This is a genomic window from Streptomyces huiliensis, assembly GCF_020037025.1.
Taxonomy (GTDB): Bacteria; Actinomycetota; Actinomycetes; order Streptomycetales; family Streptomycetaceae; genus Streptomyces; species Streptomyces huiliensis.
Genome location: NZ_JAIQLH010000036.1, coordinates 1 through 54,897 on the forward strand (window position 1 = coordinate 1; position 54,897 = coordinate 54,897).

Annotated in this window: 55 protein-coding genes and 4 tRNA genes (1 of these 59 only partly in view); 24 read left to right on the plus strand and 35 right to left on the minus strand. The window is 73.3% G+C overall.

Annotated elements, in window-relative coordinates; translation table 11 throughout:
• Positions 1-27 precede the first annotated feature (27 nt).
• From JNW98_RS07840 to JNW98_RS07875, 8 genes are all read left to right on the plus strand, one after another.
• Positions 28-228 carry a DUF3311 domain-containing protein gene (locus JNW98_RS07840; RefSeq protein ID WP_308015519.1) on the plus strand — a complete coding sequence of 67 codons (201 nt, stop codon included), beginning with the start codon at positions 28-30 and terminating at the stop codon, positions 226-228.
• Between the two features lie 89 nt (positions 229-317).
• Entirely contained in the window at positions 318-1,811 is a 1,494-nt protein-coding gene (locus tag JNW98_RS07845; protein WP_223767448.1) for a sodium:solute symporter family protein, read from the plus strand.
• A gap of 112 nt (positions 1,812-1,923) precedes the next feature.
• Entirely contained in the window at positions 1,924-2,238 is a 315-nt protein-coding gene (locus JNW98_RS07850) for a DUF6412 domain-containing protein (protein WP_223767369.1), read from the plus strand.
• Positions 2,239-2,363: 125 nt separating this feature from the next.
• A complete protein-coding gene (locus JNW98_RS07855; RefSeq protein ID WP_223767370.1) occupies positions 2,364-3,203 on the plus strand; it encodes a YidC/Oxa1 family membrane protein insertase in 840 nt (279 codons plus the stop codon).
• A 145-nt stretch (positions 3,204-3,348) separates the two neighbouring features.
• The gene (locus JNW98_RS07860; protein WP_223767371.1) at positions 3,349-4,206 is read left to right on the plus strand and encodes a fumarylacetoacetate hydrolase family protein; all 858 of its coding nucleotides are present in this window, start codon (positions 3,349-3,351) and stop codon (positions 4,204-4,206) included.
• A gap of 200 nt (positions 4,207-4,406) precedes the next feature.
• The gene (locus JNW98_RS07865; RefSeq protein WP_223767372.1) at positions 4,407-4,832 is read left to right on the plus strand and encodes a hypothetical protein; all 426 of its coding nucleotides are present in this window, start codon (positions 4,407-4,409) and stop codon (positions 4,830-4,832) included.
• A 101-nt stretch (positions 4,833-4,933) separates the two neighbouring features.
• Positions 4,934-5,389, plus strand: a complete 456-nt coding sequence (locus JNW98_RS07870) for an SRPBCC family protein (protein WP_223767373.1) — start codon at positions 4,934-4,936, stop codon at positions 5,387-5,389.
• Positions 5,390-5,441: 52 nt separating this feature from the next.
• On the plus strand, positions 5,442-6,008 hold the full coding sequence (locus JNW98_RS07875; RefSeq protein WP_223767374.1) for a GNAT family N-acetyltransferase: 567 nt from the start codon (positions 5,442-5,444) through the stop codon (positions 6,006-6,008).
• Between the two features lie 6 nt (positions 6,009-6,014).
• On the opposite strand, the gene JNW98_RS07880 is transcribed toward JNW98_RS07875, so the two are convergent.
• Both JNW98_RS07880 and JNW98_RS07885 read right to left on the minus strand, forming a co-directional pair.
• A complete protein-coding gene (locus JNW98_RS07880; protein ID WP_223767375.1) occupies positions 6,015-6,224 on the minus strand; it encodes a DUF397 domain-containing protein in 210 nt (69 codons plus the stop codon).
• A complete protein-coding gene (locus JNW98_RS07885) occupies positions 6,224-7,102 on the minus strand; it encodes a helix-turn-helix domain-containing protein (protein ID WP_223767376.1) in 879 nt (292 codons plus the stop codon). The genes JNW98_RS07880 and JNW98_RS07885 overlap by 1 nt, the downstream gene beginning before the upstream one ends.
• A gap of 207 nt (positions 7,103-7,309) precedes the next feature.
• Here JNW98_RS07885 and JNW98_RS07890 point away from each other — a divergent pair, with 207 nt between their 5' ends.
• Positions 7,310-7,648 (plus strand): hypothetical protein, encoded by a 339-nt coding sequence (locus JNW98_RS07890; RefSeq protein ID WP_223767377.1) that lies wholly within the window; start codon positions 7,310-7,312, stop codon positions 7,646-7,648.
• Positions 7,649-7,701: 53 nt separating this feature from the next.
• Positions 7,702-7,854, plus strand: a complete 153-nt coding sequence (locus JNW98_RS36845) for a DUF6255 family natural product biosynthesis protein (protein WP_223767449.1) — start codon at positions 7,702-7,704, stop codon at positions 7,852-7,854.
• 24 nt (positions 7,855-7,878) lie between these two features.
• On the opposite strand, the gene JNW98_RS07900 is transcribed toward JNW98_RS36845, so the two are convergent.
• Positions 7,879-8,430 (minus strand): GNAT family N-acetyltransferase, encoded by a 552-nt coding sequence (locus JNW98_RS07900; RefSeq protein ID WP_223767378.1) that lies wholly within the window; start codon positions 8,428-8,430, stop codon positions 7,879-7,881.
• Positions 8,431-8,575: 145 nt separating this feature from the next.
• Positions 8,576-9,658 (minus strand): Gfo/Idh/MocA family oxidoreductase, encoded by a 1,083-nt coding sequence (locus JNW98_RS07905; protein ID WP_223767379.1) that lies wholly within the window; start codon positions 9,656-9,658, stop codon positions 8,576-8,578.
• 56 nt (positions 9,659-9,714) lie between these two features.
• On the opposite strand from JNW98_RS07905, the gene JNW98_RS07910 reads away from it, so the two are divergent.
• The 7 genes from JNW98_RS07910 (at position 9,715) to JNW98_RS07940 (ending at position 15,927) form a co-directional block, all read left to right on the plus strand.
• Complete coding sequence (locus JNW98_RS07910) at positions 9,715-10,776, plus strand: ROK family protein (protein WP_223767380.1); 1,062 nt, start codon at positions 9,715-9,717, stop codon at positions 10,774-10,776.
• 147 nt (positions 10,777-10,923) lie between these two features.
• A complete protein-coding gene (locus tag JNW98_RS07915) occupies positions 10,924-11,232 on the plus strand; it encodes a hypothetical protein (protein ID WP_223767381.1) in 309 nt (102 codons plus the stop codon).
• A 195-nt stretch (positions 11,233-11,427) separates the two neighbouring features.
• Positions 11,428-12,288 carry a hypothetical protein gene (locus JNW98_RS07920; RefSeq protein ID WP_223767382.1) on the plus strand — a complete coding sequence of 287 codons (861 nt, stop codon included), beginning with the start codon at positions 11,428-11,430 and terminating at the stop codon, positions 12,286-12,288.
• A gap of 110 nt (positions 12,289-12,398) precedes the next feature.
• Positions 12,399-13,178, plus strand: coding sequence for an HAD-IIA family hydrolase (locus tag JNW98_RS07925; protein WP_185944270.1), 780 nt, complete (start codon positions 12,399-12,401; stop codon positions 13,176-13,178).
• 261 nt (positions 13,179-13,439) lie between these two features.
• Positions 13,440-14,012 carry a hypothetical protein gene (locus JNW98_RS07930; protein WP_223767383.1) on the plus strand — a complete coding sequence of 191 codons (573 nt, stop codon included), beginning with the start codon at positions 13,440-13,442 and terminating at the stop codon, positions 14,010-14,012.
• 19 nt (positions 14,013-14,031) lie between these two features.
• Positions 14,032-14,694: a class F sortase gene (locus tag JNW98_RS07935; protein WP_223767384.1), complete on the plus strand. Its 663-nt coding sequence runs from the start codon at positions 14,032-14,034 to the stop codon at positions 14,692-14,694.
• 162 nt (positions 14,695-14,856) lie between these two features.
• Complete coding sequence (locus JNW98_RS07940; protein ID WP_223767385.1) at positions 14,857-15,927, plus strand: glycoside hydrolase family 6 protein; 1,071 nt, start codon at positions 14,857-14,859, stop codon at positions 15,925-15,927.
• A gap of 24 nt (positions 15,928-15,951) precedes the next feature.
• On the opposite strand, the gene glxA is transcribed toward JNW98_RS07940, so the two are convergent.
• The 4 genes from glxA to JNW98_RS07960 form a co-directional block, all read right to left on the minus strand.
• Positions 15,952-17,976: a radical copper oxidase GlxA gene (gene glxA, locus JNW98_RS07945; RefSeq protein ID WP_223767386.1), complete on the minus strand. Its 2,025-nt coding sequence runs from the start codon at positions 17,974-17,976 to the stop codon at positions 15,952-15,954.
• Complete coding sequence (locus JNW98_RS07950) at positions 17,973-19,829, minus strand: glycosyltransferase family 2 protein (protein WP_223767387.1); 1,857 nt, start codon at positions 19,827-19,829, stop codon at positions 17,973-17,975. Before JNW98_RS07950 ends, glxA begins: the two co-directional genes overlap by 4 nt.
• A gap of 203 nt (positions 19,830-20,032) precedes the next feature.
• A complete protein-coding gene (locus JNW98_RS07955) occupies positions 20,033-20,719 on the minus strand; it encodes a FadR/GntR family transcriptional regulator (RefSeq protein ID WP_223767388.1) in 687 nt (228 codons plus the stop codon).
• Positions 20,720-20,844: 125 nt separating this feature from the next.
• Positions 20,845-20,918: transfer RNA gene (locus tag JNW98_RS07960), tRNA-Lys, on the minus strand.
• A gap of 269 nt (positions 20,919-21,187) precedes the next feature.
• Between JNW98_RS07960 and JNW98_RS07965 the strand changes: the two genes are divergently transcribed.
• Positions 21,188-22,108, plus strand: coding sequence for a C40 family peptidase (locus tag JNW98_RS07965; RefSeq protein WP_223767389.1), 921 nt, complete (start codon positions 21,188-21,190; stop codon positions 22,106-22,108).
• 14 nt (positions 22,109-22,122) lie between these two features.
• Here the strand turns inward: JNW98_RS07965 and JNW98_RS07970 are convergent, their stop codons facing one another.
• From JNW98_RS07970 to JNW98_RS07990, 5 genes are all read right to left on the minus strand, one after another.
• Positions 22,123-22,938 carry a cytochrome c biogenesis CcdA family protein gene (locus tag JNW98_RS07970; RefSeq protein WP_223767390.1) on the minus strand — a complete coding sequence of 272 codons (816 nt, stop codon included), beginning with the start codon at positions 22,936-22,938 and terminating at the stop codon, positions 22,123-22,125.
• A complete protein-coding gene (locus tag JNW98_RS07975; protein ID WP_223767391.1) occupies positions 22,935-23,828 on the minus strand; it encodes a DsbA family protein in 894 nt (297 codons plus the stop codon). The genes JNW98_RS07970 and JNW98_RS07975 overlap by 4 nt, the downstream gene beginning before the upstream one ends.
• 76 nt (positions 23,829-23,904) lie before the next feature.
• Positions 23,905-24,315 (minus strand): hypothetical protein, encoded by a 411-nt coding sequence (locus JNW98_RS07980; protein WP_223767392.1) that lies wholly within the window; start codon positions 24,313-24,315, stop codon positions 23,905-23,907.
• Between the two features lie 86 nt (positions 24,316-24,401).
• Positions 24,402-24,475 (minus strand) — tRNA-Lys (locus JNW98_RS07985).
• An 86-nt stretch (positions 24,476-24,561) separates the two neighbouring features.
• Positions 24,562-25,323: an IclR family transcriptional regulator gene (locus JNW98_RS07990; protein ID WP_223767393.1), complete on the minus strand. Its 762-nt coding sequence runs from the start codon at positions 25,321-25,323 to the stop codon at positions 24,562-24,564.
• A 255-nt stretch (positions 25,324-25,578) separates the two neighbouring features.
• On the opposite strand from JNW98_RS07990, the gene JNW98_RS07995 reads away from it, so the two are divergent.
• A complete protein-coding gene (locus JNW98_RS07995) occupies positions 25,579-26,682 on the plus strand; it encodes an LLM class flavin-dependent oxidoreductase (RefSeq protein ID WP_223767394.1) in 1,104 nt (367 codons plus the stop codon).
• Positions 26,683-26,741: 59 nt separating this feature from the next.
• Here JNW98_RS07995 and JNW98_RS08000 read toward each other — a convergent pair whose 3' ends face one another.
• Positions 26,742-28,502, minus strand: a complete 1,761-nt coding sequence (locus JNW98_RS08000; RefSeq protein WP_223767395.1) for a putative bifunctional diguanylate cyclase/phosphodiesterase — start codon at positions 28,500-28,502, stop codon at positions 26,742-26,744.
• 418 nt (positions 28,503-28,920) lie between these two features.
• Here JNW98_RS08000 and JNW98_RS08005 point away from each other — a divergent pair, with 418 nt between their 5' ends.
• Positions 28,921-30,135, plus strand: coding sequence for a M6 family metalloprotease domain-containing protein (locus tag JNW98_RS08005; RefSeq protein WP_223767450.1), 1,215 nt, complete (start codon positions 28,921-28,923; stop codon positions 30,133-30,135).
• Between the two features lie 64 nt (positions 30,136-30,199).
• On the opposite strand, the gene JNW98_RS08010 is transcribed toward JNW98_RS08005, so the two are convergent.
• The 7 genes from JNW98_RS08010 to JNW98_RS08040 all read right to left on the minus strand — a co-directional run bounded on the left by JNW98_RS08010 (position 30,200) and on the right by JNW98_RS08040 (position 36,550).
• A tRNA-Lys gene (locus JNW98_RS08010) sits at positions 30,200-30,273 on the minus strand.
• Between the two features lie 18 nt (positions 30,274-30,291).
• Entirely contained in the window at positions 30,292-30,873 is a 582-nt protein-coding gene (locus tag JNW98_RS08015; protein WP_223767396.1) for a bifunctional DNA primase/polymerase, read from the minus strand.
• Positions 30,874-31,032: 159 nt separating this feature from the next.
• A complete protein-coding gene (locus JNW98_RS08020) occupies positions 31,033-31,410 on the minus strand; it encodes a DUF8844 domain-containing protein (protein WP_223767397.1) in 378 nt (125 codons plus the stop codon).
• A gap of 65 nt (positions 31,411-31,475) precedes the next feature.
• Positions 31,476-32,855 carry an AAA domain-containing protein gene (locus JNW98_RS08025; protein WP_223767398.1) on the minus strand — a complete coding sequence of 460 codons (1,380 nt, stop codon included), beginning with the start codon at positions 32,853-32,855 and terminating at the stop codon, positions 31,476-31,478.
• Positions 32,852-34,420 (minus strand): hypothetical protein, encoded by a 1,569-nt coding sequence (locus JNW98_RS08030; RefSeq protein ID WP_223767399.1) that lies wholly within the window; start codon positions 34,418-34,420, stop codon positions 32,852-32,854. Before JNW98_RS08030 ends, JNW98_RS08025 begins: the two co-directional genes overlap by 4 nt.
• On the minus strand, positions 34,411-35,619 hold the full coding sequence (locus JNW98_RS08035; RefSeq protein ID WP_372459187.1) for a hypothetical protein: 1,209 nt from the start codon (positions 35,617-35,619) through the stop codon (positions 34,411-34,413). Before JNW98_RS08035 ends, JNW98_RS08030 begins: the two co-directional genes overlap by 10 nt.
• Positions 35,528-36,550: a phosphatase PAP2 family protein gene (locus tag JNW98_RS08040; RefSeq protein WP_223767400.1), complete on the minus strand. Its 1,023-nt coding sequence runs from the start codon at positions 36,548-36,550 to the stop codon at positions 35,528-35,530. Before JNW98_RS08040 ends, JNW98_RS08035 begins: the two co-directional genes overlap by 92 nt.
• A 298-nt stretch (positions 36,551-36,848) precedes the next feature.
• Between JNW98_RS08040 and JNW98_RS08045 the strand changes: the two genes are divergently transcribed.
• Positions 36,849-37,445 (plus strand): histidine phosphatase family protein, encoded by a 597-nt coding sequence (locus JNW98_RS08045; protein WP_223767401.1) that lies wholly within the window; start codon positions 36,849-36,851, stop codon positions 37,443-37,445.
• Positions 37,446-37,509: 64 nt separating this feature from the next.
• On the opposite strand, the gene JNW98_RS08050 is transcribed toward JNW98_RS08045, so the two are convergent.
• The gene (locus JNW98_RS08050; RefSeq protein ID WP_223767402.1) at positions 37,510-38,913 is read right to left on the minus strand and encodes an NsdA family TPR-like regulatory protein; all 1,404 of its coding nucleotides are present in this window, start codon (positions 38,911-38,913) and stop codon (positions 37,510-37,512) included.
• Positions 38,914-39,229: 316 nt separating this feature from the next.
• Here JNW98_RS08050 and JNW98_RS08055 point away from each other — a divergent pair, with 316 nt between their 5' ends.
• Positions 39,230-39,682 carry a hypothetical protein gene (locus tag JNW98_RS08055; RefSeq protein ID WP_223767403.1) on the plus strand — a complete coding sequence of 151 codons (453 nt, stop codon included), beginning with the start codon at positions 39,230-39,232 and terminating at the stop codon, positions 39,680-39,682.
• Between the two features lie 45 nt (positions 39,683-39,727).
• On the plus strand, positions 39,728-40,639 hold the full coding sequence (locus tag JNW98_RS08060; protein WP_223767404.1) for a spermidine synthase: 912 nt from the start codon (positions 39,728-39,730) through the stop codon (positions 40,637-40,639).
• 118 nt (positions 40,640-40,757) lie between these two features.
• Here the strand turns inward: JNW98_RS08060 and JNW98_RS08065 are convergent, their stop codons facing one another.
• The 8 genes from JNW98_RS08065 to JNW98_RS08100 all read right to left on the minus strand — a co-directional run bounded on the left by JNW98_RS08065 (position 40,758) and on the right by JNW98_RS08100 (position 48,674).
• Positions 40,758-42,131, minus strand: a complete 1,374-nt coding sequence (locus tag JNW98_RS08065; protein ID WP_223767405.1) for a GH1 family beta-glucosidase — start codon at positions 42,129-42,131, stop codon at positions 40,758-40,760.
• 52 nt (positions 42,132-42,183) lie between these two features.
• A complete protein-coding gene (locus JNW98_RS08070; RefSeq protein WP_223767406.1) occupies positions 42,184-43,035 on the minus strand; it encodes a carbohydrate ABC transporter permease in 852 nt (283 codons plus the stop codon).
• Between the two features lie 9 nt (positions 43,036-43,044).
• Complete coding sequence (locus JNW98_RS08075; protein ID WP_223767407.1) at positions 43,045-44,046, minus strand: carbohydrate ABC transporter permease; 1,002 nt, start codon at positions 44,044-44,046, stop codon at positions 43,045-43,047.
• A complete protein-coding gene (locus JNW98_RS08080; RefSeq protein WP_223767408.1) occupies positions 44,043-45,347 on the minus strand; it encodes an ABC transporter substrate-binding protein in 1,305 nt (434 codons plus the stop codon). The genes JNW98_RS08075 and JNW98_RS08080 overlap by 4 nt, the downstream gene beginning before the upstream one ends.
• Positions 45,348-45,673: 326 nt before the next feature.
• Positions 45,674-45,746, minus strand: a tRNA-His gene (locus JNW98_RS08085).
• Between the two features lie 141 nt (positions 45,747-45,887).
• Positions 45,888-46,493, minus strand: coding sequence for an oligoribonuclease (orn, locus tag JNW98_RS08090; protein ID WP_223767409.1), 606 nt, complete (start codon positions 46,491-46,493; stop codon positions 45,888-45,890).
• Between the two features lie 5 nt (positions 46,494-46,498).
• On the minus strand, positions 46,499-47,851 hold the full coding sequence (locus JNW98_RS08095; RefSeq protein WP_223767410.1) for a GlxA family transcriptional regulator: 1,353 nt from the start codon (positions 47,849-47,851) through the stop codon (positions 46,499-46,501).
• Positions 47,852-48,218: 367 nt separating this feature from the next.
• The gene (locus JNW98_RS08100; RefSeq protein WP_223767411.1) at positions 48,219-48,674 is read right to left on the minus strand and encodes a hypothetical protein; all 456 of its coding nucleotides are present in this window, start codon (positions 48,672-48,674) and stop codon (positions 48,219-48,221) included.
• A 470-nt stretch (positions 48,675-49,144) separates the two neighbouring features.
• Here JNW98_RS08100 and JNW98_RS08105 point away from each other — a divergent pair, with 470 nt between their 5' ends.
• The gene (locus tag JNW98_RS08105) at positions 49,145-49,666 is read left to right on the plus strand and encodes a universal stress protein (RefSeq protein WP_185946061.1); all 522 of its coding nucleotides are present in this window, start codon (positions 49,145-49,147) and stop codon (positions 49,664-49,666) included.
• Positions 49,667-49,771: 105 nt separating this feature from the next.
• Here the strand turns inward: JNW98_RS08105 and glmS are convergent, their stop codons facing one another.
• The 5 genes from glmS to JNW98_RS08130 all read right to left on the minus strand — a co-directional run.
• Positions 49,772-51,592 carry a glutamine--fructose-6-phosphate transaminase (isomerizing) gene (gene glmS, locus JNW98_RS08110; RefSeq protein ID WP_223767412.1) on the minus strand — a complete coding sequence of 607 codons (1,821 nt, stop codon included), beginning with the start codon at positions 51,590-51,592 and terminating at the stop codon, positions 49,772-49,774.
• Positions 51,593-51,693: 101 nt separating this feature from the next.
• The gene (locus tag JNW98_RS08115) at positions 51,694-51,969 is read right to left on the minus strand and encodes a hypothetical protein (protein WP_185946059.1); all 276 of its coding nucleotides are present in this window, start codon (positions 51,967-51,969) and stop codon (positions 51,694-51,696) included.
• Between the two features lie 87 nt (positions 51,970-52,056).
• On the minus strand, positions 52,057-52,947 hold the full coding sequence (locus tag JNW98_RS08120; RefSeq protein ID WP_223767413.1) for a DUF4429 domain-containing protein: 891 nt from the start codon (positions 52,945-52,947) through the stop codon (positions 52,057-52,059).
• A 117-nt stretch (positions 52,948-53,064) separates the two neighbouring features.
• Positions 53,065-54,225, minus strand: a complete 1,161-nt coding sequence (locus JNW98_RS08125) for an acyl-CoA dehydrogenase family protein (RefSeq protein WP_223767452.1) — start codon at positions 54,223-54,225, stop codon at positions 53,065-53,067.
• Between the two features lie 6 nt (positions 54,226-54,231).
• Positions 54,232-54,897, minus strand: partial view of a hydroxymethylglutaryl-CoA lyase gene (locus JNW98_RS08130; RefSeq protein WP_223767414.1) — the 3' portion only. Its footprint extends 276 nt past the window's final position; 666 of the gene's 942 nt are visible here — the last part of the coding sequence; its start codon lies beyond the right edge, outside the window — the gene reads right to left on this strand; it ends in the stop codon at positions 54,232-54,234.

The window sequence follows — 54,897 nt, forward strand, 5'->3', positions numbered from 1 at the left end:
TACGGGACAGCCTTTAGGGTCAACGCCGTGTTGAAGAAACGTCCCGCCCTCCTCTGGCTCCTAGCCCCCTACGTGCTCTACCTCGCCGCCCTCCCCTTGGTGAACCGAGTCCACCCCACCATCCTCGGCCTCCCCTTCCTCTTCTTCTGGCTGCTCCTCGCGACCCTCCTCACCCCGGCAGGGGTATGGCTCACCTACCGCGCCGACCGCAAGCGAGGCCGAGTGTGAACGCCGCCACCGCCGCTACCGCCGCCAACGTCACCACCGCCGCCAACGCCGGCAACGCCACCACCGCGACGACAATCTTCGGCATCTTCATGGTCCTCACCGTCGCCCTCGGCCTCCTCGCCATCCGCGGCCGCGGCAGAGGCGGCGGCATCACCGAGTGGTCGGTAGGCGGCCGCAGCCTCGGCACAGTGATGATCTGGGTCCTGATGGCCGGCGAGGGATACACAAGCTTCAGCTACCTCGGCGCCGCCGGCTGGGGCTACAACTTCGGCTCACCCGTCCTCTACGTCATCGCCTACCTGTCCTGCGGCTACGCGATCGGCTACACCGTCGGCCCGACCCTCTGGTCGTACGCCCGCCGGCACGGCCTCGTCTCGATCACCGACATGGTGGCCCACCGCTACGACCGCCCCTGGCTGGGCGCCCTGGTCGCCGTCCTCGCGACCGTCTGCCTCCTGCCCTACATCCAGCTCCAGATCACCGGCATGGGCGTGGTCGTCTCGACCATCTCCTACGGCGCCATCAGCCTGAACTGGGCTTACTTCATCGCCTTCGCCGTCACCACCGCCTTCGTCGTGATCAGCGGCCTGCGCGGCAGCGCATGGGTCTCGGTGCTGAAGGACGTCCTGGTCATCGGCACCCTCGCCTTCCTCGCGATCTACGTCCCGCTGCACCACTTCGACGGCTACGGCCCGTTCCTCGACCGCCTGGTGGCGGAGAAGCCGGAGTGGCTCACCCTCAGCGGACACGGCGGCAGCGGACTCGGCACGACCTGGTTCGCGACCACCAGCTTCCTCAACTCCCTCACCGTCGTCATCTTCCCCACCACGGTGGCCGGTTACCTGGGCGCCCGCAGCGCCGACGCCCTGCGGCGCAACGCCGTCCTGCTGCCCTTCTACAACGTGTTGCTCTTCGTCCCCATGCTGCTGGGCATGGCGGCGATCTTCGTCGTGCCCGGCCTCACCGGTTCCGGCTCCAACCTGGCCCTGTTCAAGCTGGTCGTCGACTCGCTGCCGGCCTGGCTGGTCGGGGTGATCGGGGTGGCGGCGGCCCTGTCGTCGATCGTGCCGATGGCGGTGTTCATGCTGGTCATCGGGACGATGTGGGGCCGGAGCGTGCTGGGCGCGGTGCCCGCACTCACCAACCGGCCGCGCCGGCAGCGGTTCGCGGCGCAGACCGTGGTGGTCGTGGCGGGCGCGCTGGCACTGATCCTCACCTACGCCGCGCCCAACACCCTGGTCCGGCTCTCGCTCATCTCCTACGAGGGCATGGCCCAGCTCGTCCCCATGATCCTGCTGGGTCTGGTGTGGCGGAGGATGACGCTGTGGGGCGCGCTGAGCGGGTTGGCCGTGGGCGGCGCCCTGGTCTGCGCGCTCGTCTTCACCGAGCACGACCCGGTGGGCGGGGTGAACGCGGGAGCGCTCGCGCTCGGCGTGAACCTCGTCGTCGCCCTCGCGGTCTCGTGGCTGGGCCCGACGCCGGCCGACGACCGACCGGACGATGAGGTACTGGCCTCGGACCCGGGCCCGGAGGAGACCGCCGGTCCGGGTACCGGCCGGGTGCCCGTGGCGGACGGGCCCTGACCAGGGCGGACGGTCCTGCCGACGGCGTTGTCAGTGGGGGCGTCTACTATCGGAACGACTGAAAGACCGCCAGGTCGTATCAGCGACAGGCCGGAGCCAAGGGGGGAGCACGATGAAACGCGTCATCCGCATACACATCGGCATGTTCCTCGCCCTGTGCGCCGAACTCCTGCTCGCCCAGTGCGGGCTGCTGAGCGTCCTCATGAGCGCGGTCGCCGTCGCCTCCACGACCGCCGTCGCGGCGGCCCTGACGCTGTGCGCCGTCCTCGTGGCGGCCGTCCGCACGGGCCCGCTGACCCCCACCCGAATACGCACCGCGATCCGGGACAGGGAACTGCGCACGGCCTTCCTCGCCCAACGCGACCCCGACGCCCGGGGCCGCCGCCGCCCGAGGGCACCCGGCCGTCTCGTCCTGACGGCCGCGTAACCGCTCCCCGCCACCCCGCCGCGTGCAAGCCCCGCCCACCCGGGGCACGCGACGGGCAGGAGCAGCGCGGCTCGTCACGCCGTACCGAACATCCGGCACGACGAGACCCCGTGGAGGGCTCCACCATGTCCTTTTTCGCACCCCTGGGTGCACTCCTGTCCCACGTCGCCGACGCGCTCGAACCCGCCTTCGGCGCCTCGGCGACGGCCGTCACCGTCATCCTGCTCACCCTGTCCGTCCGGCTCTGCCTGCACCCGCTGTCCCGCTCCGCCGCCCGCGGCGAACGGGCCAAGGCGGCCCTGGCCCCCCGCCTGGCGGAGCTGAAGCGCAAGCACGGCAAGGACCCGGAGCGGCTGCGCCAGGCGACGGCCGAGCTGTACGCGGAGACCGGCGTGTCCCCGCTGGCGGGCTGCCTGCCCATGCTCGTCCAACTGCCCGTCTTCTACGTCATGTACCACCTGTTCTCGACCGGCTCCGGAGGTGACCTCCTCGACCACACCCTGTTCGGCGCCCCGCTCGGCGGCCGGTGGACGGGCGCCCTCGCGGACGGCGGCCCGCTGGGCTCACACGGCCTCGTCTACCTCGCCCTGTTCGCGGTGGTGGCCGCCGTCGCCACCTGGACGTTCCGGCGCGCCCGCCGGACGGCCGCCGAGACGCCCCTCCCCGGCGCCGACGCCTCCGTCCCGGGCGCCGAGGCCGTCGCCCTGGTGGCGCGGATCTCGCCGTTCCTGTCCTTCGCCACCCTGATCACCGTTGCGGTCGTGCCGCTCGCCGCCGCCCTGTACGTGGTGACGACGACGCTGTGGTCGGCGGTGGAACGGGCGTACCTCTACCGGACGGAGACCGGTGCGGAGGCTGGTGCGGAGACCGGCACGAAGGCCGGCGGCAAGGCCGGGGCGAAGACCGCTGCGAAGGCCGACGAAGGTGCACAGGAACCCCGGCGCCCCCGTCCCACGACCGGGTGAACGGCGGGCGGTGACGGCCGTCCGAAGGCCGGTCGTCGCCGTCCGCAGGCCGAAACGCCCCTTGCCGACCGCACCCGGGATCTTGGACGATCGACCGGTCGTGCATCCTGCACCGAGTCAGTCGAAGCACCGAAGGGTCGTACCGATGAAGCTGCTCCGGGTCGGCCCGGCGGGGGCCGAACGCCCCGCGCTGCTGGACGAGGAGGGCACGCTGCGCGACCTCTCCGCGCTCGTCCCGGACGTGGACGGCGGGCTGCTCGGCGACCGGCCCCTGCTCGCTCACATCCGGGCGGCCGTCGGCGCGCGCGTGCTCGCGGCCCTGGACCCGACGGACCTGCGCGTCGGCCCGCCGGTGGCCCGGATCGGCAAGATCGTCTGTGTGGGTCTCAACTACCGCGCCCACGTGGCGGAGATCGGCGCCCGCACCCCCGCCGAGCCCGTCCTCTTCCTCAAGGCCCCGGACACTGTCGTCGGCCCGGACGACCCCGTGCTCGTCCCGCCCGGCAGCCTCAAGACCGACTGGGAGGCCGAGCTCGCCGTCGTCATCGGCCGTACGGCCCGCCGCCTGGCCACGGACGAAGAGGCGCTGGACGCCGTCGCCGGCTACACGATCAGCAACGACCTGTCCGAACGCGCCTACCAGCTCGAACGCGGCGGCCAGTGGGACAAGGGCAAGAACTGCGAGACGTTCAACCCACTCGGCCCCTGGCTCGTCACCGCCGACGACGTCCCCGACCCCCAGAACCTGACGATTCGCGCCTGGGTCAACGGCGCGCTGATGCAAGAGGGGAGCACGGCGGACCAGATCTTCCCCGTCGCTCATCTCGTCCGCTACATCAGCCAGTTCATGACCCTCTACCCTGGAGACGTCATCAACACCGGCACCCCGGCAGGCGTCGCCCTGGGCCGGCCCGAGCCCAAGCCGTACCTCCGCTCCGGAGACGTCGTCGAACTCGCGATCGACGGTCTGGGGCGGCAGCGGCAGCACCTCAAGGACGGGTAGGCGCGGCGGCCGTTCGGACGGGCCGGGCGGGGTGCGTTCGGGGGAACGGGCGCGTGTGCTGCCCGAGGGGGTCGGTCGCGATGTGCTTATTTTCGGATATGCGGCACAGTCTTCGCCGGGCCCGTCATCGGGCTCGCCGTCGGGCCCGTCTCGGGGTCCGTCCCACCGCCCGGGCCGCGGTCGCCGCCATCGCGACGGTCGTGGCGGCGACGATCAGCGGCGCCCTGCTCCTCTACGCCTTCACCGACTCCGGCGCCACCGACCCGGACGCCGCGGCCCGCTGCGCGGCGGGCACCCCGGGCGCCTGCGTCGGCGGCTTCCCCCTCGCGGGCGCCGACCGGCTCGAAACCGAGGCGGGCCCGGGCGACGACGCCCGGGATGCCCCGCCCTGGCCCCTCGGCTCCGCCACCCCCACCTCCCTTCCCACCGACCCCGACCTCCGCGCCCGCCTCCCCATCACCGTCGCCCCCTTGTCCGCCGCCCGTCCCGTCGCCGACGCACAGGAACAGGGCCACCGCGGCCCGCCGATGAGCGGTGACATGGCCCTCGGCGGCTCACTCGTCCTCCTGGGCTCGGGCCTGGCCCTGGCCGTCCTCTACCGCTCACGGGAGGAAGAAGACGTGTGACGCGGGCCACTCGCCGATCCGTCACGCCCCGACCCCGTGCCCCGTCCCAACAGCGACCGGCCCCCTGCCCGGGCCGGCCCGCCCCGGAGAGAGGACGAGACATGGAAACCGTGACGGTACGACGCGTCATCGCGGCCCCGATCACCGACGTCTTCGAGTGGTGCGCCACGACCACCAACTACACCCGCTCCCCGTTCGTCCTCAAGGCGCGCCTGGCCCGCCCGGGCGCCGGCGCGCCGTACGGGGTGGGCGCCGTCCGGCTGCACACCTGGCTGATCGGCTGGTTCCGCGAACGCGTCACGGCCTACAACCCGCCGTACGACTTCTCCTACGACGTCGACCGCAGCTTCCCGCCGGCCCGGCACGAACTCGGCCGCATGACCTTCACCGAGGTCCCGGAGGGCACCCTCGTCACCTGGACGACCACCTTCGGCCTCCCCGTCCCGGGTGGCGCCCGCCTCGCCCGCCACCTCGCCAAGCCGGTCATCACCCGCGTCTTCGCCGACATCCTCTCGGCCGCCGACAGGTCCCTCGCCGCATGCCCGGACCGTCGGTGAGAAGATCCGTTGTCTGCCCGACGGTTCGAGACCGAGATCGTGGAGAGAGACGATGTACGCGATACCCCTGGACGACAACGGCGGCGAGCTGGTCCCTCTGGAACCGTGGCACGCCGAGGAGTTCCTGGCTTCCATCGACCGGGGCCGGGACGTCATCGGACGGTTCATCCCGCTGCCGGGCAAGATCACGGACCTGGAGTCGGCCCGCGCCTACCTCCGCTCGTACATGGACAAGACCGCCACCGACACCGGCCGGCTGTACGGCATCCGCGTGCACGGCAAGCTGGTCGGCTCGGTCATGATCCGGCTCATGGACGTCGAACAGGGCACGGCGGAGATCGGCTGCTGGCTCGAACCGACGGCGACGGGCAGGGGTCTGGTCACCCGGGCCGTGCGGCACGTCATCGACTGGGCCGTCGAGGAGCGGGGCCTTCACCGCGTCGAATGGCGCGCGTCGACCGCCAACGAACCCAGCATCGCCGTGGCCCGGCGCCTCGGCATGACGAAGGAAGGCGTGCTGCGCGAACTCTTCCTCCACGAGGGCGAGCGGCACGACATCGAGGTCTGGTCGGTCCTCGCCCCCGAATGGCGAGCCGCGAAGGCCGCCGCTTCCGCCTGACGGCCGTCAACTCAGCCCGTGCGGCTCCCGGACGGCCCGCACGAACGCCGCCCAGGCGCCCGACGCGAAGGTGCAGGCCCCTCGGGGCCGCGCCTTGCTGTCGCGGACGGCTATTCGGCGGTGGGGGACGGGACGGAACTCGACGCACTGCTCGTCTACGTCGGCGCAGTATGAGGACCTCCGCCAGTGGCTCCGCGAGGGGTGGGGGCGTATCACTATGCGCCCCCTTTGTGTTGTTCGAGCTCAAGCACGATGGACTCCATCAGCTCGGCGGACTGTGCTGTCGACAAGGCGGCCGCCTTCAGGCGGGCGATCGTTCGCCAGGATTTCCTGACCACCTCATCATCCTCCAAGTACAAGCTGCCGCCGAGGTACGGGATGTGTACGACATCCAGATCAAGGGGTTTGGGGTACGAGAACACGGTGAACGACCCTTGGACGGCGGTCCACCCGTATTGGTAGAAGGGGACGACCTGGATCGTCAGCTCGGGTTCCCGGTTCACGGCGAGGAGGTGCCGGAGCTGGTCGGCCAGGACGGTCGGACCGCCGATCTGCTGGCGAATGGCACCTTCCTGGAGCAAGGCCAGGTATTGAGGCGGATTATTCCGCCGGAGGACGTTCTGCCGCGCGAGACGGAGATCGACGAAGAAGTCGACGTCCGCGTCGCTGAGGTGCGAGGACACGTCGCGGATGACCGCCGTGGCGTAATCCCGAGTCTGCAGTAGGCCGGGGACGAGCTGGGACTGGAACGCGGTGATGCGCGCGGCATCCGACTCATGGGTCAGCAATTCCTTGAAGTCCGCGTTGAGTCTGCTGCTGTGCCCCCGCCACCAGGTGCGCTGATTTCCCTCGGCGGCGAGCGCGATCAGCCACTTCCGCATCTTCACGTCGGCGACGTCGTACAGAGCGAAGAGCGTCTCCAGCTCCAGGCGGGTCACGCGATGGCGGCCCGTCTCGATGCGGCTGATCTTCGTGTTGTCGGTGTGGATCGCCTGGGCGGCGTCGGTGGCGGTGACGCCCGCCGCCTCGCGGGCCTCTCTGAGGATGGTGCCGAGCCTGCGGCGGCGGGCTGTTCGGCGGGACGCGTGTGCCATGTGCTGCTTCTCCCCTTAAGCGTTCGGGTCCAGCGTGCTGCGCGGGGCGGGCGCGTCGCCTCAATGTGCGGGTTGATCACTCGGAAGGGTGAATACTCCAATTTGGAAGGCTATTCCTTGTCCGGCTGGCGCAGACTGATGGTGCAAGAGCGCAACGGGCAACCTGCACAGGCGGGTTGTTGCCCGACACCGGGGGAGGCGGGGCTCGTGACGTACAGAACCGGCACCTACGTCGTCGACGTGCGGGAGGACCGGCTGGTCCAAGTGATCGGCGCCGTCGGGGATCGCGTGCAGGTCCGCAGGCCGGGCGGCGGGCTGGAGTGGGAAGTGCCGCCGTCCGTACTGCGGTTGGCGACACGCGAGGAGCGCAATGCGGCGGGGCTGCGGCCGTACCAGACCGGCTGCGGCCGGTGCGCGGAGCTGGAGGCGGCGAGGCGGGTCGCCGTGGCCGGTGGCGACAGGGTGGTGTCGGGGAACGCGAAGGCGGCGGTGCTGACCCACTGGGTGACGGAGCACTGCGGGCGCGAAGGCGAGGAGCGGCGATGAGCAGGGGAACGAGCACGGGAACGGCGAAGACACACACCACCACCGGCCGCCTCATGCGGCACTGCCGGCACGCGGCGGGATGGGAATCGCACGGCGGCGCGGACCGCTGCCGCGCCTGCGGGACATGCCGGTTCACGGAATACGGGGCGGTACGACCACCAGGCCCTCTGCCACCGGGGCCGCTACCTCCAGGAGGTGGGGACTAACGGGCACTCACTACCCAGTACCCATCACCGCCTGCGCTCCAGCGACATGACCGCATGGACGCCGTTGCCCCAGGGGTCGGCCTCGGCGATCGTGCGGTAGCCCCAGGAGTGGTACGCGGCCCGGGCGGGGGTCGCGGCGTGGTGGACGGTGAGGAGGGAGCGGTCCGCGTCCGTGGTGCGGAGCAGGGCGTCGTGGAGTCGGCGGGCGAGGCCGCGGCGGCGGTGGGGGGCGCGGACGGCCAACTCCAGTAGGCAGAAGGTCCGGTGCCGGTCGGCTGGGGCGACGTACGGGTCCCACCAGCCGGACCGCAGGTCGAGGGTCGTGCCCAGTGCCATGCCGGCGGGTTCGCCCGTCGCTGTACGGGCGAGGGCCGCGCGGAACGCGGGATGCGCGGCCTCCGCGCGGAAGCGGTCGAAGGTCAGGGCGACGTCCGCTTCCGTCTCGCCGTACGGGGGTTCGGCGAACGCCTCGGCGTAGACCAGGCGGAAGGCGTCCACGGCCCGGACCGCCGCCGGGCCGTCCAGGGTCTCCACGGCGGGGAGGCCGGCCGCGTCGGGGGAGGCGGGATCCGTCATGGCGTCATTGCAGCATCCAGTCCGGCCGGGAGCCGGAGCGGGGTACGGAAGGGGAATCGACCTGCGAAAACCCGGGCGCGCGCCCGTTCGATCACGACCGGCGGCCCACATCCCACATCCACGTCCCACGCCCCACGTCCCACGGTCAGAGCGTGACCGTGCGGCCCTCCGTCGCCGACGTCCTCGCCGCCTCCAGGACGCGCAGCGTCGCCGCTGCCTCCCCGGCGGTGACCGGTGGGCGGCCGCCGGTGCGGAGGGCCTCGACAACGGCCGCGTAGTAGGCGGGGTAGTCGCCGGGGAGGGTGGGTACGGGCTCGCCGCCGCCGGTCAGCGGGGACTCGCCCTCGCCGAGCCGGCCCCAGAGGGAGCGGGGCTCGACGCCCCAGGGGGTGCCGTCGTCCGGGCGGAGGCCCTCGCGGAGGGCGGCCTCCTGCGGGTCGAGGCCGTACTTGACGTAGCCGCCGTCGCTGCCCAGCACGCGGAAGCGGGGGCCGAGTTGGGCGGTGGTGGCGCTCATCCAGAGGTGGGAGCGGACGCCGTCGGCGTGGCGGAGGGCGATGAAGGTGTCGTCGTCAGCCTCGGCGCCGGGGCGGCGGACGTCCGCTTCCGCGTAGACGGTGACGACAGGTCCGAAGAGGGTCAGCGCCTGGTCGACCAGGTGGCTGCCGAGATCGTAGAGGAGGCCGCCCAGTTCGGCCGGGTCGCCGGACTCGCGCCAGCCGCCCTTGAGGTGCGGGCGCCACCGCTCGAAGCGGGACTCGAAGCGCAGGACGCGGCCGAGGCTGCCGTCGCCGACCAGGGAGCGGACGGTGCGGAAGTCGTTGTCCCAGCGGCGGTTCTGGAAGACGCTGAGCAGCAGTCCGCGCCGCTCGGCCAGTGCGCCCAGCTCCTCCGCCTCGGCGGCGGTGGCGGAGAGGGGCTTGTCGACGACGACCGGCAGTCCGGCCTCCAGGGCGCGGCGGGCCAGCGGTACGTGGGTGCGGTTGGGGGAGGCGACGACGATCAGATCGAGTTCGGCGGCGCGGTCGAAGAGCTCGTCGGGGCCGGCGGCGGTCCGGGTGCCGGGGTGCTCGGTGGCGACCTGCCGCTGCCGCTCCGGGTTGGCGGTGACGACCGTGTCGAGGGCCAGGCCCTCGGTGGCGGCGATCAGCGGGGCGTGGAAGAACGACCCCGCGACGCCGTAGCCGATCAGGCCGACGCGGAGGGGGGTGTCGGTGATGCCGTCCATGCCCGCCACTTTGGCAACACTGTTGCAAAAGCGCAAGCGCCCACGACAATGGTTCCGTGAACAGGACCGATCCCGGAGCCAACCTGGCCGCGCTGCGCGACCACAACACCGCCGTCGTCCTCGGGCTGCTGCGCTGCGCCGGCCCGGCCGGTGCCAGCCGGGCCGAGCTGGCCACCCGCGCGGGGCTGACCCCGCAGGCGGTCAGCAAGATCACGAGCAGGCTGCGGGACACGGGCCTGGCCGCCGAGGCGGGCCGCCGCGCCTCCACCGGGGGCAAGCCGGCGACGGCCCTGCGGCTGGTCCCCGGCGCGGCCCATGCCGTGGGGGTGCACCTCGACCGGGACGCCCTCACCGTCACCCTCGTCGACCTCACCGGCACCGAGACCGCCACCCGTACCGCGCCGCTCGACTTCGGGGCCGGGGCCGAAGCCGTACTGGACGCGGTGGCCGGTGCCGTGACCGCGCTGCTCGCCGACCACGCGACCGGCGACGTGCTCGGCGCTGGCGTCGCCGTCCCCGGGCCCCTCGACCACCGCAGCGGTGTGCTGCACCGGGTCACCGGCTTCCCCCGCTGGGACGGCTTCCCGCTGCGCGACGCGCTGGGCGAACGCCTCGGGCTGCCCGTCGTCGTCGACAAGGACACCAACGCCGCCGCCCTCGGCCTCGCCCTCCGCACCCCCCGCGCCACCGGCTCCTTCGCCTACCTCCACCTGGGCACCGGCCTCGGCGCCGGGCTCGTCCTCGACGGCGGCGTCCACCGCGGGCCGCGCACGGGCGCGGGCGAGTTCGGGCACCAGGTCGTCCAGGTCGACGGCCCCCTCTGCGCCTGCGGGGACCGCGGCTGCCTCGAAGCGCTCTGCCTCGCCGCCGTCACCGCGGGCGACACCGCACGAGCGGCCCGGCTCCTCGGCATCGGCGCGCTCAACCTCGTCCGCCTGCTGGACATCGACAGCGTCCTGCTGGGCGGCGGCGCGGTGCTCGCCCGGCCCACGGCCTACGTGGACGGGGTCCGGGACGTGCTCGGCGGCGCGGTCCCGGTCGACGTCGTCCCCGAGGGGGCGCGGGTGGTCGTCGGAGGCGCGGCCGAGCTGGTCCTCGCGCCCCTCTTCGGGGTGTGAGGGGTGACCGGCGTCGGACGGCCGGAAGTTCCCGGCCGCCCGACGCCGGTCACCCCTCCGGGGGAACGGAATGCACCCTTACCGGCTCATCGCGTTGTTCCTCACGTGATGTCCGCATTCCGTGTCGTCCCCCGGAAGGGAACCCCCATGAGAACCGCCGCCCTCCTCCCCGCCCTCGTCGCCGCCCTGCTGTTCAGCGCCGTCGCTCCCGTCACGGCCGCCCCACACGGGATCAGCCGGACCTACCACGACCCGGCGGGCAAGGCCGCCACCCACACCCTCCTCTGCCCGGGGCGCGAGCACGCGCACAGCGGGGGCGCGCAGGTGCACGACCCGCACAACTTCGTGTCCACCTCTCAGCCGACGGACGACCGCCGCGGCTGGACGATCACCACCGAGCCGATCCCGGGCAACAACCGCGCCCGCAAGGTGACCCTCTACGTCCTCTGCGCCTGACTGACCGAACGGCCCCCGCGCCGCCCCCGCACCCCGTCCGGGTGAGCCGGCCCTCGTCCCAACGGGCGGAAGTACGCCGCCGGCCGGGGGACATGTCCGTCGTGTCCTTCGCCATCCGGCGCGCGGCGGGGATGCTCCCGGCCGACCGGAGTTACCGGCCGGAGTGCCGGAGTCCCCAGCCGTAAAGGTTCCCCGATGCCGTTGTCCCGCGCGCTGCCGATCACCGTGACCGCCGCGCTCGTCCTGCCGGCGCTCGCCCTCGGCCCCGCCGGGCCCGCGGCGGCCGGCACCCCGTCCCTCGCGACTGTCGCTCACCGTGCCCACCGCGGCGACCGGCCGGGGTGCGGAGAGGCGGGCCGCACCGAGTTCCCGATCGTCTCCCGGCTCGCCGGCGGCCCGGACGTCTACGAGCGCGGCGCCACCGCGCCCGCCTGGGAGCTGGAGCTCCGCAACGTCACGGGCGAGGACTGCCGGGACGTGCACCCCGTCGCCGTCCTGGCCGACGCCAAGCGGGCGCTCCGGCCCGACCACATCCACCTGGAGTTCTACGACAAGGACGGGGCCCGCTGGCGGCCGGTGCGGTTCGAACGGACCGAGGAGGCCGAGAACGTCGGCGTCTTCGACGGCGGCCCGTCCGGTTTCCGGGGCTTCACCGTCCCGGCCCGCCGGGCGGTCGTCGTCCCGCTGCGGCTCGGTTTCACCGACGCGGCCCCGGACGGGCCGGTCACCGCGAACGTCACCGCGGTCCAGCGGCGCGGCGCGGACGGCGCCTGGGTGGGGGAGTCCGGCGACTACACCTTCACCGTCGCCTCCGCCGCGGCCCCCGCCCCCGTACCCGTCAGGCCGGGCCCCACGCCGCACGCCGTCCCGGTGCCGGGACGCGACCCCGCCCCGCCGGTCCTCGCCGCCACCGGCGGCTCGCACGCCGTCCCCGTGCTCGGCACCGCCGCCGGGGTCTGCCTCGCCGGCGGCGCGGGGCTGCTGGTGTGGGCCCGCCGGATGCGGCGCCGGGGCGAGCCCCCGGCGGCCCGAGGGCCGTCACCGCGGGCTGACTAGGCTGGGAGGTGCCGGCCGGCGGGCGAGCCCCGCCGGTCCGGTTCGTCCCCGATCCGGCGAGGGGCCCGCGGGCCCGGCGACGGGCCGCCCAGCATGGCAGGAGTTCCGCAGTGGCAGAGCGCAAGCCCATCGAGTCCTGGCTCACCGACATGGACGGTGTGCTGATGCACGAAGGCGTCCCGGTCCCGGGGGCGGACACCTTCATCTCCCGGCTCCGGGACTCCGGGAAGCCCTTCCTGGTGCTCACCAACAACTCCATCTACACCCCGCGCGACCTGCACGCCCGCCTCCAGCGCATCGGCCTCGACGTGCCCGTCGGCAACATCTGGACCTCCGCCCTGGCCACCGCCCAGTTCCTGGACGACCAGCGGCCGGGCGGCACCGCGTACGTCATCGGCGAGGCCGGGCTGACCACCGCGCTGCACGACATCGGCTACGTCCTCACCGACGCGGATCCCGACTACGTCGTGCTGGGCGAGACGCGGACGTACTCCTTCGAGGCGCTGACGAAGGCGATCCGGCTGATCAACGCCGGTGCCCGGTTCATCGCCACCAACCCCGACGAGACGGGTCCGTCCGCCGAGGGCGCCCTGCCCGCCACCGGCTCCGTCGCCGCGCTGATCACCAAGGCGACCGGCCGCGAGCCCTACTTCGTCGGCAAGCCCAACCCGCTGATGATGCGAGCCGGCCTCAACGTCATCGGCGCCCACTCCGAGACCAGCGCGATGATCGGCGACCGGATGGACACCGACGTCCTCGCCGGGCTGGAGGCGGGCATGGAGACGTTCCTGGTGCTCACCGGGCTGACCAGGCCCGACGAGATCGACCGCTACCCCTTCCGGCCGTCCCGCGTCGTCGACTCGATCGCGGATCTCACCGAACTGATCTGAAACGGGCACCCGCGGGCACCCGCGGACGTCCGGAGGCTCCCGGACGGCGGACAGCCGCTGCCCGCCGTCCGGGCGGTACGGACATCCGGATCGTCACCGGTTGGAGTAACGGGAGCACGGAGCGGATGCGCGGCCCGTCCCGGGCAGGTGAACTTCTGAGGTATCAGGAGGTTCATCATGGTTTCAGTCCGCTCCGCACTCTGTGGTGCGCTGGCGGCGGTCGCCGTCGGTGCCGCTCCCGCCCATGCCCTAGATGATCCCGTGACCACCCGGACCACGACGGTCGACATCGTCCCTCTCACCGCGAAGCCCGGCGCCGACGTCCGGGTCCGCGTCTCCGGGTGCACCGGCGAACGCGCCACGGCCGTCTCGGAGGCGTTCGTGACCGACGCCAAGCTCACCCGCGACACCACCGGACACCTCGCCGACGCCACCGTCCGCTCCACCACCACCGCCGGCACCTACCCCGTACGGATCAGCTGCGACGGGCGGGACGGCTTCGCCGAAGGCCAGCTGACCGTCATCCAGGACACCGGCGCGGCCTCCCTCACCGAGGGCCACGACGGCCGGGGCCCCGCCGCCCCCGGGCATGACGGACACGACGGCTTCGTCGCCCAAGAACACGCCCAAGAACACGCGCAAGAGCACGCCCAGGAACACGACCACGACCACGGCGTCCCCGTCGCGCCCGTCCCGGCCGGCGGCGGCGGTACCGCCCCCGTCGCCGCCTCGGGCACCCCCGGCACCCCCGGCCTGGTCGTCGGCGGCGTCGGCGTTCTGATCGCGGGCGGTCTGATCTGGTACCGCCGGCGTACCGAGGCAGGCAGAAGGTGAACGGAAGCGACCGGGTGCCATGTCGGAACCACGCGCCAGCGGCTCCGGCCGCCTGCTGACGGGCCTGGCCTGGGCCGCCCTGCTGGTCGCCCTGTGGCTGTGGGGGCGTGAGGTCACCGAGGTGCCCATGAGCTCCTGGCCCGCCACCGGCGACGTGGCCGCCGCGGGCCGGCCGCCCGCCCGGGAGCTGCCGCCGCCGCTCGCCCCGCTGCCCGGAGCCCAGCCCGAGCGGCTGGCCATCCGGGCCATGGGGCTGCGCGCCCCCATCGAGGGCCACGGCCTCACGCCCCAGGGAGCGGTGGAGCCGCCGCCGTACGAGAGGCCGGACGCCGTCGCCTGGTACCGCGGCGGCCCGCAGCCCGGCAGCCTCGGCGCGGCCGTGCTCGTCGGACACGTGGACACCGAACGGGCGCCCGCCGTCTTCTCCGACCTGGGCAAGCTCAAGCGCGGCGAGACCGTGACCGTCAGCCGGGTCGACGGCTCCACCGCCGACTTCACCGTCGAGGACGTCACCGTCGTCGGCAAGGACCGGTTCGACGCCGCCAGGGTCTACGGCCCCCGTGACCCCGGCCGGGCCGAACTCCGGCTGATCACCTGCGGCGGCGACTACGACCGCGCCCGCCGCGAATACAGCGCCAATGTGGTCGTCTCTGCATACCTGACCGGAAGCGGACGAGCCTGAACCGTGCGGGAACAGGCAATTGTGCTCCGAGAGAGCGATCTGCCGTCATGTCATGAGATGACTGCCCACGATCGTGGACACGCTGTGCCAGCATGGGGACGACCGGTTCATTGTCCCGAGGGACCCGAGGCGTCTCCCGGAAGTACACCCAAGGGGGAGTGGATGTACGGCAGTCACACCGGCCACACCCGATCAGCCCGTCCGGCCCTGGCCCGCGGCGGCACCGCGACGGCCGCCCTGGCCGCCGCGCTGGTCGGACTCGCCGGACTCACCGGCTGCTCCTCCTCCGACGACGAGGCCGCGTCCCGTCCGCAGCCGTCCGCCGCCTCCCCCTCCCAACTGCCCCGGGACCACTCCCCGTTCTGGGTGAACCCCAACGGCAACGCCGCCCGGCAGGCGGCCCGGCTCCGCGGCTCCGGCAAGGAGCGGGAGGCCCAGCTGATCGCGAAGATCGCCCAGCAGCCGGTCGCCGAGTGGATCGGCGTCGACGACCCCGAGAGTCAGACCCGCGGCTTCACCGAGGCGGCGGCCAGGGCCGACCGCGACGCCCTCCTCGTCCTCTACAACATCCCGCACCGCGACTGCGGCCAGTACTCCCAGGGCGGCGCCGCCGACGGCGACTCCTACCGCGCCTGGCTGGACCGGGCCGCGAGCGGCATCGGCGACCGCCGCGCCACCGTGATCCTGGAACCCGACGCGCTGCCGCACATGGAGGACGGCTGCACGCCCCAGCAGTTCCACGAGGAGCGGTACGCGCTGCTCAAGGATGCCGTCCGCAGGCTGAAGGCGCTGCCGCGCACCAAGGTCTACCTGGACGCCGGCAACCCCAGCTGGGTCACCCCGGCCGACCGGATGGCCGAGCCCCTGCGCCGCGCCGGCATCGACCGGGCGGACGGCTTCGCGCTCAACGTCTCCAACTTCCAGACCACCCAGGCCAGCAAGGAGTACGGGCGCACCCTCTCGGCGCTGGTGGGCTACAAGCACTTCGTCATCGACACCAGCCGCAACGGGAACGGGCCGCTCTCCGACGGCGACCACGAGAAGGCCTGGTGCAACCCGTCCGGCCGGGCGCTCGGCGAACCGCCGACCACCCGCACCGGCGACCGGCTGGTCGACGCCTACCTGTGGGTCAAGCGGCCCGGCGAGTCGGACGGGGCCTGCAAGGGCGGCCCCGACGCGGGCGAGTGGTGGGAGACGTACGCCCTGGAGCTGGCGCGGAACGCGCGCTCCTGAACCGGGCGCGGCCCTTCGGCGGACTCAGTCCTTCTTCTCGTCCTTCTCCTTCTCCTTCTTCTCGTTGTCCTTCGTCTCCGCCGCCGGCACCTTCACCCACACCGCCTTCGACGGGATGCCCCGCTCGTCCACCACCATGACCATGTACCACCCGGGCGGCACCAGGGACGGGTCCTTCGGCAGGGTCACGGTGAAGCGGTCGGTTCCCTCCTTCTTGAGGTCCAGCGCGATCGACCGCTGCTCGATGTTGGTCACATGGGTGAACGAACCCGGCCGGAGCAGCCGGGCTTTGGCGACTCCGTGCGCGGAGGCGACCCGGTAGGTGGTCTTGTCGCCGAGCTTCACGATCCGCCGGTCGGTGTCCCTGATCTCCGGCCGGTCGCCCTTCCGGAAGAGGTACGGCGGGGTGTACAGGTCGATCTGCTGCTGGAAGACGCCGGGCTGGGTGTTGTCCTTGTCCCGGAAGAGGGAGTCGGAGCCGAACGTCATCACCCGGCCGTCGGGCAGCAGCAGCGCGCCGGAGTGGTAGTTGCGGCCCACCAGCGGATCGGCCACCCGGTGCGAGGCGTTGGCCTTGGGGTCGTAGATCTCGGCCTTGAGGACGTTGGACGCGCTGCGGCCCCGGTAGTCGCCCGAGCCGTTGGTGGTGAGGACCGTGTCGTCCGGCAGGATGACGCTGCTGGGGTAGCGGGCCTTGGCGTACAGCTCCGGGCCGTCGTGGAAGCGGGGGCGCGGGGTGTGCAGGTCGACGATGCGCGTCTTGGCCGTGGACTTCTTGTCCTCGCCGACCCCGCCGCCGCCGAGCACCATGTACCGCTGGTCCTGGGCGGGCGGCAGCAGGACGGACATCGAGGTCTCCAGGGCGTCCGGGTCGCTGATGCCGGGGACGGGGATGAACGAGTTGTTCCCCAGGTCCCACACGCCGGGGTCGCGGCCCTTGTCGGCCGGTCCGTAGCCCGCGTTGGAGCCGGTGTAGAAGATCTTCCCCTTGTCGGTGAGGAAGAGGGCCGGGTAGGTGGGGAAGAACCGCTCCTGCGGGAGGTAGGTCCACTTCTTGGTCTTGGGGTCGTAGACCTCGTTCTTGCCCGGCACCACCTGGCCGATCTCGTCCAGGCCGGAGACGGAGAGGACCTTGCCGTCCTGGAGGGTGGTCAGCGTGGGGTACCAGCGGGCCTCGTTCATCGGGTCGACGGTGACGTAGCGCTCCGCGACCGGGTCGAACTCGAAGGCGTCCTTGATGCCCTGGAAGTCCTTCTTGTCGAAAGACAGCTTGTTGGCGATGCCGTAGAAGTTGCGGCCGTCGTCGCCCTTGAGACCTTCGATGCGGTAGTTGTCGGTGAGGCCGGTGGCGTGCTCCTGGCCCTGCTCCAGCGCCTCCACATAGACCCGGGCGGTGCTGACGGTGACCTTGACCTTGCCGTCCTTGCCCTGGTCCTTCTTGGCGCGCGGCACCAGTACGGCGTCCTTCGACTCGAAGGTCTTGCCGGACTGCTTGCCGGTGAACCGGGTGCCGGCCGGGAAGGTCATCGGCTTGTCCGGGTTCTCGTTGTGGACGATCATCAGCCCGCCCGCCCGGGTGACGTCGCCCTCCAGCTTCTCGTAGCGCTGGGTACCGCCCGCGACCAGCAGCTTCCCGTCCGGCAGCTGGGTGTGGCCGGCGCAGAAGAGGTCCTTGGGGGTGGGGATGTCCTTGAAGGTGTTCTTCTCGGGGTCCCACAGGACCGTCCGGAAGGTCTTCGCCGCGAAGTTGGCGGCGTTGTTGCCCGAGCCGGCGACCAGCAGCACCTTGCCGGTTTGGAGCAGCGCCGCGTGGATCGTGTTGATCCGGTACTCGTCGGGGACGTCCACCACGTCCCAGTGGCCGTTCTCCGCCTTGTACTCCGGCTTGTTGATCTTGTAGTCATGGTACTGGTCGGAGGCGTAGCCCCAGATCGCCGGCCCGTTCATGCCCGCCAGGACGAGGGCCACCGCCGCGCCCACCGCCGTCCGGCGGGTGCGGCGGCCGATGACGGGCCCGGAGCGGCGGTCGGACAGGTGCCGGAGTCTCATGGCTGGGCTCCCTCGGGCTGCTTGCCGTGGCGCGCGGTCCACCACCAGGCGACGACCGGCGCGACCGTGATGACGACGGCCAGGGCCGCCCAGGTGCGCATCGCCGCGTGGCTGTGACCGAGGAAGAACGAGGCCAGCAGCGAACCGCCGAAGATCAGTAGGAAGAAGAGATGGATGCGGAAGGTGCCGAAGAGGGTGTCCGGGCTGGCGGAGTCGCCCTTCGGGGTGACCACGAAGCGGCTCTTGCGGCGCAGGACCGCGTCGAGGAGCGAGCGGGCGTAGATCGGCGCGGAGAGCGCGGACATCACCATGCCGGCGACCCCGCCGGAGCCCTCCGGCTCGTGGGGCGAGACGTTGTGCCGGCGGTTCCAGATGTAGAGGCCGATCTGGAGGGCGGCGGCGTCGCTGTAGAGCATCATCCAGATCTGTGAGTCGATCTGGATGCCGGCCGCGCCCAGGCCCAGGAAGAGGGTGCAACTGAGGGCGCCGAGCATCCAGTTGACCGCGGTCATCGGGTAGTAGATGACCATCAGCGTGTAGTTGAGGAAGGGGCCGGGCGACAGGGTGAAGGGACCCTTCCAGTACTGCTTGATGATCGTCTCGTAGGTGCCCCGGGACCAGCGCAGCTGCTGGGTGAAGAAGTCCGTCCAGGCGTTGGGGCCCTCGCCGACGGCCAGCACGTCGGGCGTGTAGACGGATCGCCAGCGGCGGCCGGTGGCCGGGTTGCGGTGGCGGTGGAGCTCGAAGCCGGTGGCCATGTCCTCGGTGATCGAGTCGTAGAGGCCGCCGACGCTCTTGAGGGCGCTGATCCGCACCGCGTTGTTGGTGCCGACGAACATGGGGGTGCCGTACCGGTTGCCCGCGCGCTGGATGAGGGCATGGAAGAGGAACTGCTGGCTCTCGGCGGCCTTGGTGACCGTCGCGTCGTAGTTCCCGTACACCTGAGGTCCAACGACAAAGGCGACATTGGGGTCACGGAAGTAACCGAGCATGCGCTCCAGGAAGTTGGGCAGCGGCACGTGGTCGGTGTCGACGGAGGCGAAGAAGTCGTAGTCGTCCCCGTGCGCGTCCAGCCAGGCGTTGTAGTTGCCGTGCTTCGTCTTCGCCCGGTGCGGGCCCTTGGGGCGGTTCCACTTCTCGACCCCCTTGCGGGTGAAGTGGCGCACCCCCAGCCGGGCGCACACCGCCTTGACCTCGGGATCGTCGCCCTCGTCGAGGAGCCAGACGTCCACGGGGCCGCGGTGGCGGACCCGTACGGCCGCCTTCAGGGTCCGGGTGACCATCTCGATCGGCTCCTTGCCGGGCACGAACGAGGTGAGGAACGCGACCCGGGTGCCGGTCTCGGGGACGACGGGTATGGGGTCGCGGGCGACCAGCGTGGCGTGGGCGTTGGAGACGACGTTCAGCGTGCGGAAGAGCTCGATCAGCCCGATGGAGACCAGCATGACCAGGTCGAGGACGCGCATCAGCGGGCCGGCGTGGTCGCGCTGCACCCAGTGGGCGGGCTGGAGCAGCCAGAGGAGGAGGACGACGGAGACGACGGGGGCCGCGCCCAGCAGGAGCGCGGCCCGGATCCGGTGCGGCTCGTCGGCCAGCAGGCTGCGGTAGCGCACGGTGTACGGGCCGTCCCCCGGACGGGTGAGCGGGCCGGCGAGCCGGCTGTAGTGCTCGTAGTCGTACCGGGGGTGTAACGGCCGGTGCGTGCGGGGCGGGCGGGACGGGCCGGGCAGGGCTCTGCGCCGTCCGTCGTCCGGCCGCGGGGGCGCGGGGATGCGCAGCCGGATGGTGGTCGACGGGTCGCGGGGCGGATCGTACGGGATCTGCCGCCGCGCGTCGGCAGGCGTGGACGTCATGAGTCATTCCCCCCACACGCAGGAACGCTGCGTGGTACGCCGGTACATGAACCCCGGCCGGCTCCCCCCGGCCGGCGCGGGCGCCTGGACACCGGCTCCCTCCGGTGTCTCCCGACTCACTGTGTGCATGGTGAGACGGGGATCACAGCTGCCGATCAGGATCTCCGACGCCACTTCATGATCGCAAGGGCGAAACGAGCGGTTTACCGGGCAAAGCGGTATGTCAGTCGGAGACGTGTACGAACGTCGCAGAAATGGTCACGGATGGCCTCTTCCGTTCGTTCCGCGTCACCCGCCCGGACCGCCGCGACGATGGCCCGGTGCCGGGCGCAGACCGTCCTCGGGTCGTCGGCCGCGGGGGCCAGCCCGGACCGCACCCGATGGAAGGCCGCCCAGTAGGCCTCCGGGACCGTGTCGAGCAACGGGTTGTCCAGCCCCCGGCGGAGGGCGGCGTGGAAGGCCCGATCGGTCTCCGTGCGGACCGGCCCCGCCACGGTCTCGTCCTCCATCCGGGCCACGATCGCGTCGAGCTCGGCCAGGTCGGCCGCGGGCACCCGCCCGGCGAGCCGTCGGGCCAGCCCCGCCTCCACCGCCTCCCGCAGCTCCAGCAGCTGGAGCAGGCTGTCCTCGCCGCGCCGGTGGCCCGCGACGGTGCGGAACGCGAGCCCCTCGACGACGGGCTCCATGGTCATCGGGCCCACATAGGTGCCGAAGCCGTGCCGGATCTCCACGATGCCCATCGCCTGGAGCGCCTTCAGCGCCTCGCGCACCCCCGTGCGGCCCGTCCCCAGCAGCTCCGTCAGCTCGCGCTCGCTGGGCAGCGGGGCCCCCGGCGGCAGCCGGCCGTCGACGATGAACCTCTTGATCCGCTCCAGGTGGTCACTGGCCATTGGGAGACTGTGCCCGGCCGCCATGCGCTTGGCCAGCACACGGAAGCCTGGGGGAGAGCTGTGCGGGCGGCAGTGAAAACGCCGAGAGGCCCCTCACGGTGAGTGAGGGGCCTCTCGGCTGTCTGTGCGCCGCCAGGGACTCGAACCCCGGACCCGCTGATTAAGAGTCAGCTGCTCTAACCAACTGAGCTAGCGGCGCCTGCTGACAGAGAAAACTCTACCTCACTCCTGAGGGTGCCGATGACCACCCTGGCGGAGTAGGGGCCCGCGCTGGGTGGACCGCCGCCCGGGTCCGCGCTGGTGGGGGCCCCGGGGACCGCCGTGAGGTGCGGGGCGCGCGGACCGTTGAGAAGCTGGCGGAGCGGTGCCCGGGGCGATCGATCGCACGCCCGCGGAGACCGTGGGCCGAGGGCGGAAGGCGGTGGAACGGTGCGGACGACAGCCGGTGGACCGATACCGGACGGCCGTGTGCGCCCCGCGCGCGACACGACGGCCGCCCCGCCCCACGCGGCCGGTGGTGCTGCGGAGAGTGACGAGGACGCCGGGCACCGGCGGTGCGCCGTCCGGGGCGCCATCGTGGCGGCCGTGGGCGCGGCCGTCATAGCCGGCTCCGGGACGGCGGCCGCCGCGACGGGCGACCCGCCGGACCCGGTCGCGGCGCCCGCCGCCGCTCCCGCCGCGCCGGAGAGCGTCCCCGGAACGGACGAACCGGCGGACGCCGGCACGGACGAGGACGGGGTGAGGGAGGGGGCACCCAGGGGCGAGGATGAGGAGGAGGCCAGTGCGCTGCCCGAGGGGCCTGAGGCGCCCGGGACGCCGGAGGAGACGGTGGACGACGTGGGGGGCGACGCGGGGGACGCCCGGGACGCCAGGGATGCCGAGCACGCCGAGAACGCCGCCGTACCCGGCGGACCGGCCGCCCGGCCCGGGGAGGGGACCGTCACGGCCGTCCTCCCCACGCCCGAGGCCGGAGCGTCACCCGCCGCCGTGGACGCCGCGGCCGCGGTCAAGGGGCTGGAGGCGGCCGTCGCGTACGCGCTGGCGCACGTCGGCGACGTGTACGCGCTGGGGGGCACCGGGCCGCACCGCTGGGACTGCTCCGGTCTCGTACAGGTGGCGTACCGCAAGGCGGGCGCCCGGCTGCCGCGGATCGCCGCGGATCAGTACCGGGCCACCACACGGATTCCGCGCGGCGCCCTGCGCCGCGGCGACCTGGTGTTCTGGTCGCGCAATGGGAAGGCGTCCGGGGTGCACCACGTGGCGATCTACCTCGGTTCCGACCGGTACCTGGAGGCGGCCCGGCCGGGTACCAAGGTGCGGATCTCGACGTTCGCCCGGTACAAGCCGAACCTGTACGGGCGGGTGCGGCTGCCGGCGAAGGCGGGGTGACCCCGGAGGCGCTGTCACCTCTTCCGGAACGCGATCCTCGCCAGCACCCCCGCCACCACCAGCGCCACGACCGCCAGCACCACGAGGTCCGGCACGGCGTTGCCGAGGCGGGAGGCGGTCTCCTCCAGGCTCGCCTCCTGGTCGGCGTCGAGGAGGCCGGGGAGCCCGGTCGTGCCGTCGTAGCGGAGGAAGAGGACGCCGATGGCGATGAAGAAGAGGCCGGAGAGGAGCGAGGTGGTGTGGAGGCGGAGGCGGCCCAGCGTGATCTCGCGTCCGCGCAGCCAGCCGCGGCTGCCCAGCCGGAACCGGTCCCAGAACAGGGCCAGCACGAACAGCGGCAGCGCCATGCCCAGGGCGTAGACGGCGAGCATGGCGGCCCCCTGGACCGCCTCGCCGCGCATGGCCGTCATGGCCAGGACCGAGCCGAGGATCGGCCCCGCGCAGAAGCCCGCCAGCCCGTACACACAGCCCAGCAGGTAGGTGGAGGCCGCCGTGCGCGGGGTGATCCGGCCGGCCGCGGCCTGGGCCCTGCGCGAGGCGAAGCCGAGGCCGAGGATCTGGGCGGCGCCCAGGGCGATGACGATCCAGCCGCCGGCCGTCACGAGCGCTTCCCGGTGGCCGTTGAACAGCCGGCTCGCGGCGCTGGAGGCCGCGCCCAGTGGGACCAGCGTGGTGGCGAGGCCGAGGTAGAAGACGCCGGTCCGGGCCAGCAGCCGGCCCGGGCTCGCGAGCGAGTAGGCGAAGAACGCGGGCAGCAGCAGCGCGCTGCACGGGCTGACCAGGGCGAGGACGCCGCCGAGGAACGCGGCGAGGTAGCCGATGTCGCTCATGCGCCCGGCCGGCCCTTCGGCTTCCCGGAGTCCTTGGCGGCCTTGGTCAGCCTGGCCTGCTCGATGGCCGCCTCGAACTCCTTCATCGGCTGGGCGCCGGCGAGGGGCCGGCCGCCGACGAGGAAGGACGGGGTGCTGCTGACGCCGAGGCGGTAGCCCTCCTGCTGGTCCTTCTTGACGGCCTCCTCGGAGGCGTCGCTCTTCAGGTCGGCGCGGAAGCGGTCGAGGTCGCCGACCCCGGCGGTCCTGGCCATGTCGACGAGCTTGTCCTCGGCCAGGGCGTCGCCCTTGCGGGTCTTGGCGTAGAGCTCGTCGTGGAACTGCCAGAAGCGGCCCTGCCGCCCCGCGGCCCAGGAGGCGCGGGCGGCGCGCTGCGAGGGATCGCCGAAGATCGGGAAGTTGCGGAACTCGATCCGCAGGACGCCCTCGTCCACATACTTTCTGATCAGTTCCGGCTGGCTTTCCCGGGTGAAGCGGCCGCAGAACGAACACTGGTAGTCGGCGTACTCGACCAGCACCACGGGTGCGTCGGGCTTGCCGAGGGCGAGCGGGTCGTTCTTCTCGCGGTGGCTGGTCATCCGCTCGGCCTCGTCGAAGAGGGCTTGCTGGGGGTCGGCGGACGCGGTGGCGGCGGTCTTGGCGCGGCCGTCCCGGTCGTCGGAGCCGCCGGATCCCCCGGAGCTCTTGGCGATGGCCAGGCCCGCGGCGACGACGGCCACGACCAGGGCCACGCCCGCGCCGGCGGCGGCGATCCGGCGGCCGGTGGCGGAGGGGGCGTTCGGGGTCTTCCGGTCCTTCTTTTTCTTGCCGGGGTGCGGTTTCTGCGCGTTCGGTTTCTGGGCGTTCGGCTTCTGGGCGTTCTTCGGGCTCTTCTTGGCGGAAGAGGACATGACGGAGGGAGCTCCAGGGTCTCGGCGGAATCCAGGCATGCCGGAGTACGGCCCGGCGCGGGCCGTACGGGCGGGTCTAGATCCGCAGGACGGGGAGGAGCTCGGCGCTGCCGACGAGGGTCGCGGGCGGCGCCCGGGGCGCGCGGGCCCGGGGCGCCGGGGCCGGGGGAAGTGGCGTGCGCGCGGTGGCGGACGCGGTCAGCGGGTCGGTGGGGGCGTGCGGGACGACGGCCTCCGTGCCCTTCAGCGGAGCGTCGTGCGGCCGGCAGCTCCCGCCGTCACCGTCGTGATCACCGTGGGCGGTGACGACCACCGCGTCCGGCCGCGGGGTGACGGGCGAAGACGCAGCGCCGGGCGCCACCGCGGTCCGCGCCCCGGTGAGGGCAGCGGCGGCGGCCGGCGCCGGGCCGGAGAGGGCCGGGCCGAGGACGGCCAGCAGGAGCAGCAGCATCAGGCCGGCTGCCGAGGGGCGGCGCCGCTGGGGCACGTGGCTGCTCCTTTCCCGCCGTTTCCGCTGGTGGTCTCCGCTACGCAGAAGGCCCCTCACCGGAGTGAGGGGCCTTCTGCTGTCTGTGCGCCGCCAGGGACTCGAACCCCGGACCCGCTGATTAAGAGTCAGCTGCTCTAACCAACTGAGCTAGCGGCGCCTGCTGACGAGATAAATACTACCTGGTCCCGAGGGGTGCTTCGCACCACCCGCCCCTCACGGGCCACTCGGGCCCCCATGGGCCGGTCAGTGGAGCGCCAGCGAGAGCAGCATCGGGGCGGCGTGCCGGTTGAGCGCGTCGGCCGCCTGCCGGAGCCGGTGGGCGTCGGAGAGCGGGAGGGAGAGGGCGAGGCAGCCGACCCGCTTGCCCGCCGTGACCGGGACGGCGGCGCAGACCGTGCCCACCGCGTACTCCTGGAGGTCGAGGACGGGAACGCTGGCGGGCTGCGCGGCGAGCCGGGTGAGCAGCGTCTTCTCGTCGGTGATCGTCCGCGAGGTGAGCCGGGCGGTCCGGTGCCGGGAGAAGTGGTCGCGCCGGTCGTCGTGGTCGAGCTGGGTGAGCAGGCACTTGCCCAGTGCGCTCGCGTGGGCGGCGGTGCGGAAGTCCACCCATTCGTGCACGCGCGGCGTTCCCGGCCCGTCCGCGTACTGGGTGATCCGGACCTCCCCGTCGACGTACCCGCTGAGGTAGACGGCCGCGCCGATGGTGTCGCGCAGCCGGACGAGCGCCCGCTGGAGGCGGTCGGCGAGGGCGGCGTCCCGGTCGCCGCCCGCGGTGAGCAGGGCGAGTGCGGGGCCGGCGGCATAGGCGTCCTCACCGGCCCGCCGCACGTAGCGCTCGCGGCGGAGCATGGCCAGCAGGTGGGCGAGGCGCCCGGCGGGCAGGCCGGACTCCCGGGCGAGCTGGGCCTCGCTGACGCCGCCGGAGTATTTGGTGACCGTCTCCAGGACGCGCAGGGCGTGCTGCACCGAGTGGAACGGTGTGATCGGCTCGGGCTTGAGCGCCACGGTCTCCCCTTGGCTGGTCGCGCGGGTGTTCCGCTTCTCACGATAGGGCGAAGCGGGCCGTACGGAGAGGGTGTTGCGGGAGAAGGGACGACTCCGGAACGCCCCGGACTGCGGCCCTGGTCGGCGGCATATGCCGGAGGTATGTCAGTAGAGGCGTGAGGGGGTGGGGAATAAAGCGGAGTGTGTCTCCGGTTGTTTTCCGGCGGACAGCGAGCCGGCGCGCACCGCGCGCCAGGAGCAGGAAGGCGGGCCACCGTGGCCGACGAGCACGACGAGATCATCCGGGCGACCCCTCACGGACGCGCCCCCGTTCCGCTGTCCGTGCTGGACCTGGCCACCGTGGGCGCCGGCCGCACGGCGCGGCAGGCACTGGAGACCACGGTCGAGCTGGCCCGGCTGACCGAGCGGCGCGGCTACCACCGCTACTGGGTCGCCGAGCACCACTCGATGCCCGGCGTCGCCAGCTCCTCGCCCGCCGTGATCCTGGCCCACCTCGCGGCCCGGACGGACCGGATCCGGCTCGGCTCCGGCGGGGTGATGCTGCCCAACCACGCGCCACTGGTGATCGCCGAGCAGTTCGGCACCCTGGAGGCGTTCGCCCCGGGGCGCATCGATCTGGGCCTCGGGCGCGCACCCGGCACGGACGGCGCCACCGCCGCCGCACTGCGCCGGGCGGACCGGCTCGCGGAGGGGGCGGACGAGTTCCCGCAGCAGCTCTCCGAACTGATCCGCTTCCTCGACGACGACTTCCCGGACGGGCACCCCTACGCCCGGATCCACGCCGTACCCGGGCCCGTCCAGGGCCGGGTGCCCGGCGGGGTGCAGCGGGCCGACCGGCCGTCCGTCTGGCTGCTCGGCTCCTCCGGGTTCAGCGCCCGGCTGGCCGGCGCGCTGGGGCTGCCCTTCTCCTTCGCCCACCACTTCTCGGCCGCCAACACCGTCCCGGCCCTCGACCTCTACCGCTCCTCCTTCCGCCCGTCGGCCGTCCTCGACCGCCCGTACGCCAAGATCGGCGTGCAGGCGCTGGCGGCGGACGATCCGGCGGAGGCGCGCCGGCAGGTCCTCACCGGGGCGCTGTCCATGCTGCGGCTGCGCCGGGGGCGGCCGGGTCTGGTGCCGACGCCCGAGGAGGCCGAGGCGTACGAGTTCGGTGAGATGGAGCGGGACTTCGTCGACGACTGGCTGCGGAACGTGGTCTACGGCACCCCGGACCAGGTCCGGGAGGGGCTGGACGCGCTGGTGCGGCGGACGGGCGCCGACGAGCTGATGATCACGTCCAACGTGCACGGCGCCGACGCGCGCCTGCGCAGCTACGAGCTGATCGCGGACGCGTACGGGCTGCCGGGGGCGGACGCGTAACCCAGACGCGAGGCACAGGGCGCAAGGCACAGGGCGCGCGGGTGGCGGGCGCGCGCGGCTCAGACCGCCGCCCGCGCCCCCACCCCCAGCAGCGCGGAGATCCGCTCCGCGCCCACCGGGCGGGAGTAGAACCAGCCCTGCCCGGTGTCGCAGCCGATCCGCCCCAGCCGTTCCGCCTGTTCCGCGTTCTCCACGCACTCCGCCGTCACCGTCAGCCCCAGCCGGTGCGCCAGTTGCACCAGGGCCTCGACGATCGTCTCGTCCGCCGGGTTCGGCGGCTCGTCGGTGCGGAAGCCGTGGACGAACGAGCCGTCCAGCTTCAGCGTGGAGACCGGCAGTCTGCTGAGGTAGGAGAGGTTGGAGTAGCCGGTGCCGAAGTCGTCGATGGCGATGGCGACGCCCATGTCGCTGAGCCGGCGCAGCTGTTGGAGCGGGCGGCCCGCCGAGCCCATCACCGCCGACTCGGTGAGCTCCAGTTGGAGCAGGCGCGGCGGCAGCCCCGTCTCGGCGAGGATCGCCGCCACGTCCGCGACCAGGTCCGAGTCCCACACCTGACGGACCGCCACATTGACGCTGACGACGAGCGGTTCGTCGGGCCGCTCCAGCTGCCAGCGGCGGGCCTGGCGGCAGGCGGTCTCCAGCACCCAGCGGCCGAGCGGCACGATGGCGCCGGTCTCCTCGGCCAGCCCGATGAACCGATTCGGCGCGAGCGTGCCGAACTGCGGGTGATGCCAGCGCACCAGGGCCTCCACCCCGCGCACGACGCCGTCGCCGAGGCCGACCAGCGGCTGGTACTGGAGGACGAACTCGCCGCGGTCGACGGCCGGACGGAGGGTGCTGGAGAGGGCCTGCCGGGTCATCCGGTGGGCGTTGCGCTCCGGGTCGAAGAGCGCCCAGCGCGCCTTGCCGTCCGCCTTCGCCCAGTACAGCGTGGTGTCCGCGGCCTGCATCAGCCCGGTCGCGTGCGTCCCGGCCGCCGGGCGTTCGACGACCCCGATGCTCGCCGACACCGCCAGCCGCTGCCCCTCGACCTCGAACGGCCGCTGCAGCGCGGCGAGTACGGCGGTGGCGAGCGCGACGAGCTGCTCGGTGCCGGCGGACTCCTCCACCAGCAGCGCGAACTCGTCGCCGCCCAGCCGGGCCACCAGGTGGCCGCCCTCCGCGGCGCAGTCGCGCAGCCGGCGGGCCACCGCGCAGAGCAGCCGGTCGCCGGCGCGGTGGCCGAGGGTGTCGTTGACGGCCTTGAACCCGTCGAGGTCCAGGTAGCACAGGCCGATCCGGGCGTCCGGGTCGTCTTCCGCCGTGGCCAGCGCGGCGGCCAGCCGCTCGAAGAACAGGCTGCGGTTGGGCAGCCGGGTCACCGGGTCGTGCATCCGCAGGTGCCGCAGCCGGGCGCGCAGGTCCCGCCGTTCGCTGATGTCGGCGACCGACAGCAGGGCGTCGCGGCCGCCCGGCAGCGAGGTGACGGCCACCTCGGCCCACACCACCCGCCCGCCGGGGCGGCGCAGCCGGCGCGTGCAGTTGAGCCGGGCCCGGCGGCCGGACAGCACCTCCCGGTACGCGTTCCAGGTCCGGGAGTCCTCGCGCAGCCCGGTGAACTCGGCCGCGGGACAGCCCCGCAGCCGGGCGGGGTCGGTGCCCAGCAGCGCACCGAGGGCGTCGTTGGCGACGCGCACCAGACCGTCGGCCCCGACGACGGCCATCCCGAGGTGCGCGGCCCGGAAGGCAGCGCGGAAATCATCCGCGTTGACGTGACGTTGTGTGACGACGGGCGCCGCCGCACCCGGCGCGCCGCCCTGGCCGTCGAGGGTTCCGCTCACCGCTCGCTCCCGCGTGGCAATCGTTCCGCACCTCGTCCGGTGCGGCTTTCACGAGTCTCGTACGCGTGGTCGAATTGACGGCATTCGGCCGCCGGTTGGGGCAATCCATGCTGCAAATGTGGCGATCATAGGGCTCGTGCGGGGACCGTTCCAGCGGCCGGGCCTCGGTCAGGGGAGCCGCGGCCCTGGATTCGACCGTTTCTGTACGTCCATGTCCGCTCGGGGCCGAGGCTGCATGGGCGTGCATCTCGATGACATCTCGATTGACCGTCCGTGACTGAGTGTGATGTACCCAGAAGTCGGCCTAGTCACTCGACCGGGGGACCGGAACAGGGCATAACACTACAAACCGCCTGAGGGTGGGAGAGGTGTCCCGAATCCGTCCCGGGAGGTCGACGTGGTGCGTCCGCAGACACCCATGGGGGTGGAACGGTCCGGGCTGCGCCGGCTGTGGGCGGTCCTGACCTGCCTGTGCGCCATCGCCGCGACCCTGGTCGCGAACCCCGCCCGGGCCGTCGGGCCGGGCGGCCCCTGCGCGCTGCCCCGCAGCGACGCCCACCACTCCGAGGGGCTGGACACCCGGAACCCGTCCTACCCGCGCGCCCTCGGCCGGCTGGACGCCGTCATGGTCTTCCTCTCCTTCCCGGACTCCCGGCCCGTCGCCACCCCCGCCCAGCTCATGGCGGACCACTTCCCCGCCACCTCCCGGTTCTTCGAACGCGCCTCCTACGGCCGGTTCTCCGTCCGCGCCCACCCCGTCGACCGGTGGTTCCGGATGCCCCGGCCCTCCACCGCGTACCGGATACAGCGCGACTGGGACGGCGAGCTGCGCACCGCCTATCTGCGGGACGCCATCACCGCCGCGCGCGGCGCCGTGGACTTCGGCCGCTACGGGCTGGTCTACCTGGTCGCCGATCCGGACGCCCCAGGGGTGGACTCCGACGCCACCAAGGTCGTCAACCTGGAACGGCCACTGAAGGTCGACGGCGCCGAGCTGCGCCGCGTCGTCACCGTCTTCGAACACCACCCGCCCGACCGGAACGTCCTCGCCCACGAGACCGGGCACGTCCTGGACCTGCCCGACCTCTACCACCGGCCCTCCGAGGGCAAGGGCGACTGGGACACCCACGTCGGCGACTGGGACCTCATGGGCAGCCAGTTCGGACTGGCCGCCGACCCCTTCGGCTGGCACAAGTGGAAGCTGGGCTGGCTCGACGCCCGGCAGGTCGACTGCGTCGTCGGCCGGGGCGGGGCCGTGCACACCGTCCAGCCGCTGGAGGCCCCGATGCGGCCGGGGGACAACCGCACCCGGATGGTGGTGGCCAGGACCGGACTCAGCAGCGCCGTCGTGATCGAGGCCCGGACCGCGGCCGGCAACGACGCCGCCACCTGCACCGAGGGCGTGCTCGTCTACCGGGTGGACAGCGAGACGCCGTCCGGCGGCGGGCCCGTACAGGTGGTGGACGGCCATCCCGGCACCCAGGCCTGCCCCGGGGAGGCCGTCTATCCGCCGCTGGCCGACGCGCCGCTCGGGGTGGGCGAGTCCCTGACCGTGGCGGAGGGCGGGGTGCGGGTGGCGGTGCGGGGGCGGGCGGCGGACGGGGCGTGGACCGTGCGGGTCACCCGGCAGTGAGTCCTTCGGGCTTCCGGCGCACGAAAAAGTCCCTCCACCGAAGTGGAGGGACTTCCTCTGTCTGTGCGCCGCCAGGGACTCGAACCCCGGACCCGCTGATTAAGAGTCAGCTGCTCTAACCAACTGAGCTAGCGGCGCCTGCTGACAGAGAAGACTCTAGCACCCTGATCCGGTGGAAAGAAAATCCGTATGTTTGAGCCCGGCGCGGGCGGTACGGACGCAGGCCCAGAGCAGGACGTCGGGTCCCGGCAGCCAAGGGTGCCGGACGTCCGGGGCGACCACCCAGCGCGAGGCCGGCGGGACCGGCTCCGTCCCGTCCGGCGGGTACGGCGGGGGGACCGTCACGGCGTCGCCCGTGCCCAGGCACAGCAGGGGCGGGACGGCCCGGGCCCACTCCTCCCAGCCCAGCAGCGCCGGCAGCCGCTGGGCCGTGCCGGCCGCGGCGAACAGCAGCAGCCGGCCCTGCTGGGCCGCGACCGGGCCGGAACCGGGCCCGTCCGACCAGAGCCGGTCCAGCATCCGGCGGCCGAACAGCGCCGGGACGCCGATCACGTCGAAGGCCCGCCCGCACGGCAGCAGCAGCGTCGACCCCGGGTCGGCCCCCCACAGCGCCAGCACACTGCGGGGGAGCGGGCTGGCCGAGGCCAGCCACTCGGCACCGGCGGCGCTGACCGGCTCGCAGGGGCCGGTCGACTGCGGGAAGCGGGCGGGGTACGGAACGCGCGGCCTGGAGTCCATGCCCCCCATGGTCGGCGCGCGGCCGGGGGCGGGTGGCGGCAGTTCCGGGAAGTCGGGACAGCGCGGTGCGGGGTGCGCTAGGTTGTGCGCCGCATATGCCAACGGCCCATGAGTCGGGTCATGGGCCGGGTACGGGCGAGGGATGCCGCCGGGGCGGGCTCAGTCCGCCGTTCTGCCGCTGCGCAGCAGCTCACGGCCGAACTCCACCATCTTCTTGGCGTAGTCCTCGCTCCACTCGGCGCGCTCCGCGATCACGGCCGTGGGCAGCCGGTCGAACCGCCGGGGGTCGGCGAGCTGGGCCGCCGCCACGGCCTGGAACTCGATCGCGCGGTCGGCCGCCGCGCGGAAGGCCAGGGCCAGCTCGGTCGAACGGGACAGCAGTTCGCGCGGGTCCTCGATCGACTCGAGGTCGAAGAAGTGCTCGGCCTCCGAGACGGCCTCGGGCGGCTCGAAGAGCAGCGGCGCGGGCCTGCGGCGGGGAGCCGCGCCGCCGCCCGGACCGGGAGCCTGTTTCGGCTCGCACTCGCACATGTACATACCTCCAGGATCGTCTGCGCCGCCATCCATTGTCGCGCCGGGCGCAAGGGGGCCCACCGCCGCGGTCAGGGCCGCCACCGCACCCGGTGCTCGTTCAGGTGCGTCAGCACCGCGAAGTTGGCCTCCCACCCGTCCGGGAACTTCACCGCGACCCCCAGCCGCACCGGCTCCGTCGACGGGTGCTCGTCCAGCAGCCGGTCCACGCCCGCGCGGCACACCACCACGCAGGCGTGCCGGTGGCGCGAGGCCAGGACGCAGAGGCGGCCGGTCTCCAGGTGGAAGGCGGTGGCGTCGGGGCGGCCCGAGAGGGGGTGCAGGACGACGGTGACGTCGAACTCGCGGCCCTGGAGCCGGTTGGCCGTGTCCACGGTCACTCCGGTCACCCCGTGCCCCGCCAGCGCCGCCCGGACGGCCGCCGCCTGGTCCCGGTGGGCGGTGCCCACCGCGATCCGGGCGGCGGTGAGCGGGACGGGGTCGGGGGCGCGCTCGCTGGTCACGGCCGTGCCCCGGTCGAGCATCCGGCGGACCACCAGGGCCACCGCCTCCACCGCCTCCGGGTCCGTGCGCGGCACGTGCCGCTCGGGCAGCTCCAGCAACCCCCAGCCGGACGCGGCGGCCTCGTCCAGCACCCGGTCCACCGCCGACCCGTCCTGCCGGACGCCGAAGGACATCAGCCGGTCGCCGTGGTCCGTGCCGCTGCGGAAGGGGGTGTACGGATAGAACGCGTCGGAGACCAGCCGCGCGGCCGAGGCCGGCAGTCGCCAGGACACCGGCAGCCGGTGCTGCGGCAGCCCGGGGTTGTGGGCGAGGAGCGTGCTCACCGCGCTCACCGACGGGTCGTACGACAGGCCGGCCCACTGCGCCGTCCCCTCGGCGCCCACCACGCTGAACGGGTCCAGCTGGCCCGGGTCGCCGACGAACAGGGCCCGGTCGAACAGGCCCGCCACGGCCAGCAGCGCGTCGGAGCGCATCTGGTACGCCTCGTCGACGATCGCCTGGCCCCACGGCTCGGACACCTTGGTGTGCGCCCACTTCGCGGCGGTGGAGACGACCACGTCGAGACCGGCGAGTTCGGCGGCCTTGGTGGACGTGACCACCTGGTCGAGCCCCTCCAGCGCCGGGTCGTACGGGCGCGGGTCGCTGCTGTGCAGCCGGCCGACCGGCAGGTCGGGGTCCTCCTCGGCCAGCCGCAGCACCAGGTCGTCCACCTGGGCGTTGGTCTGCGCGACGACCATCAGCGGCCGGCCCGCCCGGGCCAGCTCCAGGGCGGCGCGGACGACCAGCGTCGACTTGCCGGCGCCGGGTGGCGAGTCGACGACGACGCCGCGGTGCCGGCCGTCCAGCGTGTCGCGCAGGATGGCCCGCGTGGCCGCGGCGGCGGCCGCGGACGGGTCGAGGGCGCGGGGCGCGGGCACCGTCGGGGCCAGGAGGGGTTTCCGGGTCACAGCAGGTCCTCCGAAGTCACCGGATCGGGCTCCTCCGCACCGCCGCCGGGCGGGCCGCCGTGGGTCCAGGGCGTGTGCTCGGGCTCGGGCAGCTCGGGCCCGCCCCTGGGCGCGTGCTCGAACAGGGTCCAGCACACCCGGTCGCCGGGCGCGGGCACCGTCCCCTCGTCGGGGACCTTGCCGCGGCCCATGCCGCCGGTCAGCCGGACCGTCAGCCCCGCCGGTCCGGCCGCCACGAACTCGGCCGGCTGCGACCGGCCGTCGGCCAGCACCCGGTGCACCCGCGCGCCCTCCTCCAGCAGCGGCGCGTCGTCCGTACGGACGGTGACGAGCGGGCGCGGGCGCGGCACCTTCGCCTCCGAGTGGGCCATGACCACCTCGGCGACCTCCCCGGCGAACGCCTCGCCGGCCAGCCGCCGCCCGGCCATGACCAGCGGGTCGTCCAGCGCCTCCTGGGCGTCCAGCCGGGCCTGGGCGGTCTCCCGGGCGGCCAGCTTCCGCGCCGCGGTGACCGCGTCGTCCCGGCGCGGCTGCGGCGGCTCGCCGGCCCGCAGCCGGTCCCGGTGGCCGGTGTACGACCAGCGGTCGCGCTTCCAGCGGTCGGCGACCGAGGCGCCCTCGGGGAGTGCGCGCAGCAGGTCGACGCCGCGCCAGACGGCGTCCCAGGTCGGCCGCAGCTGGGAGAGGAGCAGCGTACGGATCGTGGTGTCGGCGGCGCGCAGCGCGGCGTGGCCGCGGCCGGTCTCCAGGACGGCCGTCCTGGCCTGGTCGTAGCGGGCGATGGCGGGGGCCAGCAGCTTGTTGTCGAAGGCGGGGTCGGTGGCCGGCCCGGCGGGCGGGTGGAGCAGCAGGCCGTCGGCGTCACGCGCCAGCTCGGCGCGGCGGGCCGCCTCCGGGCCGGTGCTGCCCTCGGGCGGGTCGATCCAGGCGAGCAGCGCGCCCAGGTGCTGGTCCTCCAGGTGGCTCTGGCCGGTGGCCCAGTGCCGGGAGAGCAGCTCGGTCGTCGACAGCAGGAGGGCGCTCCCGGGGAGGTGGGCGCGCTCCCCGAAGTGGGTGAGCCAGCGGCCGAGCAGCGGCACGCGGGGCGGCGCCGGCCAGTCGGCCGCCGGATCCTCCTCGGCGGTGCGCCGGAAGCGCATGGACCGGCCCAGCAGCCGGACGTACTCGACCGCGGCCGGGCCGGGGACCAGCAACTGCGGGGCGTCCGCGCACAGCTCGGCGGCGACGGTCGTCCGGCGGCCGGTCGCCGGGTCGGTCTCCTTGCGCTCCTCGGTGACCGTCACGTCCGCGTACTCCTCGACATACGGCAGGACGGCCTCGGCGAGCTCGGCCAGGAAGGCGAACCGCAGGGCGCGGTCCCGCGGCTGAGGGACGGTCAGCAGGCGGGGCGCGTCGCGGTCGGTGCCGACGAGGGCGCCGAGGGGCGCGCCCGTCTCGCCGGCGGTGGTGAGCGGGACGAGCACCAGCGGGCGGTCCGCCAGGTGCCGGTGGCGGACGGTGGCCAGGGGGCGGGCGCGGCCGGCGCGTAGCGCCTCCAGCCGGGCCAGGGAGGTGATCAGCGACATCCGCCCGCTCCTTCCGCCGGAGCGGCGGCGGCCAGGGCCTCGGCGCGCAGGGCGGCGGCGCGGCGGAGGGCGGCGACGGCGGGGTCCGCGGCGCCGTCGGACGTGTGGTCGCCCTGGGCCGCCGCCAGGGCCTCCTCGATCGTGGTCAGCCCGCCGAGCCCGGAGCGGACGTTCCGCCCCAGGTGCCGGACGTCGCCCGCGGCGCGTGCCCGGTCGCGGCAGTGGAAGGCCAGCTCGCAGGCGGCGAGGCAGTCCGGCGCGTACGCCGCGTCGACCGCCTCGACGGCGGCGGTCAGCTCCGCCGCGGGCCGGTCCGGGGCGAAGGAGGCGCCGGGCGGGAGGGCGGCGGCGATCTCCTCGACCCGGGTGAGCCGGCCGAGCTGCCGCTTGGTGGTGGCGCGCTGTTTGCGCAGGTCGAGGAGGGCGGCAGCCGGCAGGTTGGAGAAGTCCTTGGGGCAGACCAGCAGTGCCTGGTGGCGCACCCGGCCGTCCTCGGGGGCCGGGCCGGGCAGCCGCTCGGCCACCGCCTCCAGGGCGAGGACGTACACCGCGGCCTGCCGGGCGGCGGCCCCGGCCTTGGCGGCGTCGGCCGCGCCGTCGATCAGGGCGAAGGACTTGATCTCGACCACCGTCCAGCTGCCGTCCGGGTGCACGACGACGGCGTCCGGCTCCAGGTAGGCCGGGGTGCCGGCCACGGTGAGCGCCAACAGGGGGTGGTCGAGCAGCGCCCACCGACCGGCGGCCGTGGCCTCCCGCAGGGCCAGGGCGGTACGGGCGGTGCGGCCTTCTGGGCCCGCGGCGGAGAGGTCGGGGGTGTCGACGGCCTCCGGGGGCCGGCCCGCATCCTCTTCGGGGAGCGCGGCGTGCAGCAGCCGGACGAGCTCGGTGCCGCCGTCGGCCTTGGCGCGGGCCTCGAAGGCGTTGCCGCGGGCTATGGCGAACTGCGACTGGCCGAAAGCGGCGGGCGCGCCCAGCGCCCGCGCGAGGGCGGCCTTGTCGACCCCGGCGCCGTCGAGCAGGGCGCGGCGGCGGCAGCCGGGGTTGGCGGCGAGGGCCGCCAGGGCGCGGGCGTCCAGCGGGCGCGGCGGGACGTCCGGCCCGCGCAGCTCAGCGAGCCGCCGCGGGAGCGCCGTCGGGCCGGCTGCCGCCGGCCGGCTCCCGGGCCGGCTGCCTGGGGACTTCCGAAGAGGTGTGCTCACTGCCGTCCGCCTCGCGCTGTCTCTCCGGCGCGCCCGGCCGGCCGCTCCCGGCGGGGGTGCCGGACGCGGTCGTGCGCGGGAGCGCAGTACGAGCCGAAGTCTCGCACCCGGCACTGACAATCGCCGGGCTCTCGGGGGTTTCCGCAGGTCCGACGGGCGCGAGCGAGGGCAGGGAGCGGGGCGCCCGGGCGCGGATCCGCTCGCCGAGGCGCAGCGCGGGGCGGGTCAGCAGCAGGCCGACGCCCATGACGGCGGCACCGGCGGCGGCGTCCAGGAAGTAGTGGTTGGCCGTGCCCATGACGACGAGCGTGATGGTCAGCGGGTAGGCCACGCCGAGGACCTTCGTCCAGGTGCCGCGCCCGTGACGCCACAGCACGACGCCGCACCACAGCGCCCAGCCGACGTGCAGGCTCGGCATCGCCGCGTACTGGTTGGTGAGCCCGCCCAGACCACGCGGGGCACTGGCGTCACCACCCCACCATCCGTACGAGGAGTACTGGTGCATGGTGTCCACGAAGCCGTAGCCGTCCGGCAGGAGGCGGGGCGGGCAGGTGGGCAGCAGGGTGAAGCCGATCAGGCCGATCATGGTCGAGACCATCAGCCAGGTGCGGACCCGGCGGTAGTGCTCGGGGCGGCGCCTGAAGATCCAGACGAGGACGACCGGGGTGAGCACGTAGTGCAGGGAGGCGTACGCGAAGTCCGCGGGCACGCCGAGGGAGGCGTGGTCCGTGAACAGCCGGTTGAGCGGGTGTTCGAAATTTATTCGAAACTGCTTCTCGAGGTCGAGTATCGACACACCGTGATCGACCGCCGACTGCACATCGCCCCGGACGAGCAGGCGGCCCGCCGAGTACAGCGCGTACACGACGGCGATCAGTGGCAGTTCGGTCCACCAGCGCGGCCGCTTCCCGAGTGGTGCGGTGCGGTACATCCGGACGCTCTCCATGTGTTCAGGCGGCCAACAAGCGCGCATGCAACCGTACGGCGTATGCCGCATCCGCCGCACACCGCCCCGTAGGGCCACGGAAACACCGGGGTCATCCGGCGTTCGGCTCCTGGGCGCGGCGCATGAGAAGAAAGACGATCGAATATGGCGTCGGGTTGCCTGTGGCGCAAGTGAGTGATGATAGTTCCGACGGGTCTATGGCATCCGTTCCGCACATCACATTTGTGGCAGCTTCCGCCATTTTGTGGGAGAAGTCACCAGAGATCCTGAGGGAGCCCGCTCCATGGCACCGCGCATCCTGCTGGCCCGGCACGGACAGACCGAATGGTCGCTGTCCGGAAGGCACACCGGCCGCACGGACATCCCGCTCCTCGACGAGGGACGGCGCGGGGCGAAGCTCCTGGGCGAGCGCCTGCACCGCGCCCCCTGGGACGGCCTGCCGGACGTCGAGGTCCGGACCAGCCCGCTGGTCCGCGCGAGCGAGACCTGCGAGCTCGCCGGCTTCGCGGACCGGGCCACCGCCTGGGACGCGCTGATGGAGTTCGACTACGGCTCCTACGAGGGCATGACCCCCGCCGAGATCAAGGCGCAGCGGCCCGGCTGGCTGATCTGGCGCGACGGCGTCCCCGGCGGCGAGACGCTCGACCAGGTCGCGGCCCGCGCGGACGAGGTCGTCCGCTGGGCGCGCTCCGTCGCCGACCGCGACGTCCTGATCTTCGCCCACGGCCACATCCTGCGCGTCATCGCCGCCCGCTGGCTCGGCTTCGAGGCGTCCTTCGCGGCGCGGATCCGGCTGGAGCCGACGTCGCTGTCGATCCTCGGCTGGGCGTACGGCGAGCCGGCGATCGAGCGCTGGAACGACACCGGCCACCTGGGCTGAGCGGGACGGCTCCGCGTGGCCGTCAGGCCACGCCTCGCACCTGCCAGGCCGTGCCCCGGCCCCGTCAGGCCACGCCCCGGGCCAGGAACGACTCGACCGCCGGGTCCTCCGTGAACCGGCGCAGCGTCCGCGCCGTGGCGTCGAGCATGCCGCGGATGCGGGCCGACCGGACCTGCCCGAGCAGGTCCAGGACCCGCTCCCCGGCCGCCGCCGCCGCGTCCGGGGAGCCGGAGTGCGCCAGGTCGTCCGCGAGCTGCGCCGTGTAGAGCGCGATGTTGCGGGCGAAGTGCGGATCGGCCAGGGCCACGGCCCGTTCGCCGTGCTCGGCCGCCCGGGCCCGGTCGCCCAGGGCGGACCAGCACTGCGCCTCCAGCCCCTCCAGCTCGGCCTCGCCGAAGAACGTCATCCACTCGGGGTCGGCCTCGCCCGCCCCCTGCCCGAAGAGGGTCCTGGCCCGCAGCAGGGCGCCCGCGCAGGCCGCCCGGTCGCCCATCCGGGCCCAGCCGCCGGCCTCGCGCAGCGCCAGCAGCGACATCAGCCGGGCCGAGCCCAGCCGCCGGCCCGCGTGCTGCGCGGCCTGCGCGGCGCGGACGGCCTCCCGGGGCCGGTCGGCGTCCCTGGCCAGGAACGCGGTGTTGCAGAAGGCGTGCGCCTCCAGTGCCGCGTCCCCGGCCACCCGCGCGGTGGCCAGCGCCTCGGCGTAGTGCGAGCGGGCGTCGGCGAACCGGCCGGAGTCGTGCGCCAACCACCCGACGGAGATCGCCAGTTCGCCGGCGCCCGCGTGCAGCCGGTCGGCCACCGACTGCCGCCGGGCCTCCGCGTCCAGCAGGTCGTACGCCGCCCGCAGCGGCCGGGTGGCGCGCCGGTAGAGGCCGTCGCCGCCGTGCCGGTCGTCGAGCAGCCGGATGCGGCGGACGGCCTCCTCCACCGCCAGCGCCTCCGCCTCGCCGGCGTGGCGCCGCGGGCGGGCGCCCGCGGCGCCGCCCAGGGAGACGACGGCCACCGCGGCCGTGCCTTGGGTCATGAACGCGCGACGCAACACGTCGCTCTCCTCGTCACTGGTACCGCCGGTGCCGGGGGCGCCGGCGTCCCGGCGGCCCGGTGCGCCGGGGCCCGTCACGTCACCGTCGTCGGCGGGGCTTTCGATGTGTCCGGGCGGCGCACCGCCCTTGTTTCGCGCCCCCCGTCCGCGTACGGTCTCGCGGGGGAGGAAGCCCATGTCCGCCGGCTCGCGGCCGGGGAACATATGGCGGAACACCCGCTCGTAGGCGTAGTTGGGGCAGCGGATCTCGCCGGATTCGACGCGCCCGATGTACCGCGCGTCACACGAGACCTGTTCCCCGATCTCACGGGCCGCACGCCGCACCGCCGCCGCGAATTCCGCAGGTGAACGCGGGCCGCGCAGCTCGCGGAAGACGGTGTTCGGGCGGGATGCGCGAGACGACGGGGACGCGTGGGGCGACGCCATGGCCGGGCCCTCTCGTGGCGGTTGCCGCCCCTCCGGCATCCGGGGCGGACGGTGGTGCTGCCGTGCGGCGCTGATGACCGTACCGGCTGCCGGGAATCCAGTACGTCCGCTTTGGCTACAAAACGGATATCCCACTCGCGATCCGCCATGAACTGCCATCCTTTACGGCGGCGTGGCACCGTAGCCGTTGACGGGCCAAGGGAGTTGAACAGAACGAGCACGTGCCCGCCGAACGTGCCGCGGTCCCGGCGGGCGGGCACGGAGCGGCGGCGACGGGTTCACGAGTTCAGCGAAACGTGCGGAGGAGGCGTTCCCCTTGGCGGAAGCCGGAGTGAACATCGGCGGCTCGCGGACGGCGGCCCTGCACCAGGCGCGCCCCGGCCACGGCCCGGCCGCGCGCCCGGCCCGGGCGCAGGGCGAGGGCATCGTCTGCGACCTGGTCACCGTGCCCGCCCGGCAGGGCCTGGAGGCGGTGGACATCCTCCGGCTCCGCGACGGCGTCGGGCCCGTGCTGCACGACGGCGAGTGCCACACCCTCGGCTTCCTCGTCCCGGCCGGCACCGCGGCGGGCTGGGACGTCCCCGGCAGCGCCTGCACCCAGGCGTACGGGCGCGGGGCGCGCGCCGGCCGCCACGAGCCGCCCGTGACGGGCAGCGGCTGGCTGGTGGCCCCCGAGGCGGCGCTCTCCGAGGCGACCGACCCGGCCGTGCTGCGGGCGGCGCTCGGGGAGGCGGCCCGCACCATCGAGGCCGTCGACCGCTGCCGCTGACCCGCCTCGCGCGGCGGCCCGGACGAACCGGGCGATACTTGACGGATGGCTAAGGGCAGGCGGGCGGCGGCGGCGGACGACGAGACGGGCCGCGGCGGACGACGGGCGGGGCGCGGGCGCGCCGCCGAGCCCGTCACCGAGCGGGTGGCGGGCGGTCTCGCGGAGCTGGAACCGGACCGGGACCATCCGCGGGCTCGGACGCTGCTGATCGACGGCGCGCCGCAGTCCTATGTGGACCCGGACGACCCCACCCGCCTGGAGTTCTCCTACCAGCGGCGGCTGGGCCACGTCGCCGACCTCGTGGCACCGCCCGGGCGGCCGGTCCAGGCCCTCCACCTCGGCGGCGGCGCCTTCACCCTGGCCCGCTACGTGGCCGCGACCCGGCCGCGCTCCACCCAGCAGGTCGTCGAGATCGACGCGCCGCTGGTCGCCTTCGTCCGGCGGGAGCTGCCGCTTGATTCCGCTTGGCGGGTGCGGGTGCGGGGTGGTGACGCGCGGGAGGTGCTGGCGAAGATCGCCGACGGGTGGGCGGATCTGATCATCGCGGATGTGTTCGCCGGGGCGCGGACGCCGGCTCATCTGACCAGCGTGGAGTTTGCCGGGGAGGTGCGGCGGGTGTTGCGGCCCGGGGGTTTCTACGCGGCCAACCTGGCGGACGGTCCGCCGGCCCTCGGTTTCGTCAAGTCGCAGATCGCGACCGTGGGGACGGTCTTTCCGGAGCTGTGTTTGGCGGCGGAGCCGGGGGTGTTGCGGGGGCGGCGGTTCGGTAACGCGATTCTTGTGGCGTCCGATGCGCCGTTGCCGGTGGGGGAGTTGACGCGGCGCTGTGCGACGGATGCGGCGATGGGGCGGGTGGAGGGGGGTGCCGATCTTGTCGCCTTCGCGGGCGGGGCGGCGGTGGTCCGCGACGCGGACGCGAAGCCGTCGCCGGAGCCGCCGCCGTCGGTGTTTCGGTGAGGTGCCCCGGCCCCGCCCCTTCGCCGTTTCCTGGGGCTGCGCCCCAGACCCCCTTGTCGCGGCTCCGCCGCTCGTCCTCAAACGCCGGACGGGCTGGATAGCCCGCCCCGGGGCGAACTCACCTCACCCGCCCACCCCGCACCACCCCCCGATACCACTCACCACTCCCCTTCACCGTCCGCGACAACGTCGCGTAATCGACGTACACGATCCCGAACCGCTTGCTGTACCCGTACGCCCACTCGAAGTTGTCGAGCAACGACCACACGAAGTACCCCCACACATCCGCCCCGTCCCCCAACGCCCGCAGGACGGCGTTGAGATGCCCGCGCAGGTAGGCGATGCGGTCGAGATCGCGCACGGCCCCCCGGCCGTCCAACGCGTCGTCGTACGCCGCGCCGTTCTCGGAGACGGCGAGCGGGAGGCCGGGGGCCTCGCGGGTGAAGTGCAGGAGGAGGTCGTAGAGGCCGCTCGGGTCGACGGTCCAGTCCATGGCCGTGCGGGGCCCCGGCGGCTGGTGGAAGGCGACGCCTTGGGCGCCGGGGTAGGGCGAAGGCGCAGGTGAGGGGCGGTTGTCAGTGGCGGCTGATACAACGGACGGCGTGTAGTAGTTGATGCCGAGCCAGTCCAGGGGGTGCTTGATGACGGAGGTGTCGCCGTCGCGGACGAACGACCAGTCCGTGATCCCGGCCGTGTCGTCGATCAGGTCGGCGGGGTACGCGCCGTGGAGCATGGGCCCGGTGAAGATACGGGTGGAGAGCGCGTCGATACGCCGCTGAGCGTCCAGGTCGGCGGGTGACCGGGTGCGGGCCCGGACGGCGTTCGGGTTGAGGACGACCGCGACGCGCGCCCGGCGCGGCAGGACGGCGCGGAGCGCCTGGGCGCCCAGCCCGTGGGCGAGGTTGAGGTGGTGCGCGGCCCGCAGGGCGGCGGCGTCGTCGGTGCGGCCGGGGGCGTGCACCCCCGAGGCGTAGCCCAGGAAGGCGCTGCACCAGGGCTCGTTGAGGGTGGCCCAGGAGTCGACCCGGTCGCCCAGCGCCCGGGCGACGAGTTCGGCGTAGTCGGCGAACCGGTACGCGGTCTCGCGGGCCGGCCAGCCGCCCGCCGTCTCCAGCTCCTGGGGCAGGTCCCAGTGGTAGAGGGTCAGGACGGGCTTGATGCCGTGGGCGAGGAGCTCGTCGGCGAGCCGGCGGTAGAAGTCGAGGCCGCGGGGGGAGGCGGGCCCGCTGCCGGTGGGCTGGACGCGGGGCCAGGAGACGGAGAAGCGGTAGGCGCCCAGGCCGAGGTCGGACATCAGGCGGACGTCCTCGGCGTACCGGTGGTAGTGGTCGGTGGCCGTGTCGCCGGTGTCGCCGTTCAGCACCTTGCCGGGTGTGCGGCTGAAGGTGTCCCAGATGGAAGGGGTGCGGCCGTCCTCGCGGACCGCGCCCTCCACCTGGTACGCGGCGGTCGCGGCGCCCCAGACGAAGCCGGGAGGGAAGGTCGTGGGCATGAACACGCTCCGAAGGGGAGGGAGTGGGGAGATGACGGAGTCGGCACGGGGGTCAGCCCTTGACCGCGCCGCGCATGATGCCGCCGACGATGTGCCGTCCGAACAGGGCGAGGACGAGCAGCAGCGGCAGCGTGCCGAGCAGTGCCCCGGCCATCACGACGGCCTGGTCGGGCACGTAGCCGCGGCCGAGGCCGGTGAGGGCCACCTGGACGGTCGGGTTGTCCTGGGTCAGCGCGATCACCGGCCAGAAGAAGTCGTTCCAGGACTGGACGAAGGAGAGCATCCCGAGCACCGCCATCGCCGGCCGGGCGACCGGGAGGACGACGTGCCGGACGACGCGCAGGCTGTTCGCGCCGTCGATCCGGGCGGCCTCGATCAGCTCGGTGGGCAGCGCCTCCACGAGGTACTGCCGCATGAAGAACACGCCGAACGCGCTGACCAGAGTGGGCAGCACCACCGTCGGCAGCCGGTCGGTCCAGCCCAGCTCCGCGACGACCATGAACAAGGGGACGACGGAGAGCTGCGGGGGCACCATCATCGTGCCGATCACCACCGCCAGCAGGGCGTTCCGCCCCCGGAACCGCAGTTTGGCGAAGGCGAAGCCGGCGAGGGTGCAGAAGAGGACGGTGCCCAGGGCGACACTGCCGGCGACCAGGGTGGTGTTGAGCAGGGCCAGGCCCAGGTTGGCGTCGCTCCACGCGATGCCCAGGTTGTGCGCGAGGTTGCCGCCGAACCGGAGGGGCGGCGGAGTGTGTGCCAGCCGGGTGTTGTCGTGCGAGGCGGCGACGGCCGTCCAGACCAGGGGCAGGACCGAGAGTGCGGTGAAGAGGCCGAGCGCGGTGTAGCCGAACGGTCCGGTGCGCGGGCGTCCGCCGGCCGGTGTGGGAGTGACGGGGGCGGGCACGGCGGCTCCTCAGTGGTCCGTGCGCAGCAGGCGGGCGAGCAGCCCACCCACGGCGGCGACCAGCAGCAGGATCAGGAACATGGCCCAGGCCACGGCGGAGGCCCGGCCCAGGTGGAAGCCGAACCACCCCTGCTCGTACAGGTAGAGGCCCAGGGTCTGGAACTGGTGCGAGGCCCCGCCCTTCTGCCCGGCCGCCCCGCCGAACAGCAGCGGCTCGCCGAACAGCTGCGTCGCCCCGATCGTCGAGACGACGACGGTGAACAGGATCGTCGGCCGCAGCGACGGCACGGTGACGTGCGCGAACTGGCGCACCCGCGAGGCGCCGTCCAGCGCCGCCGACTCGTACAGCTCGTCGGGGATCGCCTGCATCGCGGCCAGGTAGATCAGCGCGTTGTAGCCCGTCCACCGCCACACGACGATCGAGGAGACGGCGAGCCGCGAGCTCCACGTGCCGTTCTGCCAGTCCACCGGGTCGACCCCGGCCAGCCCCAGCACCCAGTTGACCAGCCCGTAGTCCCGGCCGTAGAGGAGGACGAAGACCAGGGTGGCGGCGGCGACGGAGGTGGCGTACGGGGTGAGCAGGGCGACGCGCCAGAAGGTGGCGGCCCGCAGCCGCTGGTGCAGCAGGTGGGCGAGAGCGAGCGCCATGAGGAGCTGGGGGACGGTCGAGAGCACGCCGATGGTGAAGGTGTTGCCCAGCGCGTTCCAGAAGAACTCGTCGTGCAGCAGCCGGAGGTAGTTGCGCGCCCCGGCCCACTCCGGCCGGTTCATGTCCGTGAGTTCGAGCCGGTGCAGTGAGGCCCAGCCGGTCCAGAGGAGGGGGAAGAGACCGAATGCGGAGAAGAACAGGAAGAACGGCGCCACGAACGCGTACGGGCTCCAGCGCACGTCCCACCGGTGACGGCGGACGCGCCGGGCGGCACCGCGGTCGCGGGCGGGCGGGGTGCGCGCCGGGCCCGGGGCCGGCTCCGCGTCCGGCTCCTCGACGGTGGTGGGCGACGCGGCGGTCATTCGTCCACCGCGTTGTGGATCTCCTTCTGGGCCGCCGCCCAGGCCGCCCGCGGGTCCCTGCCCTGCTGCTCGACCTGCGGGATGCCGACGTCGGTGAAGGCGGTGCCGATCTGCTGCTCGTGCGGCCCGATCACCAGCGTGGGCGCGTCCACGGCGGCCCGGGCGAAGATCCGCGCGACGGGCGCGTCCCCGAAGTAGGGGTTCCGCGCGTCCCGCAGCTCCGGCATGCCGTACGAGGCGGGGGTGGAGGGGAAGCTCGACTGCCGGGCGAAGAGCTTCGCCTGCTGCGCGGGCGCGGTCAGCCAGACGGCGAGCGCCACGGCCTCCGCCCGGTGCCGGGCGGCCGTCGGCACGGTGAGGAAGGAGCCGCCCCAGCTGGCCGGCCGGGGCGCCGCCGCCACGTCCCAGCGGCCGCGGCCCGCGTCCCCCGACTTCTCCTTGATGTAGCCGAGCATCCACGGCGGGCAGGCGACGGTGGCGAAGCGGCCGTTCGCGTACGCCTGGTCCCAGGGCTTCTCGAACTGCCTCAGCCGCGCGGTCAGCCCCTCGCGGGCCGCCCGCACCGCCAGGTCCCAGGCCGTCCGGAGGGCGGGGCCGCCGGCGTGGAGCGGGCGGCCGGACCGGTCGTAGTAGCGCTCGGGATAGCCGTGGATGGCGGCGTTGTAGACGCCCGCGGCCGAGTCGGTGAAGACCGTGCCCGCCGGGGCCCGCTTCCGGTAGGCGCGGCCGACGTCGAGGTACTTCCGCCAGTCGCCGGCCCACAGCCGGCCGACGGCCTCCCGGTCCGTGGGCAGTCCGGCCCGGCGGAAGAGGTCCTTGCGGTAGCAGACGGCGATCGGCCCGATGTCCGTGCCGAGCCCGACCGTCCGGCCGTCGGGGGCGGTGGCCTGTGCCCACTTCCACCCGAGCCAGTCCGTCCGGCGCACGCCCGCCGCCCGGCCCAGGTCCGCCAGCCGCCGGCCCTGGCCCGCCGCCAGGTCGTGCACGGTGCCGACCTCGACGGCCTGGACGTCCGCCAGCCCGCTGCCGGTCACCAGGTGCGTCAGGAACTGCGGGAAGTAGGTGTCGCTCCGCTCGATCACGTTCTCCTTGATCCGGATCCCCGGGTGCAGCCGCTCGTACTCGGCGTACAGGCCGGCCTGCCGGTAGCCGAAGACCCCGAAGGTGCCGACGGAGAGCGTGGTCCGCCCGTCGTCCTCGGCCGCGCAGCCGGTGAGCGCCGCGGCCAGGAGCACAGCGGAGGCCAGGACCGCCCGTAGCCTCCGGGCCCGGGGGCGCCGTCCGTGCGTGCCGCCGCGCATGCCTCCTCCTGGTGCCGTGGCCGGGCCGGGAACCCCGCCTCGCGGCCGGCCCGCCAAGGGGCGTGCCGGACCGGAGTATTGGGCGATTCCGGGCTGCCCCGAGACTTGCCGCAACCTGGCGTAGTGTCAAGGACGCGCTGCGTGACGTGACGTGGGGGGTGAAAGGGAGGGGAGTGACGTCTTCGGCGTGTCGTGGCCGTGGCGCGGCGGGAGCCCGCAGGGACTGACGGCCATTCGGGCGCTGGTGCGAGTGCGGGCGCAGATGCAGGCAGGGAAACGCCGAAGGCCCCGACCCGGTTTCCCAGATCAGGGCCTTCGGCTCTGAGGGTGAGTAACGGGACTCGAACCCGCGACATCCTGGACCACAACCAGGTGCTCTACCAGCTGAGCTATACCCACCATGTCCGGCGTTTGTTTCCGTGTTTCCCACCGGCCGAGAAGAAGTCTACAGGGTCCGGAGGGGTGCTCGCTCCCGGCTTTCGCCGTGCCGGGAGCGAGCTGCGTCACTCTGCCGGAGCCCCTGTCGGGATCCCGACCGAACTACGACTGAACAGGAAGGACGTGCTTGGCCGCGATCGTCTTCGCCGTGTCGGAGTCCGGGCCGGGCTGCGGCACGAAGATCGCCTCGCGGTAGTAGCGGAGCTCGGCGATCGACTCGCGGATGTCGGCGAGGGCCCGGTGGTTGCCGGCCTTCTTCGGGCTGGCGAAGTAGGCCCGGGGGAACCAGCGCCGGGACAGCTCCTTCACCGACGAGACGTCGACGATGCGGTAGTGCAGGTGCTTCTCCAGCTCCGGCATGTCCCGCAGCAGGAAGCCGCGGTCGGTGCCGACCGAGTTTCCGCACAGCGGGGCCTTGCCCGGCTCCGGGACGTACTCGCGGATGTACGCCAGGACCTGCCGCTCCGCTTCCTCGAGCGTCGTCCCGCCGTCCAGTTCGTCGAGCAGCCCGGAAGCCGTGTGCATCTGGCGCACCACCTCGGGCATGGTGGTCAGGGCCTCGGCGGGCGGGCGGATGACGATGTCCACACCGTCGCCGAGGATGTTCAGCTCGGAGTCGGTGACCAGGGCGGCCACCTCGATGAGCGCGTCGGTCGACAGCGAGAGCCCGGTCATCTCGCAGTCGATCCACACCATGCGATCGTTCATGGAACTCACCCTACGGGGCGTTCCCGCTGGCCGGGCAGGTGCGGGCTGTACAGGTCGGTATCCGGCTTGCCCGGTTCCACGGCACCGGGGCCGTGGCCGAACCCGGCGTTCCCGGGTCCGTAGGGCACCCCGTGGCCGGGATGCCCGCCGTGCCCGCCGGGGTGCGGCGGACCGCCGAGCGGACCGGCCGTGGCGTGCGCGGCGGCCAGCGCCGTCCGTCTCAGTCCGACGACCGACGGCTCCCCGGACCGGGGCTCCATCGGCTCCGGACCGCCGAAGCGGTCACCCCGCCCGTCCCGGTCCGGCCGCTCGGGGCGCTCCGGCCGGCCGTCGGGGCCGCCCTGGGGCCGCCGCGCCCGGTAGGCCGCCCGGTACGCGGCCGGGGAGGACCCCAGCTGCCGCCGGAAGTGGCCGCGCAGGGCGACGGGCGAACGGAAACCGCAGCGCCCGGCGACCTCGTCCACGGAGTAGTCGGACGTCTCCAGCAGCCGCTGCGCCTGGAGCACCCGCTGGGTGATCAGCCACTGGAGCGGCGCGCTGCCGGTGAGCGAACGGAACCGGCGGTCGAAGGTGCGGCGGCTCATGTAGGCGCGGGCGGCCAGGGTCTCCACGTCGAACTGCTCGTGGAGGTGCTCCAGCGCCCAGGCGACGACCTCGGCGAGCGGGTCGGCGCCGATCTCCTCCGGTAAAGACCGGTCGAGGTAGCGCTCCTGGCCGCCACTGCGGCGCGGCGGTACGACGAGGCGTCGGGCGAGCGCCCCGGCGGCGTCCGCGCCGTGGTCGGTGCGGACGATGTGCAGGCACAGGTCGATGCCGGCCGCGGTGCCCGCGGAGGTCAGGACGTCACCGTCGTCGACGAAGAGCTCCCGTGGGTCCACGTGGACCGAGGGGTAGCGCTTGGCGAGCGTCGGCGCGTACATCCAGTGGGTGGTGGCGGGTCTGCCGTCGAGCAGGCCCGCGGCGGCCAGTACGAACGCACCGGTGCACAGCCCGACGATGCGGGCGCCTTCCTCGTGGGCGCGGCGCAGTGCGTCGAGGGCGGCGGGTGGCGGTGGCTGGGTGATGGACCGCCAGGCCGGTACGACGACGGTGCCGGCCCTGGAGAGCGCCTCCAGGCCGTACGGCGCGGTCAGTTCCAGACCGCCGGTCGTTCGCAATGGCACATCTTCGCCCGCGCAGACGAGCAGGCGATAACGGGGAACCCCGGCGTCCTGCCGGTCGATCCCGAATACGGAGAGCGGAATGGAGCTTTCGAAGATCGGGCCGCCGCTGAAAAGCAAAACGGCGACGATCTCCCGGCGGCGGCGTCCGGAGAGCTTGCGCACGGTCTCCGGTACGGTCGTGGAGTCCTGGCTCATGGCGCTAAGCCCCCCTCGGCGGTCGAGTCCTCTCGGTCCTGCACGTTTCCCCTCGGTCCTGAACGGTTCCCCCGCCGGTCATGGCCAAGATCGAATCTACTGGGTCGGATGTCGTCGTGGTGACCAGTTCACCATCCGGCTCTATGTCGACATGACAACTTGGCGCGAAGCGTTCGATCACGAAGCGTTGCACTTGCAGGCCCTGCTGAAAAGTACGCCTCTCGGCTCTGCCCCAGCGTCGTAGGGATCAACCGCCCTCAGCGGTCCTTTCCTTGCTGGTCGCCCGGCTGTTGGGGGCTGGTCAGGCCAAGCGAGGGCCATCGGCCTGAAGTTGGCCGAAAACATACGGGTGTCGTCGTACAAAAAATCAGTCGACGTACGTACTGGTGCCCGGATGGCGTGCGCCGCGGTGCGTACCGGTACCCGTGCGGCCGTGCCGGCCGCGGTGCGGGGCGGCGGGTGCGCCGGTCGGTTCGAGGGCCCGTCCGGGCCCTCCGTCGGGGGTCTCCTCGCGGCCCGCTTCGAGGGCGCCGGCCGTCCGCCCGCCTCGGATCGCCCGGGCGCCCCCGCCGCCTCGGCCGACGGCCCGCGGGGCCCGCCCGGCGGCCCGTTCGGAGCGGCGGAGCAGGGCGTGGCAGGCGCAGGTGACCGCCACGAGGCCGGCGGCGCTGCCGGCCGCCCCGCCGAAGGAACGGCCGCACATCAGCAGGACGACGGGGACCAGGGCGCAGCTGAACGCCGCCCAGCGCACGACGTCGCTCACCGGATCGGGCGATTCCCGGTCGGGTTCTGCGGCGTGGGCGTCGTCGCGGGTTCCGGGCACGGAGCGGCTCCCTGGTGGCGGCTGCTGGCGGTAGTACAACGCCGGTCCGGCGTGTGGGTCACTCGGCGAACGGGCAGGGGTAGGGACACACGGGGCATTGCGCTGGGGGCAGCCCTCGTGCATGCTCCGGGGAACGCTCACCCGTCAGCCGTCACACCCGTCGAGGGGACACCGCGTGTCGCACCCGTCGTCCGGACGTCCGCCCCTCGGGGGTGGCCGTCGCAGGCGGGTGACCGCCGGCGTCTTCCGGCCCCGTTCGGCGGGCCGGCCTCTGGGCACCCGGCGGGCGGGGCCGTACCCTGGGGGGTAAGTCCTTGAAAAGATGAATCCCGGACGGATTTTTGTCGCCGTACTGACATCCCCGCGGCTCCGCGGTGTCCCGTACGGCGGGAATTGTCCCTTCAGTCCGCCGAGCCCACCGCAGCCCACCGCCGACCCTCCGCAAGAGGACTTCCTTCGCCGAGACACCGATGGCCGGTCACGAATTCTCCGAACCCGCGGACCGCAAGCGGATCGCCGATCAGACGGCGCTTCCCGAAGCGGTGGAAGAAACACGTCATTCCTGCGATCCCGCGTTCCAGCACGGCGTCGTGGTGGGTTTCGACGGCTCCACGTCGAGCGAACGGGCGCTTGCTTATGCAATCGGCATGGCCCGGCGCTCCGGCTCGGGCCTGATCATCGTCCATGTGGCCAACCGGCTGCCGACGACCGTCTGGGCGGGCTGCGAACCGCCGGTCTTCGTGGACGTCCCCGACCACCGCACCGAGGTCCTGGGCCTCGAACTGGCCTGCGCCGACCACCTCTCCGAGGTGCCCTGGATCCTCGTCGAGCGGGGCGGGGACATCTGCCACGAACTGGAGGAGGTCGGGCGGGAGTACGCGGCCGACGCCATCGTGGTGGGCTCCACCCACGGCATCGTCGGCCGGATCTTCGGCTCGGTGGCCGGCCGGCTGGCCCGGCGCGCGCAGCGGCCCGTCGTCGTCATCCCGTAGCGGCCGCCGTCCGCGCTGGGGGGCAACTCCCGTCGCCCGTACCGAAATGACGGAACGCCGGCTCTCCCCACCCGGGAAGAGCCGGCGTTCCGCGTGTCCGGAGGACTACTCGACCGTGACGGACTTCGCCAGGTTGCGCGGCTTGTCGATGTCGCGGCCCATGGCCTTCGCCGTGTAGTACGCGAAGAGCTGGAGCGGGATGCCCATCAGGATCGGGTCCAGCTCGTCCTCGTTCTTCGGCACGACGATGGTGTGGTCGGCCTTCTCCTGCTCCTGGTGCGCGACGGCGAGGATACGGCCGCTGCGGGCCTTGATCTCCTCCAGGGCGGCGCGGTTCTTCTCCAGCAGCTCGTCGTCGGGGACGATCGCGACGGTCGGCATGGCGGGCTCGATCAGGGCCAGCGGGCCGTGCTTGAGCTCCGACGCCGGGTAGGCCTCGGCGTGGATGTACGAGACCTCCTTGAGCTTCAGCGACGCCTCGCGGGCCACCGGGTAGCCCCGGACGCGGCCGATGAACATCATCGACTTGGCGTCGGCGTACTCGGCCGCCAGCTTCTCGATCTCCGCCTCGCTGCCGAGGATCTCCTCGATCTGGCCGGGCAGCTTGCGCAGGCCCTCGATGATCCGCTTGCCGTCGGCGACGGACAGGTCGCGGGTGCGGCCCAGGTGCAGGGCGAGCAGGCCGAAGGAGACCACCATGTTGGTGAAGCACTTGGTGGAGACGACGCAGACCTCCGGGCCGGCGTGCACGTAGATGCCGCCGTCGGTCTCCCGGGCGATGGCCGAGCCGACCACGTTGACCAGGCCGAGGACGCGGGCGCCCTTCCGCTTGAGCTCCTGGACGGCGGCGAGCACGTCGTAGGTCTCACCGGACTGCGACACCGCGATGTAGAGGGTGTCGGGGTCCACGACCGGGTTGCGGTAGCGGAACTCGGACGCCGGCTCGGCGTCGGCGGGGATGCGGGCCAGCTCCTCGATCATCTGGGCGCCGATCTGTCCGGCGTGGTACGAGGTGCCGCAGCCGAGGATCTTCACCCGGCGCACGGCGCGGGCGTCGCGGGCGTCCAGGTTGAGGCCGCCGAGGTGCACGGTGGAGAAGCGGTCGTCGATGCGGCCGCGCAGGGCGCGGTCCACGGCGTCGGCCTGCTCGTGGATCTCCTTGTGCATGTACGTGTCGTGGCCGCCCATGTCGTACGACTCGGCCTCCCACTCCACGGTGGTCGGCTGCGACGAGGTGGTCGAGCCCTCGGTGGTGTAGGTGCGGTAGTCGTCGGCCTTCAGGGTGGCCATCTCGCCGTCGTCCAGGGTGACGACCTGGCGGGTGTGGCTGACCAGGGCGGCGACGTCGGAGGAGACGAACATCTCCTTCTCGCCTATGCCGAGGACGACCGGCGAGCCGTTGCGGGCGACGACGATGCGGTCCGGGAAGTCGGCGTGCAGCACGGCGATGCCGTAGGTGCCCTCGATGTGCCGGACGGCCTCGCGGACCTTCTCCTCCAGCGTGGCGGCCTGCGAGCGGCCGATGAGGTGGGCGAGCACCTCGGTGTCGGTGTCGGAGAGGAACGTCACGCCGTCGGCGGTCAGCTTGGCGCGCAGCTCGGAGGCGTTGTCGATGATGCCGTTGTGGACGACGGCGACCTTCTCGTCGGCGTCCACGTGCGGGTGGGCGTTGACGTCGTTGGGGGCGCCGTGGGTGGCCCAGCGGGTGTGCGCGATGCCGGTGGTGCCGTTGAAGCGCTTGGGGAGGCGGGCCTCCAGCTCGCGGACGCGACCCTTGGCCTTGGCGGTCTTCAGGCCGCCGGCCTTGCCGCTCGCGTGCAGGGCGATGCCCGCGGAGTCGTAGCCGCGGTACTCCAGCCGCTGGAGTCCTTCCAGCAGCAGCGGGGCGACGTCGCGCTTCCCGATGTAACCGACGATTCCGCACATAAGTGATGACCCTCCCTGACAAACGATCGATGATGCCCGCGGGCGGCAGCAGCCGCCGTTTCGCCTTCGCCGGGGACGTGTGTCCCGGCCCCCGGTCCGCCTCAGCCGTAGACGATGCGCCGCAGCTGGCGCAGCGAGAGCGGGGGCGGGGCGACCGCGCGGTGCGGCAGCTCCGCCGCGATCCGCTCGAAGATCTCCGCGTTCGCCAGGCCACCGGACTGCAGTTCGCGGTGGCGGCGGCGGACGAACTCCTCGGCCGTCTCGTCGAAGTACGCCAGGACGTCCAGGACCACCCGGGCGGCCTCGCCGCGCTGGAGCGGCGTGCTGCGCACCAGGTGGTCCACCAGGTCGTCATGGGACATACGGCGTTCGAGCACCCGTCGATACTGAGGGGTATCGGAGCGTTTCGCAAGAATCCTGCCCGATTTCGGGCAAGGGTGGTGGTGAAATGTTGATCGTTTTGCTTAGAAACGCTGGAGTATGGCCTGTTTCGCCGCGGCGAACTCCTCGTCGGTGAGGATGCCGGAGCGGTGCAGCTCGCCCAGCTCCCGCAGCCGGCGCAGCAGGGTGTCGTGATCGTCGGCCGGCGGCTCGCCGGCCGGGGCCAGGGCGGGCGCGGCGGGCCCGGCGGGGACCGGCACCTCGTGCACCGGGGCGGCCGGGTGCGGCAGCCGGGCCGTGACGGCGGCGCCCAGCAGGGCCATCAGCCCGTCCTTCTTGAACCCGAAGAGCTCGATGGCGTTCGGATCGTGCTTGGCGGGCGTCTTCGTGGGCGCGCCCCGGACGGCGAACCGTAGGTAGCCGTTCTCCAGCCCGATGCTCGGCAGCCACTCCACGGCGGTGATGTCGGCCAGCGGCAGCTCCCGGGGGCCGCCCGACGCCTTGCCGTCGTCGGTGACCCAGTTCCACTCCAGCCGGACCGTCTCGCCGTCGAAGGAGGCGGTGCCGTCCCCGGCGCCGACCGCGAGCGGGACGGCGGGGCCGGGCAGCAGGTAGCGGTCGGCCGGGCCGTCCGGCACCTGCTCCAGCAGCAGGGCGGTACGGACCTCCTCCGCGAAGTACTCGGCGACGCCGGCCCGGTCCGGTTCCGTCTTCAGCTGGTACGGGTCGATGGCGTCCGCCATCCGGCCGCGCGTCACCTGGGAGAGCGGGTCGGCCCCCTCGCGCAGCCGCAGCCGCAGCCGGCCGGCCTTGCGGCCCGGCTCGAAGGCGATGCCCGCCACGGCCTCCAGCGGCACGGTCAGCTCACCCAGCGTCTGGCGGACCAGATGGACCCCGCGCTCCCGGCCCGGGACGATGCGTATCGCGTCCCCGTCGAACGTCCACGTGCCGTCCTTCTGGAAGATCTCTGCCATGGGCGAATTCTCGCAGGCGGGGGACGGTTTGGGCAGGCCGGGCGGGGGCGCGTACGGCGTCCGGGCGCGCGGGCGGCGGATGCCGTACGCGCCGCCCGCCGGCCCGCGCGTCCGGGGTCAGCCCGCCAGCCCCAGCTCCCGGGCGATCAGCATCCGCTGGACCTCGCTGGTGCCCTCGCCGATCTCCAGGATCTTGGCGTCGCGCCACATCCGGGCCACCGGGTACTCGTTCATGAAGCCGTAGCCGCCGTGGATCTGGGTGGCCTCGCGGGCGTTGTCCACCGCGATCTCCGAGGAGTAGAGCTTGGCCAGCGCCGCCTCCTTCTTGAACGGCTCGCCGTGGACCAGCCGGGAGGCCGCGTCCCGCCAGGCGAGGCGGGCGGTGTGGGCGCGCATCTCCATGTCGGCGATCTTGAACTGGATGGCCTGGTTGTCGCCGATCGGCCGGCCGAACGCCCGCCGCGTCCGCGCGTACGTCAGCGACTCGTCGACGCAGCCCTGCGCCAGGCCGGTGGCCAGTGCGGAGATCGCGATCCGGCCCTCGTCGAGGATCCGCAGGAACTGGGCGTAGCCGCGGCCCTCCTCGCCCAGCAGGTTGGCGCGCGGCACCCGGACGTCGGAGAAGGACAGCTCGCGGGTGTCCGAGGCGTTCCAGCCGACCTTGGAGTAGGGGGCCGCGACGGTGAAGCCGGGGGTGCCCGACGGGACGATGATCGAGGAGATCAGCGGCTTGCCGTCCGGCGTGCGGCCGGTGACCGCGGTGACGGTGACCAGGGCGGTGATGTCGGTGCCCGAGTTGGTGATGAAGCACTTGGTGCCGTTGATGACCCACTCGTCCGTGGCCTCGTCCAGCCGGGCGGTGGTACGGGTGCCGCCCGCGTCCGAACCGCACTCCGGCTCGGTCAGGCCGAAGCCGCCCAGCGCCTCGCCGGCGCACAGCCGGGGCAGCCACTCTCGCTTCTGCTCCTCGGTGCCGAAGCGGAAGATCGGCATCGCGCCGAGGGAGACGCCGGCCTCCAAGGTGATCGCCACGGACGAGTCGACGCGGGCCAACTCCTCCAGGGCGATGCCCAGGGCGAGGTAGTCACCGCCCATCCCGCCGTACTCCTCGGGGAAGGGGAGGCCGAAGAGGCCCATGCGGCCCATGTCGCGGACGATCTCGTAGGGGAACTCGTGGCGCTCGTAGAAGTCGCCGATCTTCGGGGCGATCACGTCGTGGGCGAACTCCTCGACGGTGCGCCGGAGTTCCTTGTGCTCGGGGGTGAGGCGGTGGTCCAGCATGGCTCAGGACTCCTGGTGGGAGATGGCGCGGACGGTACGGGACGGGCTCGGCCGTCCCAGGTGGGCGGCCATCCACACGCTTGTGGCGGTGAGCCGGCCGAGGTCGACCCCGGTTTCGATGCCGAGGCCGTGGAGCATCCAGACGAGGTCTTCGGTGGCGAGGTTGCCGGTGGCGCTCTTCGCGTACGGGCAGCCGCCGAGGCCGCCCGCGGAGGCGTCGACGGTGGTCACGCCGTGGCGGAGGGCCGTGAGGGTGTTGGCCAGGGCCTGGCCGTAGGTGTCGTGGAAGTGCACGGCGAGGTGGTCGGTGGGGACGCCCGCCGCGTTGAACGCCGTGAGGAGGGCCGTGACCTGGCCCGGGGTGGCGACGCCGATCGTGTCGCCGAGGCTCAGCTCGTCGCAGCCCAGCTCGTACAGGCGGCGGCCGACGTCCGCGACGCGCTCGATCGGGACCGGGCCTTCCCAGGGGTCCCCGAAGCACATGGAGAGGTAGCCGCGGACCTTCGCGCCCTCGTCCTTCGCCCGGCGGACCACCGGCTCGAACATGGCGAGCGACGCGTCGACCGTGCGGTTGAGGTTGGCCTTGGCGAACGACTCGGTGGCGCTGGCGAAGACCGCGACCTCGCGTGCGCCCAGGGCGAGCGCGCGGTCGAGGCCGCGCTCGTTGGG

Excerpts from the sequence above, each read along its gene's own strand:
- glmS (WP_223767412.1), bottom strand. The coding sequence starts at position 51,592 with ATGTGCGGAATCGTCGGTTACATCGGGAAGCGCGACGTCGCCCCGCTG.
- JNW98_RS07860 (WP_223767371.1), top strand. The coding sequence starts at position 3,349 with ATGAAGCTGCTCCGGGTCGGCCCGGCGGGGGCCGAACGCCCCGCGCTG.
- JNW98_RS08120 (WP_223767413.1), bottom strand. The coding sequence starts at position 52,947 with ATGGCAGAGATCTTCCAGAAGGACGGCACGTGGACGTTCGACGGGGAC.
- JNW98_RS07915 (WP_223767381.1), top strand. The coding sequence starts at position 10,924 with ATGAGAACCGCCGCCCTCCTCCCCGCCCTCGTCGCCGCCCTGCTGTTC.
- JNW98_RS07940 (WP_223767385.1), top strand. The coding sequence starts at position 14,857 with ATGTACGGCAGTCACACCGGCCACACCCGATCAGCCCGTCCGGCCCTG.
- glxA (WP_223767386.1), bottom strand. The coding sequence starts at position 17,976 with ATGAGACTCCGGCACCTGTCCGACCGCCGCTCCGGGCCCGTCATCGGC.
- JNW98_RS36845 (WP_223767449.1), top strand. The coding sequence starts at position 7,702 with ATGCGGCACTGCCGGCACGCGGCGGGATGGGAATCGCACGGCGGCGCG.
- JNW98_RS07850 (WP_223767369.1), top strand. The coding sequence starts at position 1,924 with ATGAAACGCGTCATCCGCATACACATCGGCATGTTCCTCGCCCTGTGC.
- JNW98_RS07885 (WP_223767376.1), bottom strand. The coding sequence starts at position 7,102 with ATGGCACACGCGTCCCGCCGAACAGCCCGCCGCCGCAGGCTCGGCACC.
- JNW98_RS08045 (WP_223767401.1), top strand. The coding sequence starts at position 36,849 with ATGGCACCGCGCATCCTGCTGGCCCGGCACGGACAGACCGAATGGTCG.
- JNW98_RS08105 (WP_185946061.1), top strand. The coding sequence starts at position 49,145 with ATGGCCGGTCACGAATTCTCCGAACCCGCGGACCGCAAGCGGATCGCC.
- JNW98_RS07955 (WP_223767388.1), bottom strand. The coding sequence starts at position 20,719 with ATGGCCAGTGACCACCTGGAGCGGATCAAGAGGTTCATCGTCGACGGC.
- JNW98_RS07845 (WP_223767448.1), top strand. The coding sequence starts at position 318 with ATGGTCCTCACCGTCGCCCTCGGCCTCCTCGCCATCCGCGGCCGCGGC.
- JNW98_RS07875 (WP_223767374.1), top strand. The coding sequence starts at position 5,442 with ATGTACGCGATACCCCTGGACGACAACGGCGGCGAGCTGGTCCCTCTG.
- JNW98_RS07935 (WP_223767384.1), top strand. The coding sequence starts at position 14,032 with ATGTCGGAACCACGCGCCAGCGGCTCCGGCCGCCTGCTGACGGGCCTG.
- JNW98_RS07970 (WP_223767390.1), bottom strand. The coding sequence starts at position 22,938 with ATGAGCGACATCGGCTACCTCGCCGCGTTCCTCGGCGGCGTCCTCGCC.
- JNW98_RS07900 (WP_223767378.1), bottom strand. The coding sequence starts at position 8,430 with ATGACGGATCCCGCCTCCCCCGACGCGGCCGGCCTCCCCGCCGTGGAG.
- JNW98_RS08050 (WP_223767402.1), bottom strand. The coding sequence starts at position 38,913 with ATGGCGTCGCCCCACGCGTCCCCGTCGTCTCGCGCATCCCGCCCGAAC.
- JNW98_RS08015 (WP_223767396.1), bottom strand. The coding sequence starts at position 30,873 with ATGGACTCCAGGCCGCGCGTTCCGTACCCCGCCCGCTTCCCGCAGTCG.
- orn (WP_223767409.1), bottom strand. The coding sequence starts at position 46,493 with ATGAACGATCGCATGGTGTGGATCGACTGCGAGATGACCGGGCTCTCG.
- JNW98_RS07855 (WP_223767370.1), top strand. The coding sequence starts at position 2,364 with ATGTCCTTTTTCGCACCCCTGGGTGCACTCCTGTCCCACGTCGCCGAC.
- JNW98_RS08030 (WP_223767399.1), bottom strand. The coding sequence starts at position 34,420 with ATGTCGCTGATCACCTCCCTGGCCCGGCTGGAGGCGCTACGCGCCGGC.
- JNW98_RS07870 (WP_223767373.1), top strand. The coding sequence starts at position 4,934 with ATGGAAACCGTGACGGTACGACGCGTCATCGCGGCCCCGATCACCGAC.
- JNW98_RS08075 (WP_223767407.1), bottom strand. The coding sequence starts at position 44,046 with ATGACCGCCGCGTCGCCCACCACCGTCGAGGAGCCGGACGCGGAGCCG.
- JNW98_RS07975 (WP_223767391.1), bottom strand. The coding sequence starts at position 23,828 with ATGTCCTCTTCCGCCAAGAAGAGCCCGAAGAACGCCCAGAAGCCGAAC.
- JNW98_RS08040 (WP_223767400.1), bottom strand. The coding sequence starts at position 36,550 with ATGTACCGCACCGCACCACTCGGGAAGCGGCCGCGCTGGTGGACCGAA.
- JNW98_RS07905 (WP_223767379.1), bottom strand. The coding sequence starts at position 9,658 with ATGGACGGCATCACCGACACCCCCCTCCGCGTCGGCCTGATCGGCTAC.
- JNW98_RS08065 (WP_223767405.1), bottom strand. The coding sequence starts at position 42,131 with ATGCCCACGACCTTCCCTCCCGGCTTCGTCTGGGGCGCCGCGACCGCC.
- JNW98_RS08005 (WP_223767450.1), top strand. The coding sequence starts at position 28,921 with ATGGGGGTGGAACGGTCCGGGCTGCGCCGGCTGTGGGCGGTCCTGACC.
- JNW98_RS08095 (WP_223767410.1), bottom strand. The coding sequence starts at position 47,851 with ATGAGCCAGGACTCCACGACCGTACCGGAGACCGTGCGCAAGCTCTCC.
- JNW98_RS08060 (WP_223767404.1), top strand. The coding sequence starts at position 39,728 with ATGGCTAAGGGCAGGCGGGCGGCGGCGGCGGACGACGAGACGGGCCGC.
- JNW98_RS07920 (WP_223767382.1), top strand. The coding sequence starts at position 11,428 with ATGCCGTTGTCCCGCGCGCTGCCGATCACCGTGACCGCCGCGCTCGTC.
- JNW98_RS08020 (WP_223767397.1), bottom strand. The coding sequence starts at position 31,410 with ATGTACATGTGCGAGTGCGAGCCGAAACAGGCTCCCGGTCCGGGCGGC.
- JNW98_RS07950 (WP_223767387.1), bottom strand. The coding sequence starts at position 19,829 with ATGACGTCCACGCCTGCCGACGCGCGGCGGCAGATCCCGTACGATCCG.
- JNW98_RS08080 (WP_223767408.1), bottom strand. The coding sequence starts at position 45,347 with ATGCGCGGCGGCACGCACGGACGGCGCCCCCGGGCCCGGAGGCTACGG.